The sequence below is a fragment of the Streptomyces sp. NPDC044063 genome, assembly GCF_056434285.1.
In genome coordinates this window covers 7,134-63,104 of sequence record NZ_JBWKFM010000017.1, presented here as the reverse complement: position 1 = coordinate 63,104, position 55,971 = coordinate 7,134, and the positions used below count along the sequence as shown (strand labels likewise).

Annotated in this window: 54 protein-coding genes and 2 pseudogenes (1 of these 56 cut by a window edge); 11 read left to right on the top strand and 45 right to left on the bottom strand. The window is 73.0% G+C overall.

Going from position 1 to position 55,971, the window contains the following annotated elements; all coding sequences use genetic code 11:
* From pyrH to rpsB, 3 genes are all read right to left on the bottom strand, one after another.
* A protein-coding gene (gene pyrH, locus AC07BS_RS21485; RefSeq protein WP_478650256.1) for a UMP kinase crosses the window boundary here: on the bottom strand, positions 1-6 show its beginning. It extends 774 nt beyond the left edge of the window; the window shows 6 of its 780 coding nt (coding positions 1-6); it begins with the start codon at positions 4-6; the stop codon falls past the left edge of the window.
* Between the two features lie 160 nt (positions 7-166).
* Positions 167-1,003, bottom strand: a complete 837-nt coding sequence (gene tsf, locus AC07BS_RS21480; protein WP_478650254.1) for a translation elongation factor Ts — start codon at positions 1,001-1,003, stop codon at positions 167-169.
* Positions 1,004-1,183: 180 nt separating this feature from the next.
* Positions 1,184-2,053 carry a 30S ribosomal protein S2 gene (gene rpsB / locus AC07BS_RS21475; protein ID WP_478650252.1) on the bottom strand — a complete coding sequence of 290 codons (870 nt, stop codon included), beginning with the start codon at positions 2,051-2,053 and terminating at the stop codon, positions 1,184-1,186.
* Between the two features lie 315 nt (positions 2,054-2,368).
* On the opposite strand from rpsB, the pseudogene AC07BS_RS21470 reads away from it, so the two are divergent.
* Positions 2,369-2,797 (top strand): annotated as a pseudogene (locus tag AC07BS_RS21470) (peptidoglycan DD-metalloendopeptidase family protein); the annotation flags it as partial.
* Positions 2,798-2,953: 156 nt separating this feature from the next.
* Here AC07BS_RS21470 and AC07BS_RS21465 read toward each other — a convergent pair.
* The 17 genes and pseudogenes from AC07BS_RS21465 to proS all read right to left on the bottom strand — a co-directional run bounded on the left by AC07BS_RS21465 (position 2,954) and on the right by proS (position 17,552).
* A complete protein-coding gene (locus AC07BS_RS21465; protein WP_478650389.1) occupies positions 2,954-3,511 on the bottom strand; it encodes a TetR/AcrR family transcriptional regulator in 558 nt (185 codons plus the stop codon).
* Between the two features lie 99 nt (positions 3,512-3,610).
* Positions 3,611-4,447, bottom strand: coding sequence for an RNA polymerase sigma factor WhiG (gene whiG, locus AC07BS_RS21460; protein ID WP_478650250.1), 837 nt, complete (start codon positions 4,445-4,447; stop codon positions 3,611-3,613).
* Positions 4,448-4,679: 232 nt separating this feature from the next.
* Positions 4,680-5,861, bottom strand: a complete 1,182-nt coding sequence (dprA, locus tag AC07BS_RS21455) for a DNA-processing protein DprA (protein ID WP_478650248.1) — start codon at positions 5,859-5,861, stop codon at positions 4,680-4,682.
* The gene (locus tag AC07BS_RS21450) at positions 5,858-7,471 is read right to left on the bottom strand and encodes a YifB family Mg chelatase-like AAA ATPase (RefSeq protein ID WP_478933895.1); all 1,614 of its coding nucleotides are present in this window, start codon (positions 7,469-7,471) and stop codon (positions 5,858-5,860) included. The genes dprA and AC07BS_RS21450 overlap by 4 nt, the downstream gene beginning before the upstream one ends.
* Positions 7,471-7,830: a YraN family protein gene (locus tag AC07BS_RS21445; protein ID WP_478650246.1), complete on the bottom strand. Its 360-nt coding sequence runs from the start codon at positions 7,828-7,830 to the stop codon at positions 7,471-7,473. The genes AC07BS_RS21450 and AC07BS_RS21445 overlap by 1 nt, the downstream gene beginning before the upstream one ends.
* A 166-nt stretch (positions 7,831-7,996) precedes the next feature.
* A complete protein-coding gene (locus AC07BS_RS21440) occupies positions 7,997-8,305 on the bottom strand; it encodes a DUF2469 domain-containing protein (RefSeq protein ID WP_126916304.1) in 309 nt (102 codons plus the stop codon).
* Positions 8,306-8,510: 205 nt separating this feature from the next.
* Complete coding sequence (gene lepB, locus AC07BS_RS21435; RefSeq protein WP_478650244.1) at positions 8,511-9,260, bottom strand: signal peptidase I; 750 nt, start codon at positions 9,258-9,260, stop codon at positions 8,511-8,513.
* Positions 9,261-9,426: 166 nt separating this feature from the next.
* Positions 9,427-10,479 (bottom strand): signal peptidase I, encoded by a 1,053-nt coding sequence (gene lepB / locus AC07BS_RS21430; RefSeq protein WP_478933893.1) that lies wholly within the window; start codon positions 10,477-10,479, stop codon positions 9,427-9,429.
* Positions 10,412-11,518, bottom strand: a pseudogene (gene lepB / locus AC07BS_RS21425) (signal peptidase I); the annotation flags it as partial. The gene lepB (AC07BS_RS21430) and the pseudogene lepB (AC07BS_RS21425), both read right to left, overlap by 68 nt.
* Positions 11,511-12,431, bottom strand: a complete 921-nt coding sequence (gene lepB, locus AC07BS_RS21420; RefSeq protein ID WP_478933829.1) for a signal peptidase I — start codon at positions 12,429-12,431, stop codon at positions 11,511-11,513. The pseudogene lepB (AC07BS_RS21425) and the gene lepB (AC07BS_RS21420), both read right to left, overlap by 8 nt.
* A 44-nt stretch (positions 12,432-12,475) precedes the next feature.
* Positions 12,476-12,826, bottom strand: a complete 351-nt coding sequence (gene rplS / locus AC07BS_RS21415; protein ID WP_478650240.1) for a 50S ribosomal protein L19 — start codon at positions 12,824-12,826, stop codon at positions 12,476-12,478.
* A 129-nt stretch (positions 12,827-12,955) separates the two neighbouring features.
* Positions 12,956-13,771, bottom strand: coding sequence for a tRNA (guanosine(37)-N1)-methyltransferase TrmD (gene trmD / locus AC07BS_RS21410; protein WP_478933827.1), 816 nt, complete (start codon positions 13,769-13,771; stop codon positions 12,956-12,958).
* A complete protein-coding gene (gene rimM, locus AC07BS_RS21405) occupies positions 13,771-14,334 on the bottom strand; it encodes a ribosome maturation factor RimM (protein ID WP_478933825.1) in 564 nt (187 codons plus the stop codon). Before rimM ends, trmD begins: the two co-directional genes overlap by 1 nt.
* 90 nt (positions 14,335-14,424) lie before the next feature.
* A complete protein-coding gene (locus AC07BS_RS21400) occupies positions 14,425-14,664 on the bottom strand; it encodes an RNA-binding protein (RefSeq protein ID WP_190063066.1) in 240 nt (79 codons plus the stop codon).
* 2 nt (positions 14,665-14,666) lie between these two features.
* Entirely contained in the window at positions 14,667-15,098 is a 432-nt protein-coding gene (gene rpsP / locus AC07BS_RS21395) for a 30S ribosomal protein S16 (RefSeq protein WP_478650233.1), read from the bottom strand.
* 204 nt (positions 15,099-15,302) lie between these two features.
* Positions 15,303-15,893, bottom strand: a complete 591-nt coding sequence (locus tag AC07BS_RS21390) for a hypothetical protein (protein ID WP_086566029.1) — start codon at positions 15,891-15,893, stop codon at positions 15,303-15,305.
* A 243-nt stretch (positions 15,894-16,136) separates the two neighbouring features.
* A complete protein-coding gene (gene proS / locus AC07BS_RS21385; protein ID WP_478650231.1) occupies positions 16,137-17,552 on the bottom strand; it encodes a proline--tRNA ligase in 1,416 nt (471 codons plus the stop codon).
* Positions 17,553-17,929: 377 nt separating this feature from the next.
* Here proS and AC07BS_RS21380 point away from each other — a divergent pair, with 377 nt between their 5' ends.
* A complete protein-coding gene (locus AC07BS_RS21380; RefSeq protein WP_478650229.1) occupies positions 17,930-18,763 on the top strand; it encodes a class I SAM-dependent methyltransferase in 834 nt (277 codons plus the stop codon).
* Between the two features lie 88 nt (positions 18,764-18,851).
* Here AC07BS_RS21380 and ffh read toward each other — a convergent pair whose 3' ends face one another.
* From ffh to nsdA, 5 genes are all read right to left on the bottom strand, one after another.
* Positions 18,852-20,399: a signal recognition particle protein gene (gene ffh / locus AC07BS_RS21375; protein WP_478650227.1), complete on the bottom strand. Its 1,548-nt coding sequence runs from the start codon at positions 20,397-20,399 to the stop codon at positions 18,852-18,854.
* A 74-nt stretch (positions 20,400-20,473) separates the two neighbouring features.
* Complete coding sequence (locus AC07BS_RS21370) at positions 20,474-22,861, bottom strand: [protein-PII] uridylyltransferase (protein ID WP_478650225.1); 2,388 nt, start codon at positions 22,859-22,861, stop codon at positions 20,474-20,476.
* 94 nt (positions 22,862-22,955) lie between these two features.
* Positions 22,956-23,294, bottom strand: a complete 339-nt coding sequence (locus AC07BS_RS21365) for a P-II family nitrogen regulator (protein WP_478650223.1) — start codon at positions 23,292-23,294, stop codon at positions 22,956-22,958.
* The gene (locus tag AC07BS_RS21360; RefSeq protein ID WP_478650221.1) at positions 23,291-24,559 is read right to left on the bottom strand and encodes an ammonium transporter; all 1,269 of its coding nucleotides are present in this window, start codon (positions 24,557-24,559) and stop codon (positions 23,291-23,293) included. The genes AC07BS_RS21365 and AC07BS_RS21360 overlap by 4 nt, the downstream gene beginning before the upstream one ends.
* A 284-nt stretch (positions 24,560-24,843) precedes the next feature.
* Positions 24,844-26,352, bottom strand: a complete 1,509-nt coding sequence (gene nsdA, locus AC07BS_RS21355) for a transcriptional repressor NsdA (RefSeq protein WP_478650219.1) — start codon at positions 26,350-26,352, stop codon at positions 24,844-24,846.
* A 430-nt stretch (positions 26,353-26,782) separates the two neighbouring features.
* On the opposite strand from nsdA, the gene AC07BS_RS21350 reads away from it, so the two are divergent.
* Positions 26,783-27,457 carry a bifunctional DNA primase/polymerase gene (locus AC07BS_RS21350; protein ID WP_478650217.1) on the top strand — a complete coding sequence of 225 codons (675 nt, stop codon included), beginning with the start codon at positions 26,783-26,785 and terminating at the stop codon, positions 27,455-27,457.
* A 75-nt stretch (positions 27,458-27,532) separates the two neighbouring features.
* On the opposite strand, the gene ftsY is transcribed toward AC07BS_RS21350, so the two are convergent.
* On the bottom strand, positions 27,533-28,780 hold the full coding sequence (gene ftsY, locus AC07BS_RS21345) for a signal recognition particle-docking protein FtsY (RefSeq protein ID WP_478650215.1): 1,248 nt from the start codon (positions 28,778-28,780) through the stop codon (positions 27,533-27,535).
* Positions 28,781-28,999: 219 nt separating this feature from the next.
* Between ftsY and AC07BS_RS21340 the strand changes: the two genes are divergently transcribed.
* Positions 29,000-30,481: a purine-cytosine permease family protein gene (locus AC07BS_RS21340; protein ID WP_478650213.1), complete on the top strand. Its 1,482-nt coding sequence runs from the start codon at positions 29,000-29,002 to the stop codon at positions 30,479-30,481.
* A 307-nt stretch (positions 30,482-30,788) separates the two neighbouring features.
* Here AC07BS_RS21340 and AC07BS_RS21335 read toward each other — a convergent pair whose 3' ends face one another.
* From AC07BS_RS21335 to AC07BS_RS21320, 4 genes are all read right to left on the bottom strand, one after another.
* Positions 30,789-32,207: a sugar porter family MFS transporter gene (locus AC07BS_RS21335; RefSeq protein ID WP_478650211.1), complete on the bottom strand. Its 1,419-nt coding sequence runs from the start codon at positions 32,205-32,207 to the stop codon at positions 30,789-30,791.
* 191 nt (positions 32,208-32,398) lie between these two features.
* Positions 32,399-35,956 (bottom strand): chromosome segregation protein SMC, encoded by a 3,558-nt coding sequence (smc, locus tag AC07BS_RS21330; protein ID WP_478650209.1) that lies wholly within the window; start codon positions 35,954-35,956, stop codon positions 32,399-32,401.
* Between the two features lie 258 nt (positions 35,957-36,214).
* Positions 36,215-36,418 (bottom strand): hypothetical protein, encoded by a 204-nt coding sequence (locus AC07BS_RS21325; RefSeq protein ID WP_399934801.1) that lies wholly within the window; start codon positions 36,416-36,418, stop codon positions 36,215-36,217.
* A gap of 405 nt (positions 36,419-36,823) precedes the next feature.
* Complete coding sequence (locus AC07BS_RS21320; protein ID WP_478650207.1) at positions 36,824-37,105, bottom strand: acylphosphatase; 282 nt, start codon at positions 37,103-37,105, stop codon at positions 36,824-36,826.
* A 132-nt stretch (positions 37,106-37,237) separates the two neighbouring features.
* Between AC07BS_RS21320 and AC07BS_RS21315 the strand changes: the two genes are divergently transcribed.
* Positions 37,238-38,479: a CAP domain-containing protein gene (locus tag AC07BS_RS21315; RefSeq protein ID WP_478933818.1), complete on the top strand. Its 1,242-nt coding sequence runs from the start codon at positions 37,238-37,240 to the stop codon at positions 38,477-38,479.
* Between the two features lie 13 nt (positions 38,480-38,492).
* Here the strand turns inward: AC07BS_RS21315 and AC07BS_RS21310 are convergent, their stop codons facing one another.
* Positions 38,493-39,077: a flavodoxin family protein gene (locus tag AC07BS_RS21310; protein ID WP_478933816.1), complete on the bottom strand. Its 585-nt coding sequence runs from the start codon at positions 39,075-39,077 to the stop codon at positions 38,493-38,495.
* 107 nt (positions 39,078-39,184) lie between these two features.
* Here AC07BS_RS21310 and AC07BS_RS21305 point away from each other — a divergent pair, with 107 nt between their 5' ends.
* Positions 39,185-39,598, top strand: coding sequence for a winged helix-turn-helix transcriptional regulator (locus AC07BS_RS21305; RefSeq protein WP_478650201.1), 414 nt, complete (start codon positions 39,185-39,187; stop codon positions 39,596-39,598).
* Between the two features lie 25 nt (positions 39,599-39,623).
* On the opposite strand, the gene mutM is transcribed toward AC07BS_RS21305, so the two are convergent.
* From mutM to AC07BS_RS21260, 9 genes are all read right to left on the bottom strand, one after another.
* Positions 39,624-40,511: a bifunctional DNA-formamidopyrimidine glycosylase/DNA-(apurinic or apyrimidinic site) lyase gene (gene mutM, locus AC07BS_RS21300; RefSeq protein ID WP_478650199.1), complete on the bottom strand. Its 888-nt coding sequence runs from the start codon at positions 40,509-40,511 to the stop codon at positions 39,624-39,626.
* 85 nt (positions 40,512-40,596) lie between these two features.
* Positions 40,597-41,406: a ribonuclease III gene (gene rnc, locus AC07BS_RS21295; RefSeq protein ID WP_478650197.1), complete on the bottom strand. Its 810-nt coding sequence runs from the start codon at positions 41,404-41,406 to the stop codon at positions 40,597-40,599.
* A gap of 19 nt (positions 41,407-41,425) precedes the next feature.
* Positions 41,426-41,599, bottom strand: a complete 174-nt coding sequence (gene rpmF / locus AC07BS_RS21290) for a 50S ribosomal protein L32 (protein ID WP_086575354.1) — start codon at positions 41,597-41,599, stop codon at positions 41,426-41,428.
* Positions 41,600-41,601: 2 nt separating this feature from the next.
* Positions 41,602-42,198, bottom strand: a complete 597-nt coding sequence (locus tag AC07BS_RS21285) for a YceD family protein (RefSeq protein ID WP_478650195.1) — start codon at positions 42,196-42,198, stop codon at positions 41,602-41,604.
* Between the two features lie 224 nt (positions 42,199-42,422).
* A complete protein-coding gene (locus tag AC07BS_RS21280; protein WP_478650193.1) occupies positions 42,423-43,328 on the bottom strand; it encodes a cell division initiation protein in 906 nt (301 codons plus the stop codon).
* Positions 43,329-43,409: 81 nt separating this feature from the next.
* Positions 43,410-43,889 (bottom strand): pantetheine-phosphate adenylyltransferase, encoded by a 480-nt coding sequence (coaD, locus tag AC07BS_RS21275; RefSeq protein ID WP_478650383.1) that lies wholly within the window; start codon positions 43,887-43,889, stop codon positions 43,410-43,412.
* A gap of 26 nt (positions 43,890-43,915) precedes the next feature.
* Entirely contained in the window at positions 43,916-44,515 is a 600-nt protein-coding gene (gene rsmD / locus AC07BS_RS21270; protein WP_478933812.1) for a 16S rRNA (guanine(966)-N(2))-methyltransferase RsmD, read from the bottom strand.
* A 118-nt stretch (positions 44,516-44,633) separates the two neighbouring features.
* Complete coding sequence (gene recG / locus AC07BS_RS21265) at positions 44,634-46,862, bottom strand: ATP-dependent DNA helicase RecG (protein WP_478650189.1); 2,229 nt, start codon at positions 46,860-46,862, stop codon at positions 44,634-44,636.
* A gap of 16 nt (positions 46,863-46,878) precedes the next feature.
* Positions 46,879-48,600: a DAK2 domain-containing protein gene (locus tag AC07BS_RS21260; protein ID WP_478933890.1), complete on the bottom strand. Its 1,722-nt coding sequence runs from the start codon at positions 48,598-48,600 to the stop codon at positions 46,879-46,881.
* A gap of 200 nt (positions 48,601-48,800) precedes the next feature.
* On the opposite strand from AC07BS_RS21260, the gene rpmB reads away from it, so the two are divergent.
* Positions 48,801-48,986, top strand: a complete 186-nt coding sequence (rpmB, locus tag AC07BS_RS21255; protein WP_015036441.1) for a 50S ribosomal protein L28 — start codon at positions 48,801-48,803, stop codon at positions 48,984-48,986.
* Between the two features lie 88 nt (positions 48,987-49,074).
* Here rpmB and thiD read toward each other — a convergent pair whose 3' ends face one another.
* Both thiD and AC07BS_RS21245 read right to left on the bottom strand, forming a co-directional pair.
* A complete protein-coding gene (gene thiD / locus AC07BS_RS21250) occupies positions 49,075-49,863 on the bottom strand; it encodes a bifunctional hydroxymethylpyrimidine kinase/phosphomethylpyrimidine kinase (RefSeq protein ID WP_478650187.1) in 789 nt (262 codons plus the stop codon).
* A gap of 24 nt (positions 49,864-49,887) precedes the next feature.
* A complete protein-coding gene (locus tag AC07BS_RS21245) occupies positions 49,888-50,859 on the bottom strand; it encodes a thiamine-phosphate kinase (protein ID WP_478650185.1) in 972 nt (323 codons plus the stop codon).
* 149 nt (positions 50,860-51,008) lie between these two features.
* Between AC07BS_RS21245 and AC07BS_RS21240 the strand changes: the two genes are divergently transcribed.
* Together AC07BS_RS21240 and AC07BS_RS21235 are read left to right on the top strand one after the other, a co-directional pair.
* A complete protein-coding gene (locus AC07BS_RS21240; protein WP_478650183.1) occupies positions 51,009-51,242 on the top strand; it encodes an Lrp/AsnC ligand binding domain-containing protein in 234 nt (77 codons plus the stop codon).
* A 20-nt stretch (positions 51,243-51,262) separates the two neighbouring features.
* Complete coding sequence (locus AC07BS_RS21235) at positions 51,263-51,772, top strand: DUF3515 domain-containing protein (protein WP_478650181.1); 510 nt, start codon at positions 51,263-51,265, stop codon at positions 51,770-51,772.
* Between the two features lie 48 nt (positions 51,773-51,820).
* Here the strand turns inward: AC07BS_RS21235 and AC07BS_RS21230 are convergent, their stop codons facing one another.
* Genes AC07BS_RS21230 through AC07BS_RS21220 form a run of 3 tightly spaced genes read right to left on the bottom strand, consistent with a single transcriptional unit; the run spans position 51,821 to position 54,784 of the window.
* Positions 51,821-52,972: a D-alanine--D-alanine ligase family protein gene (locus AC07BS_RS21230; RefSeq protein ID WP_478933808.1), complete on the bottom strand. Its 1,152-nt coding sequence runs from the start codon at positions 52,970-52,972 to the stop codon at positions 51,821-51,823.
* Positions 52,973-53,006: 34 nt separating this feature from the next.
* Positions 53,007-54,008, bottom strand: a complete 1,002-nt coding sequence (locus AC07BS_RS21225) for an NAD(P)H-dependent glycerol-3-phosphate dehydrogenase (protein WP_478650177.1) — start codon at positions 54,006-54,008, stop codon at positions 53,007-53,009.
* Positions 54,005-54,784 (bottom strand): lysophospholipid acyltransferase family protein, encoded by a 780-nt coding sequence (locus AC07BS_RS21220; RefSeq protein ID WP_478650175.1) that lies wholly within the window; start codon positions 54,782-54,784, stop codon positions 54,005-54,007. Before AC07BS_RS21220 ends, AC07BS_RS21225 begins: the two co-directional genes overlap by 4 nt.
* Before the next feature lie 142 nt (positions 54,785-54,926).
* Between AC07BS_RS21220 and cofC the strand changes: the two genes are divergently transcribed.
* Positions 54,927-55,604 (top strand): 2-phospho-L-lactate guanylyltransferase, encoded by a 678-nt coding sequence (cofC, locus tag AC07BS_RS21215; protein ID WP_478650173.1) that lies wholly within the window; start codon positions 54,927-54,929, stop codon positions 55,602-55,604.
* A 9-nt stretch (positions 55,605-55,613) separates the two neighbouring features.
* Entirely contained in the window at positions 55,614-55,832 is a 219-nt protein-coding gene (locus AC07BS_RS21210) for a hypothetical protein (RefSeq protein WP_478650171.1), read from the top strand.
* Positions 55,833-55,971: the final 139 nt, after the last annotated feature.

Genomic DNA, 55,971 nt, shown 5'->3' with positions numbered 1-55,971 from the left:
GTTCATTGCAGTTCTCCTCGTGCACATACGAAGAAGGCCATTGCCGGATGGATCCTTTCGGTTCCCTCTGCGGCAATGGCCTCCTCGTCACATCAGCGGCCGGCCGGTGGACGGTCGGCTGCGTACGACCCTAGCGGGTCGCGGGTCATTCGCTGCTGCCGACGGCTCAGGCGCCGACGCGGATGCGGGCGAAGCGCTTCAGCGTGACACCGGCCTCGTCCAGGATCTTCTGGACGGTCTTCTTGTTGTCCTTGGCGAACGCCTGGTCCAGCAGGACCTGCTCCTTGAAGAAGCCGGTGACGCGACCCTCGACGATCTTCGGCAGGGCGGCCTCGGGCTTGCCCTCCTCGCGAGCGGTGGCCTCGGCGACGCGACGCTCGTTCTCGACGACGTCGGCCGGGATGGCGTCACGGGAGAGGAACTTCGGCGCGAACGCGGCGATGTGCTGCGCGACGTCCTTGGCGACCTCGGCGTTGTCGCCGTCCAGCTCGACCAGGACACCGACCTGCGGGGGCAGGTCCGCGGCGGTGCGGTGCATGTAGGCGAAGACCTTGCCGTCGGCGAAGTGCGCGAAGCGGTCGACGACGATCTTCTCACCGAGGGTGGCGTTGGCCTCGTCCACGAACGCCTGGACGGTCTTGCCGGCCTCGATCTCGGAAGCCATCAGGGCCTCGACGTCGGCCGGGGCGACCTTGGCGATGTGGGCGGCCAGGGCGTCGGCGACGGCGATGAACTTCTCGCCCTTGGCGACGAAGTCCGTCTCGCACTTCAGCTCGACGATGACACCGGAGCCGTTGTCGTCGGCGATGACGGAGGCGACGGCGCCGTTCTCGGTGGTGCGGCTCTCGCGCTTGGCCACACCCTTCAGGCCCTTGACGCGAACGATCTCGACGGCCTTCTCGAGGTTGCCCTCGGCCTCGTCGAGCGCCTTCTTGCAGTCCATCATGCCGGCGCCGGTGAGCTCGCGGAGCTTCTTGACGTCAGCGGCGGTGTAGTTCGCCATCCTTGAATCCTTCTTCTGCACTACGCCCAGCCGGCCCCGTACGAGGCGCGGTCGGGCTCGTCCGTCTTGAGGTCACCACAGCTGCCGGTCCCCGTCCCGCTGACGGGGTCCGACAGTGGATCCACCGGGCGACGGCGGGGGCGTTTCACGCGCCCCCGCCGTGCACTACGGCTTGGGGCGTCAGGCCTGCTCGGCGTCGGCCGGCTTCTCGGCCTCGACGGCCTCGGCGGCCGGGGCGGCCTCGGCGGCCGGGGCCTCGGCGGCCTCGTCAGCCTTCTTCTCGCCCTCGAGCAGGTCGCGCTCCCACTCGGCCAGCGGCTCGCCCGCGGCCTTCTCGCCCTTGCCCTCACCGGCACCACCGGAGCGGGCGATGAGGCCCTCGGCGACGGCGTCGGCGATCACACGGGTGAGCAGGGTGACGGAGCGGATGGCGTCGTCGTTGCCCGGGATCTTGTAGTCGACCTCGTCGGGGTCGCAGTTGGTGTCGAGGATCGCGACGACCGGGATGCGCAGCTTGCGCGCCTCACCGACGGCGATGTGCTCCTTCTTGGTGTCCACGATCCAGACGGCGCTGGGCACCTTCTGCATCTCGCGGATACCGCCGAGGGTCTTCTCCAGCTTGGCCTTCTCGCGGGAGAGGACCAGGAGCTCCTTCTTGGTGAGGCCGGAGGCGGCCACGTCCTCGAAGTCGATGAGCTCGAGCTCCTTCAGGCGCTGGAGGCGCTTGTAGACGGTCGAGAAGTTGGTGAGCATGCCGCCCAGCCAGCGCTGGTTGACGTAGGGCATGCCGACACGGGTCGCCTGCTCGGCGATGGCCTCCTGGGCCTGCTTCTTCGTACCGACGAACATGATGGAGCCGCCGTGCGCGACGGTCTCCTTGACGAACTCGTAGGCGCGGTCGATGTACGACAGCGACTGGAGCAGGTCGATGATGTAGATGCCGTTGCGCTCCGTGAAGATGAAACGCTTCATCTTCGGGTTCCAACGACGGGTCTGGTGACCGAAGTGGACGCCGCTCTCCAGCAGCTCCCGCATCGTGACGACGGCCATGGCCGCGCTCCTTGAAATACTCGGTTCCACGACGGCCGGGCGGCCGCCGCTCCTGACGCCCCGACGCGCCTGCCGTGGACGATTTCCCGTACGAGAAGCCGTTCCGCGGACCGAGAGACACGGCCACCGGGCTGCCCGAGTGGGTCTGACGCGCCAGTGGCGGGGCGTGCGAAGTCGACCCGGTGACCCGGATCGCCAAGAGAAGTGTACGGGACCGGAGAAGCGGCGGGTGACGGCGTTGTGCACAACCCGCGAGTAGTCCACAGATCCTCGTCATGATCCGCACGTTCGGACACGCTCCGTCACCGTGGGGGCATGCGACGAACGGGTCCGGTCGCCCGGGCGCTCCTGCTGCGCGCCCTCGCGACCCTCATTCTCTGGTGTACGGGCGCCGCCGCGCCGGCGTTCGCCGACCCCGGTGACCGTGCGTGGCCGGTCGCGGGGGCGGCCGGGGCGCGCCGGCCGCCGGTGCTGCGCGCGTGGGAGCCCCCGCCGGCGCCCTGGGCGGCGGGGCACCGCGGCGTGGATCTGCGCGCGGGCCCGGGCCTGCCGGTGCGGGCGGCGGCCGCGGGGACGGTGTCCTTCGCGGGCACGGTGGCCGGGCGCGGGGTGCTGGTGGTGGAGCTGTCCGGCACGGGCGCGCCGCCCCTGCGGACGACCTACGAGCCGGTAAGGGCGGCGGTGCCGGTGGGGACACGGGTGACGGCCGGGCAGCCGGTGGGCGTCCTCCAGCCGGGCCCGTACCACTGCCCGGGCCCCTGCCTCCACTGGGGCCTACGGCGAGGGGACACCTATCTGGACCCACTCACCCTGCTGCCGCGCTGGATGCTGCGGGGCGGCCCGTCGCGTCTTCTGCCGGTGGAGGGGCGGCTGGGGAGGCGGGGCCGACGGGCGGTGGGGTCAGCCTCGGACGCCGCGCAGGGCCATCGTGACCGCGGCTTCGGTGATCCGGTCCGGTTCCTCAGCGGCGCCGAGCTCGATGCGGCGTACGGCGGCGTCGACGACGCCCTGGAGCAGCATGGCCGTCAGGCGCGGCTGCTCGTGGCCGAGGGCCATCAGGGCCTCGACGACCATCGCGATCAGTCCGCCGTGGGCGGCGCGGATCTTCTCACGGGCGCCCGCGTCGAGCTCGCCGGCGGAGATGGCGACGACGGCCCGGTGGCGGCGGTCGCCGACAAGCGTCAGCTGCTGCCGTACATAGGCCTCGATCTTGTCCTCGGGAGTGGCGGCCCGCTCCATGGCGGCCTCCACCTCGGCGGCCCAGACGGGGAAGTCGACGGCGCACAGCTCCTCGACGACGGCCGCGCGGGAGCGGAAGTACTCGTAGACCGAGGACCGCGCGAGTCCCGTGCGCTCGGCGAGGGCGGGGAAGGTCAGCGCCTCCGTACCGCCTTCGGACAGCAATGAGCGGGCGGCGTCCAAGAGGGCGTCGCGCTGCATCGTCCGGTGCTCGGCCACTGAGGCCGCTCGAATCCTGGGCACGGACCCACTGTACGGACAGGGTCGGCCCGCGACGACGCTGGAGGGACGATTCGGCGAACGGTTCCGCGACCGGGTTCAGCGGCCGACGTCCGCCAGCTTGGCCCGCAATTGGAGGACCGACTTGGTGTGGATCTGGCTCACCCGGCTCTCCGTGACGCCGAGGACGTGGCCGATCTCGGCCAGGGTGAGGCCCTCGTAGTAGTAGAGGGTGACGACGGTCTTCTCCCGGTCGGGCAGGGTGTTGATCGCGCGGGCCAGCAGCCGCCGGAGCTCGTGGTCCTCGGCGACCTCGACGGGGTCGTCGGCGGCGGTGTCCTCCAGGGTGTCCATCAGGCTCAGCCGGTCGCCGCCCTCGCCGCCCGCGTGGAGCAGCTCCTCCAGAGCCACCACGTTGGCCAGCGACAACTGGCTGAAGACCGCGTGCAGTTCCTCCAGGGAGATCTCCATCTCCGCGGCCACCTCGGCCTCGGAGGGTGTGCGTCGCAGGGCGGCCTCCAGGGTGGCGTAGGCGCGCTCGACGGCGCGCGCCTTCTGCCGGACCGAGCGGGGGATCCAGTCCAGGGCCCGCAGCTCGTCGATCATCGCGCCCCGGATGCGGGTGATCGCGTAGGTCTCGAACTTGATGGAGCGGGTGGGGTCGAACTTCTCGATGGCGTCGATGAGGCCGAAGATCCCGGAGGAGACGAAGTCGGCCTGTTCGACATTGGAGGGCAGGCCGACGCTGACCCGCCCGGCCACGTACTTCACCAGGGGCGAGTAGTGGAGGATCAACTGCTCCCGCAGCCGGTCGTCGCCCGAGGCCTTGTACGACCGCCACAGCTCGTCGAGCGTCGTGGGTGCGGGAGGGCGCACGGCGCCGCGCGCTGCGGGCGGTGCCGCCGCGCGGTCGGACCCGGAAGTGTGCTGGGGCATACGTCGTTCTGAGCCGTTCTGCTGTGACGTGGACCGGTTGGTACGAACGGATGGAATCCCGTGAGCGTAGCGTGACCGGAGCACTGCGGTGAGCGAGGAGACCCCTTCGGTGGACGCGGCGGCGCTGCGCGGTGCTCCGGGCGACGGCCGCCGGGCGCCCGGCGGCCCCGCGGAGCCCGCCGTATCGGCCACCGCGGTCGCCTCCTTAACCCTTTCACCCGATCACCCCAGGTCAAAGACCGCCTCGCCGCACAGGGGGGCGCCGTCCGGGGGGCTTGGGGGTGCCGGATGTTGACGAAGCGTCAGCGAGCTGCCAGCGATCGCCCCGGCGTTCCACGAATCCCAGTGCCTGCAACCCGTACAGCCCGGCGACCGTCCTCTCCCTGCTCATCCCGGCGTTTCGCGCGATGAGCACGGCGTCGCCGCCGCCCTGTCCGGGGACGGCCTCCAGGGCCCGACGGGCGGTCTCGTCCAGCAGGTCGCGGGCCACCACCGGGCCGTGCCGCTCCGGCGCGAGCTCGCCCATGCCGCCGACGAGCTCGGCGACCTCGTCGGCGTCGGTCACCACGCAGGCCCCCTCGCGCAGCAGTTCGTGCACCCCCGCCGAGAGGCCGGAGGTGACCGGCCCGGGCACCCCCATCGTGTGCCGGCCCAGCCGCCGCGCCCGGCGCGCCGTGACCAGCGCCCCGCTGCGGTACTCCGCCTCCACCACCACCGTCCCCCGCGTCAGCGCCGCGATGACGCGGTTGCGGAGCACGAAGCGGGCGCGCGTGGGATGCCCGCCCGGCGGCAGCTCCGCCACCACCAGCCCCTGCTCCGCGATCCGGCCGAGGAGCTCGGCGTGCCCGCGCGGATAGGGCACGTCGACCCCGCAGGCCAGCACCGCCGTCGTCGCCCCGCCCGCGGCGAGCGCCCCGCGGTGCGCGGCCCCGTCGACCCCGTACGCGGCGCCGGAGACCACCACCCAGCCGCGCTCCGCGAGCCCCGAGCCGAGCAGGGAGGCGACGTAGGAGCCGTAGTCGGTGCAGGCCCGGGCGCCCACCACGGCCACGGACCGCAGGGCCCAGAGCCGGAGGCTGGGCCCGCCGCGCACCCACAGGCCGACGGGCCGGGCGTCCCCCAGGTCGTCCAGCTGCCCGGGCCACTCGGGATCGCCCGGGCACACGAAGCGACCGCCGAGCCGGTCCACGGCCGCCAGGTCGGCGGCCGGGTCGCGGGCGGCGGCGCGCGCCCGGCACCCGGCGAGCCGGTCGGCGCCCGCGCCCTCCGGCGGCGGCCCGGCCCCGGTCAGCCCCCGCACCAGCGCCACCGCCCCCATCTCCCGCAACCACCGGCCCACGTGCTCGTCGCCGGGCTCGGTCAGCCCGGTGAGCGCGGCCCGCGCCAGCCGCTCCTCCGGGCCCGGCCCCGTCACGGCAGGCTCCCGGCCCGGACCGCGCCGCGCAGCACACCCGTGCGCAGCTCCAGCGCCTGCACGACGTCCTCGGCGTCCGGCCGGTCGTGCCCGGCGAGGTCGGCCAGGGTCCAGGCGACGCGCAGCACCCGGTCGAGCCCCCGGGCCGTCAGGAACCCCCGCTCCATGTCCCGTTCGGCCTCGGCCAGCGCCTCCGGGGCGGCTCTGAAGCGGGTGCGCAGCTCATGGCCCGGGACGTCGCTGTTGGCGCACCAGGGTGTGCCGGCGTAGCGCTCGGCGGCCCGCGCCCGGGCGACGCGCACCCGCGCCGCGACCTCGGCACTGCTCTCGGCCGGCGGCGCGGCCGACGTCAGCTCGGAGCGGGCGACCGGCTCGACCCGCACCCTGAGGTCGACGCGGTCCATCAGCGGGCCCGACAGCCGGCCCAGATAGCGCCGGACCGCCTGCGGCGGGCACTCGCAGCCGTCGCCGGTCATGCCGTGCCGGCCGCAGGGGCACGGGTTGGCCGCGAGCACCAGCAGGAAGGCGGCGGGCAGCCGCATCATCCCGCCGGACCGGGCGACCACCACGTGCCCCGATTCCAGGGGCTGCCGCAGCGCGTCCAGGACCCGCCCGGAGAACTCGGGCGCCTCGTCCAGAAAAAGCACTCCACGGTGCGCCAGCGACACAGCGCCTGGGCGGGGCTGCCCCGACCCGCCGCCGACGAGCGCGGGCATGGAGGCGGAGTGGTGGGGCGCGCAGTAGGGCGGGCGGTCGATCAGCGGCTGCCCGGTGGGAAGGACTCCGGCCACCGAATGGACCGCCGTGACCTCCAGGGACTCCTGCGGCGTGAGGGGCGGCAGGAGCCCGGGCAGCCGCTCGGCCAGGAGCGTCTTGCCGGCCCCGGGCGGGCCCAGGAGGGAGAGATGGTGCCGCCCGGCGGCGGCCACCTCCAGCGCCCGGCGCGCCCTGGCCTGCCCGGCGACCTCGGCCAGGTCGGGCGGCCGCTCACCGGGCCGCGCCCCGGCGAACGGCGCGGCACCGGGCATCACCAGCCCCGCCAGCGCCGGGTCGGGCCGCCCGTCCCCAGGCGGATCCTCGTCCTCCTCGGGCACCGGCTCGTCGGCCAGCACCGCGACCAGCTGCCGGAGGCTGCGCACCCCCAGGACCGAGACGCCCGGGACCAGCGCCGCCTCCGCCGCCGTGCGCTCGGGGACGACCACCTGGCGGTACCCGGCGTCGGCGGCGGCCAGGACCGCGGGAAGGACGCCCCGCACCGGGCGGACCCGGCCGTCCAGTCCCAGCTCGCCGATCATCACCAGATCGGCGATCGAGGAGGGCGCGATCCGCTCCGCCGCCGCCAGGACCGCGCAGGCCACGGCCAGGTCGAAGCCGCTGCCGCCCTTGGGGACGGAGGCCGGGCTCAGGCCCACCGTCAGCTTCTTCTGCGGCCATTCGCCGCCGGAGTTCACCACCGCCGCCCGGACCCGGTCGCGGCTCTCGCTCAGGCTCTTGTCGGGCAGCCCCACCAGGGTGAACGCGGCGACGCCCGGCTCCAGGCCGGCCTGGACCTCGACCACCACGCCCTCGACCCCGGTCAGCGCCACCGAGCACGTCCGCGCGAAGCCCATCACGCCACCCCCTTGACGTGCTCCACCACGGGCGCGCCGCGGCCGGGGAGGACCACACCCACCAGGTCGATGCGCACCCCGCCCGGCGGGGCGCCGCCGTACCGCTCCAGCCAGCGGCCCGCCAGCAGGCGCAGTCGCGCGGCCTTGCCGGCCCGGACCGCGGCCATCGGATGTTCGAACGGCCCCTCACGCCGGGCCTTGACCTCGCAGACGACCAGGGTGTCGCCGTCCGCGGCCACGATGTCGATCTCGCCGTCCCGGCACCGCCAATTGCGGGCCAGCACGGTCATCCCGGCCTCGGTCAGCCGGCGCGCGGCCAGCTCCTCCCCGTACCGGCCGAGTCCCCCTCGGGCGTTCATCGGCACCACCTCCGGCACCGACTCTGCCGCCCCGCGCCCCGGCTGTGGGATCTTGGTGGACAACCGGCCCGATGTGGACAACCTCGCCACCCGAAGGTGGCCCTCCGCCCGGCCGGGGGGCGCCCGATCAGATCCCCGGAGCAGGTCCCCGGATCAGGTCCCCGGATCAGGTCCCCGGAAGGTCCAGATCCGTCTTGTTGAGCTCCTCGATGTTCACGTCCTTGAACGTGAGCACCCGCACCTGCTTCACGAAGCGCGCGGGACGGTACATGTCCCACACCCAGGCGTCCGCCATCGAGACCTCGAAGAAGACCTCGCCCTGCACGGAGTGCACCTGCATCTCGTAATCGTTGGTGAGGTAGAAGCGCCGCTCGGTCTCGATCACGTATTTGAACAGACCGACGACGTCGCGGTACTCCCGGTAGAGCTTCAGCTCCATCTCGGTCTCGTACTTCTCGAGGTCCTCGGCGCTCATGGCATGTTCCCCTTCAGCCGTGCGTCCCCCCATTGTGCGCGTCGGGCACGCCCGGTCTCCAGGTGCGCCGGCGTACTCGGGGGCCCCTCGCCGAGCAGCGTACGCGGCAGCTCGGCGAGCCTGTTCGGATACACCGTCTCACGGGCCGGGAGCGGTTCCTCGCACGACCGTCCGCCGCGGCCCGCCCCGTCCCGCCCCGGCCGGTTCAGCCGTGGGGCACCGGAACCCTCCCGCGGCCCCCCGCCCGGCGCCGGACCCGTGCCAGCGGCCCGTACGCCGCGCCGCCCATGACGAGCGCGGCGCCCGCGACCACGCAGGTGACCATCAGCGGCAGCGGCCCCGGGCGGGAGGTCCCGCCGGGCAGCGCGGCGAAGGAACCGGGCCGGTCGATCATGCCCCAGCCGCTCGCCGGCCAGGCCGTGGCGTCCACCCGGGCCCGTACCGCCTCGCGCGGCACCGCTCCCTGGCCGCCGTCGGACAGATGGCTGCGGGAGTCGACCGAGTCGGTGCGGTGGTCGCCGAGGAGGAACAGCCGGCCCTCGGGCACGATCGCGGTGAAGGGGGTGGGCGAGGCGGGGCCGGAGTCCCGCAGATAGGGCTCGTCGACCGGGGTGCCGTTGATCGTCAGCCGGCCCTGCCGGTCGCAGCACACGATCCGGTCCCCGCCGGTGCCCACGACCCGCTTGATCATGGGCATGTTGCCCCAGACCCGGTCCTGGAAGACGACGACGTCCCCGCGCCGCACGGCGTCGCCGTGGACGCGCTGGGCGAGGACCCGGTCGCCGACCCCGATGGTGGGGGCCATCGAGTCGGTGGGCACGGTGTACGGCTTGTACTGCACGGCGGCCCAGGCGAAGCCGCCGAGGAAGAGCACCAGGCCCACGGCCACGGCCAGCCCGGACAGCACCGCGCCGGTGCGGCCGGCGCCCTCCCCCTCGTGTCCCGCTCTGCTCATCGCGTTCCCGCCCCGCCTCAGGACCACGGGGCCGAGCCCTCGTGGAAGATCGGATTACGCATGCCCAGGGGCACCGGAATCGCACCCTACCCGGCGGTACGCCCGGCAGTCAGCCCCTCGGCCCGACCTCGTTCACGCCTCGCCCCACCACCGCTCACGCCTCCGTTCACCCCCGCGCCGCGCCGGCGCGGGCCGGCTCCGCCGCCCTCCGGGCGACGCGGCTCCGGCGCCACAGCACCAGCGGCACCGCGCCCGCCACCCCCAGCGCCGGCGGCACCGCGGCGGCGGCCGCGTTCAGCCCCGGCTGGTCGAAGGTGTCCGGCACCGGCAGCAGGGAGAGCCGGTTCAGCGGCCAGGCGACCGCGATCGCGCGACCCACCACGTCGTCCTCCGACACCGTGCCCTGGAACTTGTCGCCCTCCATGTGCCAGCGGGAGTCCAGCGAGTCCTGGCGGTGGTCGCCCATCACCCAGATCCGACCCTTGGGCACCTTGAGCGGACCGAACGGCTTGTCGCTGCACGGGGTGTTGCCGGGGAAGATGTACGGCTCGTCCAGCGGCTTGCCGTTGACGACGACCGGCTGGTTGTCGCCCTTGCACTCCACGGTGTCCCCGCCGACCGCGATGACCCGCTTGATCAGGTCCTTCTCCTCCGCCGACGGCATCAGCCCGACAAAGCTGAGCACCTTCTGGACGACGCTCGCGACCGGGCCGTTGTCCGCCGAGGGGCTCTCGCCCAGCCAGTTGCCCGGGTCGTGGAAGACCACGACCTCACCGCGCTCGGGTTTCGACCCGAACCACGGCGTCAGCTTGTCCACCAGCACCCGGTCGCCGCGCTGAAGGGTGTTCTGCATCGACTCGGAGGGGATCGAGAAGGCCTGCACCAGGAACGTCTTGATCACCAGCGCGAGCAGCAGGGCGATGCCGATGAGGAGCGGCAGCTCCTTCCAGAAGGACCGCTGCCGGGAGGGCTCGCGCCGGCCCGGCTCCGGATCGGCCCCGGCGTCCGGCGGCTCCTGCCCACCGTCCTCGCCCGGCGCGGTGCGCGGCGCACCGGACGGCTCGCCGGCGTCCCCGGACGCGCGGGACGGCTCCCCGGCACCTTCGGGGGAGGCGCCGGCACCCCCGTCCCCCGTACCCTCGGGCGGCTCCCCGGAGCGCTGCTCGTCCCCGGGCCGCCGCTCGGGCTCGCCGTGACCGGACCGTGAGCCGACCGCCACGTCCCCCACATCCACTCCTCACTCCGGGCCGCCGCCCGCGCCGCACACGACACGGGCCCACCACTCCCCTAACGAGCGGGAGTTCCGCAGGGCTCGGGGATCGGCGAGTCGAATTACACCGATGCGCCCTGATGGTCCCTTTGTGAGCCCGGCCCTCGCCGGCGTGAGCCGGACAGCGGCCCCCCGCCGCCTACAGCCTGCGCCAGTGCCCGAACGGCCAGGCGATGACCACCGCGCGTCCCACCACCTTGTCCTCCGAGACGGTGCCCATCCCTGGTTGGTCCAGGTGGTAGCGCGAGTCGGCCGAATCGGACCGGTGGTCGCCCATCACGAAGAGCCGCCCGCGAGGCACCTGCACCTCGAACCTGATCTTCGAGGGGGGATTACCGGGGTGGACGTAGGGCTCGTCGACCGGCTTGCCGTTGACCGTGACCTTGCCGGCGGCGTCGCAGCACTTGACGGTGTCACCGCCCACTCCCACGACCCGCTTGATCAGGTCCCGTTCGTCGGCGGACGGCAGCAGTCCGATGAAGGTCAGCGCCTGCTTCACCTGCTTGACCCCGATCGGGTCCGGCCCCGCCGCATACGTCTGGTCGCCGTCCAGCCAGCCGCCCGGGTCCTTGAAGACCACCACGTCCCCGCGCTCCGGCCGGGAGCCGAACCACGGCGTCAGCTTGTCGACGAGCACCCGGTCGCCGATCCGGATCGTCTGCTCCATCGAGCCGGACGGGATCACGAACGCCTGGACGAGGAACGTCTTGAGGACGAGGGCGATCAGCAGCGCCACGCCTATGAGGACGGGCACCTCCTTGAGCAGGGACCGCTGGCGCCGCCGCTTCATCCGCTTGGCGGCCTTCCGCCGCTCGGCCCGCCCGCCGGTGACGGGCGGCGCCGCGCCGGGCGCCGTTCCGCCGGCCGTCCCGGTCGCCTCGGCCGTCCCCGTGCCGACCGCTTCCTCCGGCACCGTACGGATCGCCGTGCCCGCTCCGGCCCCCGTCACCGGGCGGGGGCGAGGGCCGGTACGGCCCCGGCTACCCATGCGACACCCCGTCAGGCATCCCGTACGACGTCCCGTGCGACGCCCCGTCCGGAGTCCCGTACGACGCCCCGTCCGACGTCCCGTACGACATCCCGCCGTGCCCGCCCGCGCCACCGCTCCCGCCCGGGTCCGGCACGCCCGCGAAGGCGGAGGACCGTTTCAGCGAGGTCATGCGGCCCATCGGCCAGCCGATCCAGTCGGCCCGCCCGATGACCCGGCCGACCGGGACCGTGCCCCCACCGGGCTCGCCCAGGTGGTCACGGGAATCACGGGAGTCACTGCGATGGTCACCCATGACCCATAGCTTGCCCTCCGGCACCACGATGTCGAACGGCACGCGCGAGGGCGAGTCGCCCGGGAAGAGATAGTCCTCGATCACCGGGTGGCCGTTGACCTCCAGCCGGCCCGCGCGGTCGCAGCACCGGACGCGGTCGCCGCCGACGCCCACGACCCGCTTGATGTAGTCGTTCCGCGAGGAGGACATCAGCCCCACGGCCGAGGCCCCCTTGCGCACCAGGGCCGTCACCGGGTTCTCCGCGGGCCCGGCCCCGGCCTGGACGAAGGAGTCGGTGCCGTCGAAGACGATCACGTCACCGCGCCGGGGCTCGTCGCCGAAGGCGTAGGCGAGCTTGTTGACCAGGACCCGGTCACCCACGTCGAGGGTGTTCCGCATCGACCCGCTGGGAATCAGAAAGGGCTGCACGACATAGCTGCTGACCAGCAACAGGAAAAACATGCAGACGACCAGCAGCAGCCCGGCCCGGCGCAGCGGCCCGCCGCCGGTGAGCCAACGCCGGGCGCGGGCGGCGCGGGCCGTGAAACGCGCGGAGCGCGACCCCCGCTCCTCCCCCTGGACGGGGTCGGGCGGGAGATCGCGCTCCGGAAGCTGTGCGAGCTGTTCGTCGGTGTCCATCGGCCGAGAGCCTATCCGGCCGGGCCGGGACGCCGCCGGGAAGCTCAGTTGTCGCGCTTCTCCTTGATCTTCGCGGCCTTGCCGCGCAGCTCACGGAGGTAGTACAGCTTGGCGCGACGAACGTCACCGCGGGTCACGAGCTCGACCTTCTCGAAGATCGGGCTGTGCACCGGGAAGGTGCGCTCGACGCCGACGGAGAAGGAGACCTTGCGGACCGTGAAGGTCTCGCTGACGCCGGCGCCCTGGCGGCGGATGACGACACCCTTGAACTGCTGGATACGGGAGCGGTTGCCCTCGATGACGCGGACGTGGACGTTCACGGTGTCGCCGGGGCGGAACGCCGGGACGTCGGTGCGCAGGGAGCCGGCGTTGACGCCGTCGAGCAGGGTGGACATAAGTCTCTGCTTCCTCGCTGATGCCACAGGTCATCAGCGGAATCGTGCTGAAAGGTGGAGTGGTGCCGAAGCGGCGGGCGGCGTCGGTCCCCCTGTGGCAGGGGCGCGCGCCGGACGCACGGCAACGGCTCATTCTTCCACGAGGGGGTCCACTCGCCCAAATCGGCCGTCCTCGCCCGGGGCCCAGCCCAGGATCGAGAGCATCTCGCGGTCCTTCTTGTCGAACGCCGCCGGGTCGGCGCGCTCGATCAGGTCCGGCCGGTTCAGGGTGGTGCGCCGGAACGCCTCGTCCCGGCGCCAGCGGGCGATCTTCCCGTGGTGGCCGCTGAGCAGCACGTCCGGGATGCCCCGGCCGCGCCACTCCGGCGGCTTGGTGTAGACGGGGCCCTCCAGCAGGTCGGCCATGGCCCCGGGGGCGAAGGAGTCGTCGCGGTGCGACTCGGCGTTGCCCAGGACGCCGGGCAGCAGCCGGGCGACGGCCTCGACCATGACCAGCACCGGGGCCTCGCCGCCGGCCAGCACGTAGTCGCCGATGGAGACCTCGCGCACGTCGAAGCGGTCGCCGTACTCCTCGATGACGCGGCGGTCGATGCCCTCGTAGCGGGCCGGGGTGAACACCAGCCACGGCTTCTCGGACAGCTCGACGGCGAGCTGCTGGGTGAACGGCCGGCCGCTGGGGGTGGGGACGACGATGGTGGGCCGCGCGTCCTCCGCGCCGGACTCCACGATCGCGTCGAGCGCCTCGCCCCACGGCTCGGGCTTCATGACCATGCCGGGGCCGCCGCCGTACGGGGTGTCGTCGACGGTGTTGTGCTTGTCGTGCGTCCACTCCCGCAGGTCGTGGACGCGTACGTCCAGGACGCCGCGGGCGCGCGCCTTGCCGACGAGCGAGACGTTCAGGGGCTCCAGGTACTCCGGAAAGATCGTGACGACGTCGAGGCGCATCAGGCGTCGCCCTCGCTCGCGCCGTCGTCGCGGGAGCTCACGACCTCGGCCTCGGCGGAGTCGAGCAGACCGCGCGGCGGGTCGACGACGACGATCTGGCGGTCCAGGTCGATCTCGGTGACGATCTCGGAGACGAAGGGGATCATCGCCTCGCCGCCGTCCGGCCGCTCGACGATGAACAGGTCCTGGGACGGCAGGTGGGAGATCTCCGCGATCCGGCCGACGGCCGTGCCGTCGACGGTGACGACGTCGAGATCCATCAGCTGGTGATCGTAGAACTCGTCGGGGTCCTCCGGCGTCTCGTCCGGGTCGACGTCGGCGATCAGCAGGGTGTTGCGCAGCGCCTCGGCGGCGGTGCGGTCCGCGACGCCCGTGAAGCGCAGCAGCAGCCGGCCGCTGTGCACCCGACCGGTCTCCACGGTGAGCGGGCCCGTGCCCGCGGGGTCCGTGGCCAGCACGGCACCCGGGCCGAGCCGCAGCTCGGGCTCGTCCGTCCGCACCTCGACCGTGACCTCGCCCTTGATGCCATGGGCGCGGCCGATCCTCCCGACTACCAGCTGCACAGTCTCAATCCTTCACGCAAATCCGTACGAACGCGACAACGGGCCGGGAAGGAGAATCCTTCCCGGCCCGTGCCGGTGCTCTATCGCTGCTCAGCGGACGTCGTCCACGTCGACCAGGTCGACGCGGATGCCACGGCCGCCGATGGCGCCCACGACGGTACGCAGGGCGCGCGCGGTGCGGCCGTTGCGGCCGATCACCTTGCCGAGGTCGTCGGGGTGCACCCGGACTTCCAGCACGCGCCCGCGACGCAGGTTGCGCGAGGCGACCTGCACGTCGTCGGGGTTGTCGACGATGCCCTTAACGAGGTGCTCGAGGGCCTCCTCGAGCATGCTCAGGCCTCGGTCGACTCAGCGGACTCGGCCTCGGCCTCGTCCTTCTTCTCCGACTTCTTCGCCTTCGGGGTGATGGCCTCACCCTTCGACGCGTCGGCGGCGTTCACGGCGGCGTCGAACAGACCGCTGTGGTCGGCCTTCGGCTGGGCGACGAGCATCGGGGCCGGGGCCGGCAGACCCTTGAACTTCTGCCAGTCGCCGGTGACCTTGAGGATGGCCAGGACCGGCTCGGTCGGCTGCGCGCCGACGCTCAGCCAGTACTGGGCGCGCTCGCTGTCGACCTCGATGCGGGAGGGGTTCTGCACCGGGTGGTACAGGCCGATCTCCTCGATGGCCCGGCCGTCACGGCGGGTACGGGAGTCGGCGACGACGATGCGGTAGTGAGGCGAACGGATCTTGCCCAGACGCTTCAGCTTGATCTTGACTGCCACGGAAGTGGTGTCTCCTGGTCTTGACGTGGTTGGGCACAACAAGATGCCACGTGGGGTTGCGGTACTCGGGTGCCCGATGGACGCGTCAGCCGGAGGAGAGAGGGGTCCTGTGCGACTGTCGAGTACAGCGACCCATTGTGCCACACCCGCGTGGGAACGCCGACCCCGGCCGGAACCCGGGCCGCACCCCGGGACCTCGCGGCGTCAGCCGACGGAGACCGCCTCGGGGATACGGAAGGGCTGGCCGCAGCCACCGCACATGATCGGCGCCTGGGCGAGCACGGACGGCACCACGCGGACGTTGCGCCCGCACTGGCAGACCGCCTTCACCCGCACCCCGCCGCCCGACGAGCCGTGCCGCGCGGCCGGACCCCGGAAGGTGCGCGAGGTGTCGGCGGCGGTGGCGACGGTGTGCGCCTTCAGCGCGCGCTGCAGTCTGTCGATCGTGGAGCGGTAGCGCTTGCGCGCCTCCGGGTTGAGCACGACCAGGGAGAAGCCGCTGCTGGGGTGCGGCTCGTCGCTGTGGTCGAGCCCCAGTTCCTCGGCGATCGCCAGGAACCGGCGGTTGTGGTAGCGGCCCGCACGAGAGGTGTCGCGGACACCGCGGGCGGCCGCGATGCCGTGCACTGCCTCGTGCAGCAGCCTTTCGAAGGAGAGCTCGGCGCCACAGGCGGACGACGACTCCCCGATCAACGATTCGGGCGCGGCTAGATCCGGCAGCTCGGGGTGGAACCGCTGAATGTCGGCCCACGCCTGCGCCAGCTCTGCGGCGAGAACAGGTGGTGTCGTGCTCACGTCGTGACAACGAGCCGGGACGGCCCGGTGTTCCGATACCGGGCCATCCCAAATAATTTGCACGTACCAGTCAGTTTCCCGCCTCATACGTCCCGAGGAGGGCGGGTGCGCAGAACTACGGAGAAGGCGGATGAGCCGTGCACCAGTTCGCAAGGTGGGACGTACTGACTCATCAGTAAGTGCGACGTTCCAGCGCAAACGACCCGGGCGCGCGCCGAGAGCGCGCGCCCGGGTACGCGGGGATCAGTAGGCGCGGGCGACGATCGCGAGGGCGCCCTCGGCGTCGTCGGTCTCCGGCACCGAACCGTCCGGCATCACCAGGCAGCGCACGGTCACGGCCTGCTCGGCCAGCTTGGCCTCGCCCTCCGCGCCCAGCGTCGCCCACGGGATGCGGGCCCAGCCGCCGGCGAGGGCGGCCTCGGCGGCCTCCTCGATGGTCGCGACGTCCGTGGTGCGGGACTCGCGGCGCTCGCGCGACTCGCGCAGCAGCTGCGCCTGGTCCTCCTCCAGGACCTTCGGCAGCAGCGCGGCCAGCTCGTCGATGCGGACCGGCTCCTTGCCGCCCGGGATGCGGCGGGCCAGCATGGCCGTGCCGTTCTCCAGGTCGCGCGGGCCGATCTCGATGCGGACCGGAACGCCCTTGAGCTCCCAGTCCACGGCCCGGCGGCCGAACGGGGTGTCGGTGCGGTCGTCGACCTGCACCCGCACACCCGCGGCCTTGAGCACGTCGCCGATCTCGCGGACCTTGGCCAGCACGGCCTCGTCACCCTTGATCGCCAGGACCACGGCCTGCACCGACGCCAGGCGCGGCGGCACCCGGAGGCCCTTGTCGTCGCCGTGCGACATGATCAGACCGCCGACCATGCGGGTCGACACACCCCAGGAGGTCTGCCAGACCATCTCCTGGTGCCCGTCCTTCGACAGGTACGAGGTGTTGAAGGCCTTGGCGAAGTTCTGGCCCAGCTCGTGGCTGGTGCCCATCTGCAGCGCCTTGCCGTCGCCCATCATGCCCTCGAGGGTGAGGGTGTTGATCGCGCCCGCGAAACGCTCCTTGGGCGTCTTGCGGCCGAGGACGACGTCGATGCCGAGGACGTTGACCATGAAGTCGTAGTAGACCTCGCGGTGGATACGGGCCGCGTAGTCGCGGGCGTCCTCGTAGGTGGCGTGCGCGGTGTGACCCTCCTGCCAGAGGAACTCGCTCGTCCGCAGGAAGACGCGCGGACGCATCTCCCAACGCACCACGTTCGCCCACTGGTTGATCAGCAGCGGGAGGTCGCGGTAGCTCTGCACCCACTTCGAGAAGTACTCGTTGATGATCGTCTCGGAGGTCGGCCGCACGACGACCGGCTCGTCCAGCTCCTTGCCGCCGCCGTGGGTGACGACCGCGAGCTCGGGGGCGAAGCCCTCGACGTGCTCCGCCTCCTTCGTCAGGTACGACTGCGGGATGAAGAGCGGGAAGTACGCGTTGGAGGCACCCGCGTCCTTGATCCGGGCGTCCATCTCCTGCTGCATGCGCTCCCAGAGCCCATAGCCGTACGGCCGGATGACCATGGTGCCGCGCACCGGGCCGTTGTCGGCCAGCTCGGCCTTGTTGATCAAGTCCTGGTACCAGCGCGGGAAGTCTTCCGCCTGGGGGGTGAGAATGGGAGCCTTTGCCATGCTGCGAATGGTACGGGGCGCGCCACGCCGAGTGTGAATCCGTCCGCGGGACACCGGCCCTTCCCGGCCGGACCGCCCTCCTGTTCGCCTTCCGTTTCCGTCCTCGGGGCCGCCCGGCATTTCGTGCGACCCCGCCCGGCACATGCCATCGTGGGCACACGGGAACCTTCTCGCGTCACCCCCTGGACTCGGCGGCGGAAGCGGAGTTCTCTGGCATCGGGGGGTTTCACCACGACGCGCCACGAAGCGCCGCCCCGCGGCACACGGCGGCGCGTCGGCACGGCACGGGCACACGGCACCACACAGCGGCACTCATGGGGGCGGAACGACGGAGCAGGCCACACGGACACGTCACCCGGCGGATTGGGGCGCATTCGATGACACCTACGCTCGTACGGCGGCACCGGCCGTCCCCCACCTCGCCCGCCTCACGGGCCCGCGACTGGGCGGAAATCCAGGAACGGATGCTGGTACCGCTCTACGAAGCGGTCTACGAACGCCTCGAGGTCGGCCCCGACACCCGGCTGCTGGCCCTCGGCTGCGGCTCCGGACTGTCCCTGCTGATGGCCGCGGCGCGCGGCGCAGCCGTCTGCGGCGTCGACCACGACGGCCGCCGGCTCCAGCTCGCCCGCGAACGGCTGCTGCCCGAGGGCACCCGCGGCGACGGCGCCCGGCTGGTCCTCGGCGGCCCGGAGGACGCCTGGGACCGGACCCCCGCGGCAGCACCCCACACCCTGGTCACCGCCTTCGACCCGCTCATCACCGCCACCGGCGACACCGGCGCCCTGGCCGGCGCCCTCACCCGCGCCGCCGCCCGGGCCGCCCAGGGCACCCCCGTCGTCCTGGCCGGCTGGGGACCCCAGGAGCGCTGCGCCGCCTCCGGGGCACTGCGTGTCGCGGCCCGCCTCGCCGACCCCATGTGCGCGCCCGCCCGCTGGCGCCCCAGCGGACGCGACGACCTGGAGAACCTCGCCCGCCGGGCCGGGCTCACCCCCGACGGCTCCGGCCGCGTCGCCTGCCCGTACGGCTACGCCGATCTCGGCAGCGCGGTCCGCGGCCTGTTGTCCACCGGCGCCTTCGACGCGGCGATCGCGGCCACCGACGAGGAACAGGTCACCAAGGAACTGGCCGAGGCGCTCCATCCGTATCTGCGGCCCGACGGCACGGTGTGGATGCCGAATGTGTTCCGGTATCTGATCGCGCGGGTCTGAGGGTCGCGGGTCCGACGGGTCCGGGCGCGAAAAACACGTATGCCCCCGGAAGGACCGGGGGCATACGCGGGAAGCCTTTCGCCGGGCGTCAGCCCATGAACTTCTTGAACTCGTCGGGCAGTTCGAAGTCCTGCCCGCCCTGGCCGGCCGGCAGGCCCAGCGGATTGCCCGCCTGGGCGGCCTCGCGGCGCTCGGCGGCGGCCTGCTCCTCTGCCTTCCGCTTCATCGGGTTGCCGGACTGGCGCTTGCCCTTGGCCTGCTTGACCTGCTTCTTCTTTCGGGCCGCGCCGCCACCCATGCCCGGCATGCCGGGCATTCCCGGCATGCCGCCGCCCTGAGCCATGCGGGACATCATCTTGCGCGCGTCGAAGAACCGCTCGACCAGGTTCTTCACGGCGCTGACGTCCACGCCCGAACCCTTGGCGATACGGGCCCGGCGCGAGCCGTTGATGATCGTCGGGTCCTGGCGCTCGGCCGGGGTCATCGACTTGATGATCGCCGCGGTGCGGTCGACGTCACGCTCGTCGAGGTTGTTGATCTGCTCCTTGATCTGCCCCATGCCGGGCAGCATGCCGAGCAGCTTGGAGATGGAGCCCATCTTGCGGACCTGCTCCATCTGCGACAGGAAGTCGTCGAGCGTGAACTCCTTCGGCCCCTTCGCCAGCTTGGCCGCCATCTTCTCGGCCTCGTCCTGGCTGAAGGTCTGCTCGGCCTTCTCGATGAGGCTGAGCACGTCGCCCATGCCGAGGATGCGGGACGCCATGCGGTCCGGGTGGAACGCGTCGAAGTCGTCCAGCTTCTCGCCGTTGGAGGCGAACATGACCTGCTTGCCGGTCACGTGCGCGACCGACAGGGCGGCACCACCGCGGGCGTCGCCGTCGAGCTTGGAGAGCACCACGCCGTCGAAGCCGACGCCGTCGCGGAAGGCCTCGGCGGTGTTGACCGCGTCCTGACCGATCATGGCGTCGACGACGAAGAGGATCTCGTCCGGCGACACGGCGTCGCGGATGTCCGCGGCCTGCTGCATCAGCTCGGCGTCGATGCCGAGGCGGCCGGCGGTGTCGACGATCACGACGTCGTACTGCTTGGACCGGGCGAACTCGACGGAGTCCTTCGCCACCTGCACCGGGTCGCCGACGCCGTTGCCCGGCTCCGGCGCGAAGATCGCCACACCGGCACGCTCGGCGACCACGCCGAGCTGGTTGACGGCGTTGGGGCGCTGGAGGTCACAGGCGACGAGCAGGGGCGCGTGGCCCTGCTTCTTCAGCCAGTGGCCGAGCTTTCCGGCGAGCGTGGTCTTACCGGCACCCTGGAGACCGGCGAGCATGATCACCGTCGGGCCGCTCTTGGCGAACCGCAGGCGGCGGGTCTCGCCACCGAGGATGGTCACCAGCTCGTCGTTGACGATCTTGATGACCTGCTGGGCCGGGTTCAGCGCCTGGGAGACCTCGGAGCCGAGGGCCCTTTCCTTGACCTGCTTGATGAAGGCGCGCACGACGGGCAGGGCCACGTCCGCCTCGAGGAGGGCGATGCGGATCTCGCGCGCCGTGGCGTCGATGTCCGCCTCGCTCAAGCGGCCTTTGCCCCGGAGGGACTTGAAAGTCGCTGCGAGGCGATCGGAGAGGGTATCGAACACGGTGGTCGCGGATCCTTCTGTCTGGTCGGGGCGGCGGGCTGACCCCCAAGGGTATCCGCCCCTTCCCGGAACGGTCAGCCGCCCAGTGACTCCTGCACCTTACGGGCCACCCCCACCGCCTCGCCCTCCCCCAGCGGCTCCCCCGTCTCGTCCGTCACATAGAACGCGTCCACCACGCTCGCTCCCAGCGTGCTCACATGCGCGCTCCGTACCCGGGCACCCGCGTCCTCCAGGGCCCGCCCGATGCGGTGCAGGAGACCGGGGGCGTCCTGGGCCCGGACCTCCAGGACCGTCGCGGCGTGCGAGCCGCCGGCGGCGACGGTCACCCGGGGCGGCGCGTGGACGGCTCCGCGCCGCCGCCCCGCGTACGCGGCCTCGCGCTCGGCCAGGCGGGCCTCGACGTCCAGGGAGCCCTCCAGGGCCCGGACGAGGTCGGCGCGCAGCCGCGCGGCCTCCGGCGGCGAACCGTACTCGGCGGCGACCCGCCAGTGCATGAGCAGGGCACCACCGGCGTCCCGCAGCTCCGCCGCGCGGACCGTCAGGCGGTGCAGGGCCAGGACCCCCGCCGTGGCGGGCAGGATGCCCGGCCGGTCGGGGACGGCGACGGCCAGCCGCAGGGTGTCGGCACCGCCGGGCGCCTGGAGGGCGACCACGGAGGCACCGGTGCGCAGCGCCTCGTCCACCGCCCGCCGCTCCCCGGCCGTCGGCGGCGCCGGCTCGGCGGGGGCGGCGACCGGCTCGCCCGCCAGCGCGGCGGCGGCCCGCCGGACCAGGTCGGCGACGAGCGTGGCACGCCAGTCGCTCCAGGCGGCCGGGCCCGTGGCGCGGGCGTCGGCCTCGGTGAGGGCGTGCAGCAGCTCCAGCGTGCCGGGGCGGGAGACGGCGTCGGTGACCGTGCGGATCGTCGCGGGGTCGCCCAGGTCGCGGCGGGTGGCGGTCTCGGCGAGCAGCAGGTGGTGGCGGACGAGGGTGCCGAGGACGGCGGTGTCCTCGGCATCGAGGCCGAGGCGGGCCGCGACGTCGCGGGCGACGGCCGCGCCGGCCTCGGAGTGGTCTCCGGGCAGGCCCTTGCCGATGTCGTGCAGGAGGGCCGCGACGAGCAGCAGGTCGGGGCGGCCGACGCGGCGGGTGAGGGCGGAGGCCTCGACGGCCGTCTCGACGAGGTGGCGGTCGACGGTCCAGCGGTGGACGGCGTTGCGCTGCGGACGGCAGCGTACGTGCCGCCACTCCGGCAGCAGCCGGGAGACGATCCCCTCCCGCTCCAGGGCCTCCCAGACCGCCACGGTGGCCTCGCCGGCGCCGAGCAGGGTGACGAGGTGCTCGCGGGCCTCGGCCGGCCACGGCACGGGCAGCGGCCCGGCGGCGGCCATCCGCCGCACGGCGTGCCGGGACAGCGGCAGCCCGGCCCGCGCGGCGGCGGCCGCGGCGCGCAGCGGGAGCACGGGGTCGCGCTCGGGGCGCGCGGTGCGGGCCAGCACCACCTCGCCGTCCTGTTCGACGACACCCTCGGCGAGCGGGACGCGCTCGGGCTCGACGAAGCCGCCGCGCCCGCCCCGCCCGCCCAGGACGCGGCGCAGCCGGGGCCGCCCGGAGCGGGACCGCAGGACGCGCCCGACCTCGCGCCAGGTGACCTCGGCGGCGTAGGAGACGGTGTGGGCGGCCTCGTAGACGTCGCGCAGGAGGGCGTCGGCGTCGGGCAGGCCGAGGGCGGCGGCCACCTGGTCCTGCTCCTGGAGGGCGAGGCGGTCGGTGGCGCGCCCGGTGGTCAGATGGAGGGCGTCGCGGGTGTCGAGGAGCCGTGTACGGGCGTCCTCCAGGCCCTCGCGGGGCGCGTCGGCGAGCCAGGAGGCGGCGACGGCCCGCAGGGCGGTGGCGTCGCGCAGGCCGCCGCGGGCCTCCTTGAGGTCGGGTTCGAGGAGGAACCTGAGGTCGCCCTGGCGGCGGGCGCGTTCCTCGCACATCTCCCGGAGCCCGGGCAGCCGGGCGGGGGCCTGGGCGCGCCAGTCCTCGTACGCGGCGCCGCGCAGCCGGGCGGTGAGGTCCGGGTCGCCGGCGATGTGGCGGGCGTCGAGGAGGCCGAGGTGGACCTTGAGGTCGGCGGCGGCCGTCCGGCGGGCCTCGGCCGGGGTGCGGACGGAGTGGTCGAGGGCGAGGCCCATGTCCCAGACGGGGTACCAGACGCGGTCGGCGACCTCGGCGATTCCGGTGGTGCCGGTGCTGCCGTCGTGCAGGAGGAGCACGTCGAGGTCGCTGCGCGGGGAGAGCTCGCCGCGCCCGTAGCCGCCGACGGCGACGAGCGCGACGCCCCGGGCGGGGCCCAGCAGCGAGGCCAGCCACTGGTCGGTGAGGCCGGCGAGCCGGGCCCGCAGGGCCGCTCCGGCGGGCGGCTCCTCCTGGAGGAGCCGCAGCCGGGCGGCCGCGTAGCCGGTGGGTTCGGGGGCGGCCGGCCGGGTGTGCGTCACGTGGGCTCCCTGGGGTGTCTCGGGGCGGGGTGTCCCGGAGCGGGGTGTCCCGGAGCGGGCCCGGCTTCGGAGCAGGCGTCCCGGAGCCGGCGTCTCAGAGCGCGTCCGGGCCGCGCTCGCCGGTGCGGACGCGGACGACGGTGCCGGCGTCGACGACCCAGACCTTGCCGTCGCCGATCTTCCCGGTGCGGGCGGCGGTGACGATGACGTCGACGATGTCGTCGGCGTCCGCGTCCTCGGCGAGGACCTCGACGCGCGCCTTGGGCACGAAGTCGACGGTGTACTCGGCGCCCCGGTAGACCTCGGTGTGGCCGCGCTGCCGGCCGTAACCCCTCGCCTCGGTGACGGTCAGGCCGTGGACGCCGAAGGTCTGGAGCGCGTCCTTGACCGCGTCGAGCTGGTGGGTCTTGATGACCGCGGTGATGAGCTTCATGCGTCCACTTTCCTGGTCGGGTGCTGGGCGGCGGAAGTGCCGGCCCGGGAGGCCGGGGCGCCGCCCACCGCGGTGAGGTCGTAGGCGGACTCGGCGTGGTACGCCTGGTCGACGCCGCTGATCTCGTCCTCCTCGCTCGCCCGGAGGCCCATCAGCCGGTCGACGAGCTTGGCCAGCAGCCAGGAGACGGCGAACGAGTAGGCCATGACGGAGAAGGCGCCGACGGCCTGCCGGCCGAGCTGGGTGAGGCCGCCGACGCCACCGGTCGCGAGGAGGCCGACCAGCAGGGTGCCGATGACGCCGCCGACGAGGTGGACGCCCACCACGTCGAGGGAGTCGTCGAGGCCGAACCGGAACTTCAGCCCGACGGCCCAGGAGCAGACGGCTCCGGCGACGAGGCCGATGAGGACGGCGCCGAAGGCGTTGACGGCCGCGCCGGAGGGGGTGATCGCGACGAGTCCGGCGACGGCGCCGGAGGCGGCGCCCAGGGTGGTGAAGGCGCCGTGCCGGACCCGCTCGTAGGCGAGCCAGCCGAGCATGGCGGCGCCGGTGGCGACCTGGGTGTTGAGCGCCATGGTGGCGGCGACGCCGTTGGCGGCGAGCGCGGAGCCCGCGTTGAAGCCGAACCAGCCGAACCACAGCAGCCCGGCGCCGAGCACCACCAGCGGGAGGCTGTGCGGGCGCATGGGCTCCTTGGTGAAGCCGACGCGCCGGCCGACGACGAGGACGGCGGCCAGCGCCCCGATGCCGGCGTTGATGTGCACGGCGGTGCCACCGGCGAAGTCGATCACCTTGAGCTTGAACAGCCAGCCGTCGGCCTGCCAGACCCAGTGGGCCACCGGGAAGTAGACGAGCGTCGCCCACAGGGTGATGAACAGCGCCCAGGCGCTGAACTTCACGCGGTCCGCGAGGGCGCCGCTCATCAGGGCCGGGGTGATGACGGCGAACATCAGCTGGAAGAGGACGAACGCGAAGACCGGGATGCCCTCCTTGCCGCCGGTGAGGGTCTCGGGGCCGATGCCCTTGAGGCCGATGTGGTCGAGGTCGCCCAGCAGCCCGGCGCCGACGTCGTCACCGAACGCCAGCGAATAGCCGAACAGCACCCACAGGACGGTGACGATGCCGAGCGAGACGAACGACATCATCAGCATGTTGAGCACGCTCTTGACCCGCACCATGCCCCCGTAGAAGAAGGCAAGGGCCGGTGTCATCAGCATCACGAGCGCGGCACTGATCAATACGAACGCGGTGTCTGCGCCATTCAATGTCGGTGTCTCCTCGCGGCGGCGGCCCTGACCCCCGTGCGGGCTGGTGCTTGTCCCATGGGCCGGTGTCGCCTCGAGGCTCGCGCAGCACGGTTTCGGCCAGGGGCCGTCGGCTGTTTCGCGACGGTGACGAAGGGGGCGCGGGTGTTACGCCCCGGTGAACGGGCGGATGTCCGCGCGGTGCCGCGAGCCGGCCGCGACGGCCTCCCTGCGTGACTGGCATGGGGGAGCCGAGTCGGGTGTACGGGAGGGCCGCCGCGGCCGGGTCAGGGGGGCCGGACGGCTCAGACGGCCTGCGCGGCCTCGGCCGGCTCCGGCAGATGGACGGCGAGCTGCTCGGTCAGCTCGGCCACCTCGGTGACGTCGCCGAACTCGCGCGCGGCATTGTCGACGGTCTTGCGGAGGCGGTTGTTCACCCGCTCCGAGCGGACCTGCTTGGCGATCCGGAGGGCCTTGCCGGCGAGGACCGCGGACTCCTCGGGCTCACGTTCCATCAGATGCACGGTGGCCATGCCGATGAGGTTGAGGGCGTACGAGCGCTGGTGCTCGGCGTCCTCCGCGAAGAGCTCGACGGCACGCTCCATCTTCGGCCGGGACAGCGAGGCGTACGTCGGGCTGCGCCCGGCCACGTAGGCGAGATCGCGGTAGGAGTGGGCGTTCTCGGCGTTGAGCTCGGCCTCGGAGAAGAAGCGGATCCAGTCGGGGTCGCCGTCGCCGGTGGCGCAGTCCGAGAAGCAGTCCTCGGCCATGTTCACCGCGCGCTTGACCTTGGCGGGCTGGCCCATGTTGGCGTAGGCGCGGCCCTCCATCGCATACAACATGGCCTGGGTGCGCGGGGTGGCCGTCTCCCGCGAGCCGTACTGTCCGAGGTGGATCAGCTCCAGGGCGTCCTCCGGCCGGCCCAGGTGGATCATCTGGCGGCTCATGCTGGAGAGGATGTACGAGCCGAGGGGGCGGTCACCGGCCTCCTTCGCCGCGTGGAGGGCGAGCACGAAGTACTTCTGCGCCGTGGGGTGGAGACCGATGTCGTAGCTCATCCAGCCGGCCAGCTGGGCCAGCTCGGCGGCGACGGTGAACAACCGCCGGGAGATGTCGGCGGGCTGGGGCTCCTGGAGCAGGTCGGTGACCTCGTGGAGCTGCCCGACGACGGCCTTGCGGCGCAGCCCGCCGCCGCACTGGGCGTCCCACTGCCGGAACATCACCGCCGTGGACTCCAGCAGCTCCAGCTCCGGCGCGGACAGCCGCGACCTGCGCGCCCGGTCGCGCTCGGCGCCGGAGCCGGGCTCCCGGCCGCCCGTCCCGGGCACCAGCCAGCGCTGCATGGGCTCGATGAGGGCGGGCCCCGCCGAGAGCGCCAGCGAGGTCCCGAGGAAGCCCCGCCGCGCCAGCATCAGGTCGCTGCGGGAGAACTCGCTGAGCAGCTCCACGGTCTGGGGGCCCGCCCAGGGGAGGTCGACGCCGGCCACGGACGGCGACCGGTGCGCGGTCCGCAGCCCGATGTCCTCGACGCCGACGACGCATCCGAAGCGCTCGGAGAACAGCTCCGAGAGGATCTTCGGGATGGGCTCGCGCGGCTGCTCACCGTCCAGCCAGCGACGCACCCGCGAGGTGTCCGTGCTGATGTGGTGCGCGCCGAGCTGGCGCGCCCTGCGGTTGACCTGCCGGGCGAGCTCGCCCTTGGACCAACCACTGCGCAGGAACCACGAGTTCAGCTGGTCGTTCGGGCGTTTCGCCGGACTGTCGGCCTTCTCGGCCCTGTCGGCACCGCCCGTTCCGCTGACATTGCCGCCCACGGGAACGCCCCCATCCGAAAACTCTGCAAACTCCGCAACCACTGCGTCTGCAATCCGCCGTGTCCGCGGCGCCCGTCGCGACCGCGCGTGAACCGCCAACAGCCTGCCGCTCACAGGGGCCGCTTGTCCGGCGGAATTCATGTACCGAAAGTAATCCTACGATCACCGCTCACGCGAGGGCAGTCCAGTAAACGCCACCATTCGCCACCCCAACGAATGAACCCCTTCGCCCCGCTTCGCGATTGACTTGACACGGAACATCGGCGCCGAAACCCGCGGCGGGACGGACCGTTGCGCGCCACGGCGCACGGGCCGCTCCGCACCACCCGTCGCACACCGTCGCGCCGCCCCGCGGCAGAGGTCCGCAACCGTGCGTGTCCGAGACACTCCGACACGTAACCAACCGCGAGCACGACCCGTTGGAGGGGGCATGGGCTTCACAATCGGCGGCATCCGGGACCTGCGCTCGAGCTCTCGGCGCCGAGGCCGCGCATCGGAATCCGTGATGACCGTCGCGGAGTACACGGGCCTGTGGGGATGGGACGTCGTGCCGGGCGCCCGGGTCGGCCGGGGCGGCCCCGTGACGTGCTCCTGCGACGCCGCCGACTGCCCCTCCCCCGGCGCCCATCCACTCCCCTTCGCGCCCGGCGTCCCGGCGGGCGCCACGCTGGACGAGGCCGCCGCGGTCTGGACCGAGGTGCCGGGCGCGGCCGTACTCCTGCCCGTGGGGCGGTCGTTCGACGTCCTGGAGGTCGAGGAGGCGGCCGGCCGGCACGCGCTGGCACGGCTGGAGCGCATGGGCGTGCCGCTGGGCCCGGTCGCCCTCGCGCCGCACGGGCGGGCGCTGTTCTTCGTCGCCCCCGGCGCCGCGGCCGAACTCCCCCAGCTCCTCTACCGCATGGGGTGGGACGACGCCCGACTGGACCTGCGCGGCCTGGGGACCGGCGACCACGTCACCGCCCCGCCCTGCGACCACGCCGGCCTGGGGCCGATGCGCTGGCTGCTGCCGCCCACGCTGGACACGGCGGGCCGGCCGCCGGAGGCCCGGCTGCTGCTGGGCACGCTGGCGTACGTCTGCCACCGCTGGGCGGGCTCGGCGGGCTGAACGAGGGAGGGGCCCCGCGGCGGTGTTCGCCGCGGGGCCCCTCCTCATGAACGATCCTTCTCGTCCCTCGCCGGGTTACTCGCCGATCAGGGCGTCGACGAACGCCTCCGGCTCGAACGGCGCCAGGTCGTCCGCGCCCTCGCCCAGACCGACCAGCTTGACCGGCACGCCCAGCTCGCGCTGGACGGCGACGACGATGCCGCCCTTGGCCGTGCCGTCGAGCTTCGTCAGCACGATGCCGGTGATGTCCACGACCTCGGCGAAGACGCGGGCCTGCACCAGGCCGTTCTGACCGGTGGTGGCGTCGAGCACCAGCAGCACCTCGTCGACCGAGCCGTGCTTCTCCAGGACGCGCTTGACCTTGCCGAGCTCGTCCATGAGACCGGTCTTGGTGTGGAGGCGACCGGCGGTGTCGACGAGGACGACGTCCGCCTTCTCGGCGATGCCCTCCTTGACCGCGTCGAAGGCGATCGACGCCGGGTCGCCGCCCTCGGGGCCGCGGACCGTACGGGCGCCGACCCGCTCGCCCCAGGTCTGCAGCTGGTCGGCGGCGGCGGCACGGAAGGTGTCGGCCGCGCCCAGCACGACGGACTTGCCGTCGGCGACGAGCACCCGGGCGAGCTTGCCGGTGGTCGTGGTCTTGCCGACGCCGTTGACGCCGACGACCATCACGACGCCGGGCTTCTCCTCGCCGTTCACGCCGACACCGGGCTCGGTGTGGACGGAACGGTCGGCGTCGGTGCCGATCAGGGCGAGCAGCTCCTCGCGCAGCAGGCCGCGCAGCTCCTCGGGGGTACGGGTGCCGAGGACCTTCACGCGCTCGCGCAGGCGCTCGACCAGCTCCTGGGTGGGGGTCACACCCACGTCGGCGGTGAGGAGGGTGTCCTCGATCTCCTCCCACGTGTCCTCGTCGAGGTGCTCGCGGGACAGCAGGGTCAGCAGACCCTTGCCGAGGGTGTTCTGGGAACGGGACAGCCGCGCCCGCAGGCGCACCAGGCGACCGGCGGTGGGCTCGGGCACCTCGATCCCGGGCTCGGCCGGGGCCGGCGCGGTCTCGACCGCGGGCTCCGGCTCGGCCGGGGCGGCCTCCTCCACCGGGGCGGTGGCCTCGGGGAGCTCGACCTCCTCGATGGTGCGGCGCGGCTGCGCGGTGGAGGGTTCGGCCTCCTCGCCGACGTGCGGCTCGGCGGGCGGCGCGGTGACGGACGGGCTGCTCGGAGGAGCGGGCGGCAGCTGCTTCTTCTTGCGGCTGCTGACCACGAGCCCGCTGATCGCGCCGAGCGCGACCACAGCGATGACTACAGCAAGGATGACGATGTCCATAACGCACCCAGTATCGGACACCGGCGGGTGCGGGCGCTGCGGCGCCTCGCGGCAGGGGTTTCTTGTGGGTTCCGCCAAGGACGAATGACCCTAACCGGCCAAAGTTAGATCAAAGTACGATGACGTGGGCTCGCGCGACGCGCGTAGAGTCCCAACGTCCCTTTCTGCCCAGGCCCCGCCCTGTACACCCCGCACGGAGCCCCCGATATGGCCCCCACCATGGACGACGCTGCCGAAGGCGCCAACGTGTCCAGCCCCGACGGCGCCGCCGGTGCCATCGAGACCCGCGGCATCGAGCCCGTCCCCGACCACGAGCGGCACGGCCGGGTCCGGGAGCTCTTCCCGACCTGGGTCGCCGCCAACATCAGCGTCCTGCTGCTGACCATGGGCGCCGCCCTGGTCGTCTTCAACGCCCTGAACTTCTGGCAGGTCCTGATCGTCGCCGGGTGCGCCGCGCTCGTGTCGTTCGGCCTGGTCGGCGTCCTGTCCGTGTCCGGCAAGTGGGGCGGCGCGCCCGGCGCGATGCTCTCCCGCGCGACGTTCGGTGTGCGCGGCAATCTCTTCCCGGGCGCGATCCTGTGGGTCGCGCGCTTCGGCTGGGAGACGATCAACGCGGTCACCGGCGCGTACGCCGTCCTGACCGTGCTGGACCTGCTCCTCGGTGTGAAGAGCAACAACGTGCTGATCGTCATCACGCTGTTCGTCTTCGTGGCCTGCACGTTCCTGGTGAGCGGCATGGGGCGCAAGGCGCTCAACGTCTGCAACAAGTGGTCGACGTACCTCTTCGGCGTCTTCAGCGTGCTGGTCCTGGGCTACCTGATCACCCACATCGCGTGGGACGAGGTCTTCTCCAAGCCGGCCGGCACCACCGCGATGATGATCGCCGGCATCGGCACCATCGCCGCCGGTGGCATCAGCTGGGTGCCCACCGGCCCGGACTTCGCGCGCTACCTGCCGCACTCCGCCTCCGGCAAGAAGATCGTCACCGCGACCGTCTCCGGCGCGGGCGTCGTCATGGTGCCGATGGTCCTCATGGGCGCGGTGATGGCCGTCGCCACGCCGAAGCTGGCCGACGCCCCGGACCCGGTGTCCTTCCTCGGCGACATCCTGCCGACCTGGCTGGCCGTGCCGTACCTGGTGACCGCGATCGTCGGCATGCTGCTGATCAACAGCCTGTCGATGTACTCGGCCGGCTTCACCGCCCAGACCATGGGTGTGAAGCTGCCGCGCGCCATGGCCGTGAGCATCAACGCCGCGATCTCCCTGATCGGCGGCCTGATGCTGATGCTCGTGGCGAAGAGCTTCCTGAGCTCCTTCATCACCTTCCTGATCCTGCTGGCCGTCTCCTTCTCCGCCTGGATCGGCGTCTACGCCGTCGACATGGCGCGCCGCAAGGCACGGGCCGTCCGGTACGACGCCGAGGCCCTCATGGACACCGGCCGCACCAGCCGCTACTGGTACGTCGGCGGCTTCTGCTGGCAGGCCATGACGGCGTGGGCCGTGGCCCTGGTGGCGGGCATCTGCTTCACGGACTGCGCCTGGTTCACCGGCCCGCTGGCGTCGACGTTCGTCGGCAAGTACGGCCTGGGCTGGGCGGCGACGATCGTGATCTCGGCGGCCCTGATGGCCGTCCTGCCGGTGCCGCGCGAGGAGTCGGCGGCGCCCACCGAGCGCGCCGAGCGCGAGAAGGTGGCGGCGTAGTTCCGTCGTAGCCGCTGAACGAAAGAGGGCCCCCGCGCGGGGGCCCTCTTTCGTTGCACCCGTTTGCGGGCAGTCGTTCCGCTGGGCTGGGGGCACCTCCCAGCGGTAGCTGGGGGAGGGTGGGCGCAAACGGGGCCACCGGGCCGCACCCGGCTGCGGCTGAGTGGTGGGTTTGTGCCCACCCGTTCCGCCCCGGCGGAACGACTGCCCGCAAACAGGGTCCGGTGCCGCGCACGCGGAAAAGGGCGTTGACGCCCGGTACGGACCGGGGTCAACGCCCTTTCGAGGAGAGCGGGGCGGCGGGGGGTTAGCCCATCTCCTCCAACGCCTTGCCCTTCGTCTCCTTGACGTACTTCAGCACGAAGGGGATCGAGAGCACGGCGAAGACCGTGTAGATCACGTAGGCACCGGACAGGTTCCAGTCCGCCAGGCTCGGGAAGCTGGCCGTGATGGCCCAGTTGGCGACCCACTGCGCGGACGCGGCCACGCCGAGCGCGGCGGCGCGGACGCGGTTGGGGAACATCTCGCCCAGGAAGACCCAGACCACGACGCCCCAGGAGAGGGCGAAGAAGAGGACGAAGGCGTGGGCGGCGACGAGGGCGACCGTGCCCTGCGTGGTCGGCAGGGTGCCGTCGGCGCTCTTGGAGGCGAAGGCCCAGGCCTCGAGGGCGAGGGAGACGGCCATGCCGACGGAGCCGACGAGGGCGAGCGGCTTGCGGCCGATGCGGTCGACCAGGACCATCGCGATCACGGTGCCGACGATGTTGATGATCGACGTGGTGAAGCTGTAGAAGAACGAGCTCTGCGGGTTCACGCCGACGGACTGCCACAGCGTCGAGGAGTAGTAGAACGCGACGTTGATGCCGACGAACTGCTGGAAGACCGAGAGGCCGATGCCGACCCAGACGATCGGCAGGAAGCCGAAGCGGCCGCCGAGCAGGTCCTTGAAGGTGGACTTCTCCTCGGTGTGCATCGCGTGCTCGATCTCGGCGACGCGCTTGTCGAGGTCGATGCTGTGGCCCTCGACGTCGGCCAGGACCTTCTTCGCCTTCTCGGTCTTACCGACCGAGATCAGGAAGCGGGGGGACTCGGGGATGGCGAAGGAGAGCAGGCCGTAGAGGACGGCCGGGACGACCATGACGCCGAGCATGACCTGCCAGGCCTCGATGCCGAGGACCTTGCCGCGCTGGTCGCCGTCGGCGACGTTGAGGATGCCCCAGTTGACCAGCTGCGACACGGCGATGCCGATGACGATGGCGGCCTGCTGGAAGGCACCGAGGCGGCCGCGGTAGGCCGGCGGGGAGACCTCGGCGATGTAGGCCGGGCCGATGACCGAGGCCATGCCGATGGCGATGCCGCCGAGGACGCGCCAGAAGGCGAGGTCGTAGAGCGCGAAGGGCACGGCCGAGCCGACGGCGCTGATCGTGAAGAGCACCGCGGAGATCTGCATGACGCGGATGCGGCCGATGCGGTCGGCGAGGCGGCCCGCGGTGGCGGCGCCGATGGCGCAGCCGATCAGGGCGATGGCGATGACCTGGGCGAGGGCGGCCGAGCCGATGTCGTACTTCCCGCGGATGCCCTCGACGGCGCCGTTGATCACGGAGCTGTCGTAGCCGAAGAGGAAGCCACCCATGGCCGCGGCCGCGGTGATGAAGATGACGTGGCCGAGGTGATCCGGCTGGGCCTTGCGGCCCTCGGTCCCCTGCGCCGTCGCTGTGCTGGTCAACGTGTACTCCTGGAACCCGGCCACGTTGCCGGGGTGGGGGGCGCCTTTTCAGTGGCGCACAAGATCGAAGTGACCACCACATGAAGGCGTAAGCAACGTGGGAGACCCTATGTCTTCATCTTTCGAAGTCAATAGGTTGTGACCAAGATGTTTCCCGGCGGTTTACCGGTGGTTGAGTTCAATAGTTGAAGTTAAGCGAGCCGACTACTGATCACCTTCGACACTCCGTCGCCCTGCATCGACACTCCGTAGAGAGCGTCGGCCACCTCCATCGTCCGCTTCTGGTGAGTGATCACGATCAGCTGGGAGCTCTCCTGGAGTTCCTTCATGATCCCGATCAGCCGCTGCAGGTTGGTGTCGTCCAGCGCCGCCTCGACCTCGTCCATGACGTAGAACGGGCTGGGCCGGGCCTTGAAGATCGCCACCAGGAGGGCGACGGCCGTCAGGGAGCGCTCGCCGCCGGAGAGCAGCGAGAGGCGCTTGACCTTCTTGCCCGGCGGGCGGGCCTCGACGTCCACACCGGTGGCCAGCATGTCGCCGGGGTCGGTGAGCACCAGCCGGCCCTCGCCGCCGGGGAAGAGGCGGGAGAAGACGCCCTCGAACTCGCGGGCCGTGTCGTGGTACGCCGCCGTGAAGACCTCCTCGACGCGCTTGTCGACGTCCTTCACCACCTGGAGGAGGTCCGCGCGGGTCTTCTTGAGGTCCTCCAGCTGCTCCGAGAGGAACTGGTGACGCTCCTCCAGCGCCGCGAACTCCTCCAGCGCCAGCGGATTGACCTTGCCCAGCTGCTGGTACGCGCGCTCGGCGGCCCGCAGGCGCTTCTCCTGGCCGGCCCGGTCGTAGGGGGCCGGGCGGTTGCGGGGGTGGTCCGGGTCGGCGGGCAGCTCCTCGCCCTCCGCCGGGGGCGAGGGGGGCACCGGCTGGTCGGGGCCGTACTCGGCGACCAGGGCCGTGGGTTCGACGCCGAGCTCCTCCAGGGCCCTGGCCTCCAGCTGCTCGATGCGCAGCCGCTTCTCCGCGCCCAGCACCTCGCCCCGGTGGACGGAGTCCGTCAGCTTGTCCAGCTCGGTCTTCAGGTCGCGGGCCCGGTCCCGGCCCGCGGCCAGCTCGCGCTCGCGTTCGGCCTTGGCGGCCTCGGCCTGGAGACGCTCCTCGTCGGCCCGTACGAGCGAGACCTCGACGTGCGCCAGCAGCTGCCGGGCACCCGCCGCCACCGCCGAGGCCACCTCGGCCTCGTGGCGCAGCCGCGCCCGGCGCTGCTCGGCCCGGGCGCGCGCCTCGCGCTCGGCGCGGGCGGCGCGGTCGAGCCCGTCGGCCCGGCCGGCCAGCGCCTTCATCCGCTCCTCGTGGGTACGGAGCTGGAGGCGCGCCTCCATCTCGGTCTGGCGGGCGTTGGCGCCGTCGGCGGCGAGCCGGTCGCGGACGCCGGTGTCGGGCTCGTCGTCCTCGTCCTCGGTCTCCTCCGCCGTCGCCAGGCGCGCGGCGAGTTCCTCCGCCTCCTCGGTGGCGCGCAGCAGCGCCTCCTCGGCGCGCCCCGCCGCGGCCGCCGTCCGCTCGGCCTCGCCGGCGGCCGCCCGGGCCTGCCCGGCGAGGCGTCCCAGAACCTGGGCGGTCCGCGACTTCTCCCGGTCGGCGGTGCTGCGCAGGCCGGCCAGTTCCTCCACGAGCGCGGCGCACCGGGCGCGGTGGTCGCCGGCCGCTTCGCGGGCGGCGGTCAGTTCGGCGCAGCGGGCGTCGAGCCCGGTGAGCTCGGCCGTGGCCTCGTCGACCGCCGCCTGTGTCTCCAGGAGGCTGGGCGCCCCGCCGGAGCCGCCCTGGGCGAGGTGGGCGCCGAGCAGGTCGCCCTCGGCGGTGACGGCGGTCAGGGCGGGGTGGGAGGTGACGAGGCGCTCGGCGTCCTCCAGGGTGTCGACGACGACGATGCCGCGCAGCAGCCTGCGGACGGCGGGCCGCAGGTCGAGGGGGGCGCGTACGAGGTCGGCGGCGGCGCGGTGGGGGGCGGGCGGGGGCGGGGCCTCCGCCTCCTCGGGCGCTCCGGCGAGGAGGAGGACGGCCCGGCCGGCGTCCTCCTTCTTGAGCAGGCGGAGGGCCTCCGCCGCGGCGGCGGGGCCGGTGACGGCGAGGGCGTCGGCGGCGGCGCCCAGGGCGGTGGCGACGGCGAGTTCATGGCCGGGGGTGACGGATAGCAGCCCGGCGGCCGGCCCGAGCAGACCGCTCAAACGTTCCTGCGCGGTCAGCAGCGCGCCCGTCCCGTCCTTGCGGCGCAGTCCCAGGGCGAGGGCGTCGCGGCGGGCGGTGAGGGCGGCGCGACGCCGCTCGGCCTCGGCGGCCGCCTCGCGGGCGTCGTTCAGCGCGCCGTCGGCCGCGGCGAGCTCCGCCTTGGCGCGGTCGTGGCGGGCGGCGAGTTCGGCGTCGTCCGCGTCGGCGCCGTCGGCCTCGGCCTGGTGGCGCTCGTACTCCTCCTGGGCCGCGGCGGCCCGCTCGCCGGCCTCGTCGCGGGCCGCCGCCAGCCGGCCGATCTCGGCCTCGGCCGAGGCGGCGCGGCCGCGGGCCGCGGTGACCTGGCCGTGCAGCCGGGCGAGCCGCTCGCGACGGTCGGCGACGGCCCGGGCGGCGTCGCGCAGGCGGCGTTCCTCCTCGGCGAGCCGGCGTTCGAGGTCCTCGCGGTGCCGGGAGGTGTCCTCCAGGGCCCGGCCGGCCGCTTCGAGGGCGGCCTCGAGTTCGGCCTCCTGCTCGCGGACGCGGGCGGCCTCGCGTTCGAGGTCCTCGGGGTCGCGGCCGCGCCGCTCCTCGGCGGGGACCGTGGTGGCGCTGGTGACGCGGGCGTCGGCGAGGCCGACGGTGCCGCGCACGCGTTCGGCGAGGCGGGAGAGTTCGTGCCAGGTCCGCTGGGCCGTGGCCAGGCGCGGGGCCAGCTCGCGGACCTGTTCCTCCAGCTCGGCCTCGCGCCGGGCCGCGGCGCGCAGTTCGGCCTCGGCGGCCTCCTTGCGGCCCTTGAGGGCGGCCTCGTCGGCGATCTCGGCGCGCAGCGCCTCGCGCAGACCGACCAGGTCGTCGGCGAGCAGGCGGAGCCGGGCGTCGCGGAGGTCGGCCTGGATGACGGCGGCGCGGCGGGCGACGGCGGCCTGCCGGCCGAGCGGCTTGAGCTGGCGGCGCAGTTCGTCGGTGAGGTCCTGGACGCGGGCGAGGTTGGCCTTCATCGCGTCGAGCTTCCGCAGCGCCTTCTCCTTGCGCTTGCGGTGCTTGAGGACGCCGGCGGCCTCCTCGATGAAGGCGCGGCGGCCCGTGGGGTCGGCGTGGAGGACGGAGTCGAGCTGCCCCTGGCCGACGATGACGTGCATCTCGCGGCCGATGCCGGAGTCGGAGAGGAGTTCCTGGATGTCCAGGAGGCGGCAGGTGTCGCCGTTGATCTGGTATTCGCTGCCGCCGTTGCGGAACATGATCCGCGTGATGGTGACCTCGGCGTACTCGATGGGCAGGGCGCCGTCGGAGTTGTCGATGGTGAGCGAGACCTCGGCGCGGCCGAGCGGGGGGCGGCCGGTCGTCCCCGCGAAGATGACGTCCTCCATCTTGCCGCCGCGGAGGGACTTGGCGCCCTGCTCGCCCATGACCCAGGAAAGCGCGTCGACGACGTTGGACTTCCCGGAACCGTTCGGTCCCACGACACAGGTGATGCCGGGTTCGAAGCGCAGGGTGGTGGCGGAGGCAAAGGATTTGAACCCGCGCAGGGTCAGGCTCTTGAGGTGCACGCGGTAGGACTCTACCGCTCGTTCGTACGGGTTCCGCGCCTGTGGTGGAGGGTGGCGCGCCGTCGCTTTTCCCCGCTCGCCCCCGGCTTTCACCCGCTGGTTTCACATGCGAAGGCGCAGGGCAGATCAGGTGTGAGGAGCGGCGGGAAGGAAACGGCGGGTATCAGGCGGGAAACGACGAAGGGACGCCGAAGCGTCCCTTGCAGCTCTCAAGCGGCTGACAGTGCAGCCCGACCGGCCCCCGGGGCAGGGCACGGGTCAGGCAAGCGCAGGCTCCGCCTGGGATACGTCGATGCTGTCGAGCAGCGAGTCACCGTGAGCGGCGGCAGTCAGCGCGTCGTTCTCGGCCTGCATCCGAATGAGCTCGGATTCGAGGTCCTGGACACGCTGCTGAAGCCGTCGCATCTCGGAGAGGACTCGGGGGTCGGAGCCGCCGACGTAACCGAGAAGCGCCTTTGCCATGATGGATGGTCCTCCACACTGAGTGACCGACCGAAGCGGTGTGGGTCGTGAGGGATTCGCACCCGCGGTGTCTGCCATCACTACTGCGGTCTTTCAATGCCAAACAGCTAAGGTGCGCGGGGCTTCCAGCGTCTCACCAAATGGTTTGACGGTCAACACGATCACACCCCGTATCGGCAGGCGTCCCGGGGGTGCGCGCGGGGATATCCGCGCCGCATTCCGCACCCGGGGCCCGAGGGTGAGTGGAGATCATCCGTTGAGAGGCAGCCTTGCACGATGCGGCCGACTTGGCAACCATCAGGGGATTTCCCTGGACTGCATATGCCAATGTCATATGAATACGACGATCGGCATCCCCCTCACTCCCGGGGAACCGCACCCGAATCCGATTTTCCCGTCATCCGCTCAGCGGATCTCGAAGCCGTCGTAACCACCCTTGGGTGTGTTCCAGATCTCGGTGACACCGTCCACACGGCCGGGCGTGTCGCCGTCGCGCAGCCAGGCGAGCAGCTGTTCGCATCCGGTGCGGGGGCCCTCGGCGACGACCTGGACCCTGCCGTCGGAGAGGTTGGAGGCGAAGCCGGACAGGTCGCCGATCCGCAAAGCGTTGGCCCGGGTGAACCATCGAAAGCCGACACCCTGCACATGCCCACGGACCCACGCCGTGAGACGGACATTCTCGTTCATGTCTGCACGTTAACCGGCCAATTACATAAGCAGCACTTCGGCCCGGTGTCCCGTGCCGTACAGTCGCCGCCGAATAAGGCTCCCCCGGACGAGTGATGCCCTTTGACGCCGAACACGTGAGGAAGGCAGCGGATGGGTCGCCATCGACGCTCAGCCCGCGCGACCGCCGACGAGGCGGTGGAGAACGCCCGGAAAGCCCGGGCTCGCCTGACGAGCGAGTCGGCCGAGACCTACGAGTCCGAGGATCCGTCCGAGGCGATCACCCAGCCCATCCCCATCGTCCGCCCGGGCGGCGGGAGTCCCGGGCGTCACCGCGGCCCCCGCCGCGGCAAACGCCGGGGAGCCGTGGCCACGGGCGCCGCCGCGAGCGGCGCGGCGGCCAGGAGCGGCGGGGCCGCCGGCAAGGTCGTCAAGACGGTGCCGCCCGCGCGACGGGCCGGCCTGCTCGGTGCCTCGGCCGCCGTGGCGATGGGCGCGGTGGCCATGGTCTCCGGGCTGCTGCCCAGTGGCGTCCCGGGCGGCGACGGCTCCGCGGGCGGTGCCGGCACCAGCGGGCAGGTTCGGGCGGACGGCCCGGTCGAGTCCCCCGCGCGTGACGCCCGCCCCCCGGCCGCGCCCCAGGCCGACCGGTCGGGCGACCAGGTCGCCCGGGAGCGTCCGGCGCAGGGGGCGCCCCTCGCCCGCGCGGAGCGGGCGACGGTCCCGGCCGGGCCGGACGAACGGCGGGCGACACCCCACGAGGCCGAGGGCGTCCGGGCCGCCCGGGGTGCCGAGCGCCCCGCGGCGCCGGTGGAGTCCGCGTCCCCCTCGGCCGCTCCGGACGCGTCGGCGGCTCCGTCGTCCCCGTCGGCGACGCCCTCGCGGGGGCCGTCCGGTACGCCGGGCGCCGCGGGCCGCGCGCGGGCGGCCCGGGCGCGTACGGCCGCCGAGCGGCGGCTGACCGTCGCCGCGGACGTCGAGGAGGCGGGGCCGACGGCCGGCACCCTGGCCGATCCGCAGTCCGCCGCCGCGCATCTGGTGCTGTCCCTGGTCAACGCGGAACGCGCCAAGGCCGGCTGCCGCCCGCTGCGGGCCAGTCCCAAGCTCAACCGGCTCGCCCAGTCGTTCAGCGACGACATGGCCCGGCGGGGGTTCTTCGACCACACCGACCCGGACGGCCGGAGTCCCTGGGACCGGGCCGCCCGGCGGGGCATCAAGAACCTGGGCGGCGAGAACATCGCCCGCGGCCATCCGGACGCGCACACGGTGATGGACGCGTGGATGCGCAGCAGCGGGCACCGCGCCAACATCCTCAACTGCGACTACCGCAGCATGGGCGTCGGCGTCCACCAGGGCGGCAACGGCCCTTGGTGGACCCAGGACTTCGGCTACTGATCCACGAGGGGCGTCAGGCGGCGGCGCGGCCCGCGGCGTAGATCCGGGCCTGCTCGGCGATGCGGCGGCCGAGGAGCTCGGCGGTGGCGATGTCGGCCTTGTGCACGCCCTCGGGGCCCTGGTCGTTGTCGGTCTGGGCGCCTGCGCCGAGGAAGAAGCCCAGGCGGTTGACGTCGTTCTCGGAGGCCACGGAGCTGTTCCAGCCCGGCAGCTGACCGAGGCCCACCCAGTGCATGCCGTGCTGGGCGGCGAGGATCGTGAAGAACTGCAGGGTGTGCAGCTTGTCGCCGCTCTTGGAGGCGGAGTTGGTGAAGCCGGCCGCCAGCTTGTCCTGCCAGGCGCGGGTGTACCAGCGGCCGGAGGTGGCCTCGGCGAAGACGTGGAAGGCGCCGGAGGCGGTGCCCATGTAGGTGGGCGAGCCGAAGACGATGGCGTCGGAGGCGTCGAGCCGCTCCCACTGCGCGTCGGTGATCTCGGCGACGTTGATCAGATGCACGGTGGCACCGGTGTCCGCGGCGCCGGCCCGGACGGCCTCGGCGAGGACGGCGGTGTGGCCGAAGCCGGAGTGGTAGGCGATGGAGACGACGGGGGTGGTCACGGCGGGTACTCCTCGGGATGCCGGTGGGGATCGATGAGGAAAGGTAAGCACTAACTTTTGGAAAGCGCAACCTTCTGGAGAGCGCTGTGCGGGAGTATCGTGTTCACATGACGACGAACAGCACGGCCGGCGAGGGGTGCGACGCGGCGGCGGACGAGCGACTGCCCTTCGACGTCTTCGCCCGCAGCTGCCCCTCGCGGGAGACCCTGGGGCACGTCACCGGTCGCTGGGGCGCCCTGACCCTGGGCGCGCTGCGCGAGGACAGCCTGCGCTTCAACGAGTTGCGCCGACGCGTCGACGGCGTCAGCGAGAAGATGCTGTCCCAGACGCTCCACGCGCTGGAGCGGGACGGACTGGTGCACCGCGAGGCGCAACCGACGAACCCGCCCCGCGTGGACTACCGGCTCACTCCCCTGGGCCGGGAGATCACCGAGCGGCTGATGGGGCTGATCGACCTGGTCGAGGCCCGCATGCCCGACGTTATGACGGCACGCGGGACGTACGACGGCGAGCGCGCCTGACCGCCGTCCGGACCGTGAGGTGGCGCTACGCCGTGGGGCGCGGCGGGCGCTGGCAGCGCGGGCAGAAGTAGCTGGAGCGGTTCATCCAGGGCCGGCGGCGCATGGGCGTGCCGCAGCGCCGGCAGGGCTCGTCCTCGCGCCCGTAGGCGTCCAGCGAGCGGTCGAAGTAGCCCGATTCGCCGTTCACATTGACGTAGAGGCTGTCGAAGCTGGTGCCGCCCGCCGCCAGCGCCTCGTTCATGACCTCGCGGATGTGCAGCAGCAGTTCGGCGGTGCGCGGGCGGGTCAGGCCGGCGGTGGGACGGTCGTAGTGCAGCCGGGTGCGCCACAGCGCCTCGTCGGCGTAGATGTTGCCGACGCCGCTGATGAGCGACTGGTCGAGCAGCGCCCTCTTGATCGTCGTCCGGCGGCGGCGCAGCGCGCTGTGGAAGGCGTCGTCGTCGAAGGCCGCGTCGAGCGGGTCGCGCGCGATGTGGGCGATGACGTCCGGCAGCCCCTCGGGGTCGCCGGGCACGGTGTCGTGCAGTGAGAGGCCGCCGAAGGTGCGCTGGTCGACGAAGCGGAGCTCGGTGGCCTTGTCGTCGGCGAAGCGGATCCGGACGCGCAGGTGCTTCTCGTCGGGCGAGCCCTGGGGCTGCACCAGCAGCTGGCCGCTCATGCCCAGGTGGGCGAGGACGGCGCGGTCCGGTGCCGTCGTCTCCCCCACGGGTTCGACGGGCAGCCACAGATACTTGCCCCGGCGCCGGGGGGTGCCCAGCCGGTGGCCGACGAGCCGTGCGGCGAAGTCCTCCGGGCCGGCGAGGTGGCGGCGGACGGCACGCGGATGCAGCACCTCGACCTGGGCGACCGTACGGCCGCCGACCCAGCGCTCCAGTCCGCTGCGGACGACCTCGACCTCGGGCAGCTCGGGCACCGCACTCCCTCCAGGGGGTGTCACGACGTCCGGGCGGGCCCGCTGGTGCGGGACCCGCCCGGAGGTCAGGGATGAGCCGGGTGCGTCAGCGGGACGCGCCCCGTGCGTCGGCGGCGCCACCGGCGTCCGCCTTCGCGGCCGCGGCGCGTGCTTCCGCCGCGCTGTTGATGGCGCGCCAGGCGGACTCGGCCGCCTGCTGCTCGGCTTCCTTCTTGCTGCGGCCGGTGCCGGTGCCGTACGCGACACCACCGACGCGGGCAGCAGCCGTGAAGGTCTTCTCGTGGTCCGGACCGGTCTCGGAGACCAGGTACTCCGGCACCCCGAGACCCTCGGTGGCGGTCAGCTCCTGGAGGCTGGTCTTCCAGTCCAGGCCGGCGCCGAGGTTCGAGGACTTCTCGATCAGCGGGTCGAAGAGCCGGTGGATCAGCTCCGCCGCCGCCTCGAGACCCTGGTCGAGATAGACCGCCCCGATGACCGCCTCCAGGGTGTCGGCGAGGATCGAAGCCTTGTCCCGGCCGCCGGTGCCCTCTTCGCCCCGGCCGAGCCGGATGAAGGCGCCGAGGTCCAGGCCGCGGCCGACCTCCGCCAGCGCACGGGAGTTGACCACCGCGGCCCGCAGCTTGGCCAGCTGGCCCTCGGGCAGGTCGGGGTGGGTGCGGTAGAGCGTGTCCGTGACCACCAGGCCCAGCACGGAGTCCCCGAGGAACTCCAGCCGCTCATTGGTGGGCAGACCGCCGTTCTCGTACGCGTAGGACCGGTGCGTCAGCGCACGCACCAGAAGGGCGGTCTCGAGTTGGTACCCGAGCCGCCCTTCCAGAAGCGTGTGGGACGAGGCCGTGTCCACCGGCGCCGGTTCATGCCCGCGGCTGCGGGACGGCGTACTGGCGTCCGACATGAAGCCTGTCACCCGCCGATCAGACCGCGAGGACCTGGCGCTTGTTGTAGGTGCCGCAGCTGGGGCACGCGATGTGCTGCTGCTTCGGCTCGTGGCAGCGCTCGCACGCCACCAGGGGGGTGACCGCAGCCTTCCACTGCGACCGGCGGTGGCGCGTGTTGCTGCGCGACATCTTCCGCTTCGGAACAGCCACGGCTACTTCTCCTGTGTGTCATCCCCGCCGGAGCGGGGTGCGTTGTCCTTCTCGCCGTCCATCTCGGATCCGGCGAGTCCCTGCAGTGCCGCCCAACGAATGTCGACGGCATCGTGGTGGTGGTCCGGGTCGTCCGCCAGCCGCGCTCCGCAGTCGGAGCACAGGCCGGGGCAGTCTTCCTGGCACACCGGCTGCAGCGGCAGTGAGAGCACCACCGCGTCCCGCAGCACGGGTTCGAGGTCGAACAGGTCGTCCTCGAGGAAGAGCGTGTCCTCCTCGTCGTCCTCGGCGTCGTCGTCCGTCTCCGCGATGCGGCCACGGGCGTCGGCGTCGGGGTAGGAGAACATCTCCTGGAAGTCCGCTTCGAGCTCTCGCTCCAGCGGCTCCAGACACCTTACGCACTCCCCCGAGAGCGGCGCACGGGCGGTGCCTGTGACAAGCACCCCTTCCATGACCGACTCCAGGCGGAGGTCGAGCTCCACCGCGGCGTTCTCGGCGACACCGATGACCTCGATACCGAGGTCGGCGGGGGCCGGGACGGAACGGGAGACCCGCTTCAGCGCGCCGGGACGCCGGCCCAGCTCGCGTGTGTCGAACACGAGAGGGTTGCGGGGATCGAGGCGGGCGTTCAGGGCTTCCTGCTTTCTACGCTGCGGTGACGGCCGGCCCCCGGGCGCTGAACGCGCGGAGGGCAGCCCGGATCGCGGACGTACACGCGACCGAAGAGCCAGGATACTGGACGGGCCGCCGTGGGCCCAATCCGGACCCGTGCGAACGGGACGGAACGGCCGGGAACGGAGGCTCGGCCCGGGTCCGCCCGGGGTCAGCCCCCCTGCCCGTACGGCCCGGCCGCCTCCCCGTACGGCGGGTGCGCGGCCTCCTGGACCGGCCAGGCGTACGGGTCCGGCTGCTGGGGGTAGCCGCCGGGGACCGCGTAGGGATCCAGCTGGGGTGGATGGGGGCCGGCGGCGTACGGGTCCTGGACGGCGTAGTCGAAGGCCGGCGCTGGATGGCCCGTCCAGTCCCCCGGCGCCGTCCCTCCGGCCGCCGCGGCGGCCTCCGGCACCAGGGGGGCCGATGGGACGGGAGAGGGCTCCTGGGCGGCGGCGAGACCCGCGAGGAAGTCGGCGTCGGCGACGGGACGGGGGCCCGGCACGTGGTCCTGGACGGCCAGATGCGCCGCCAGCTCCTCGTCGGGGCGGCCCGCCAGCAGCTTCTCGCGGCCGCGGCCGACCGCCCGGAGCGTCTCGGCCAGCGCGGCCGACGCCTCGCGCGTCGTGGTGCGCGCCCGGGCGTCGCGGTCGAGGGCGCCCATGGCCTTGGTGAGCACGGCCTCGGCGTGGGCGAGCCGGCCGTCCGCGTAGTCGTCGGCCCCGGCGCGGACGCCGGCGGCCTCGCGGCGGGCCTCCTCCAGGATGCGCCCCGCCTCCTCCCGGGCCTCGCGGGCGACCTCGGTGTCGGAGATCAGCGAACCGCACCGGTCCCGGGCGGCCCGCAGGATTCCCTCGGCCTCCTCGCGGGCCTCGGCGACCAGCCGCTCCCGGTCACCGATGACCTCCTCGGCGCGGGCCAGGGAGCCGGGCAGGCCGGCCCTGATCTCCTCCAGCCGGGCGAGCAGCTCGCCGCGATGGAGGACGCAGGAGGCCGACATGGGCAGGGCGCGGGCGGCGGCGACGGTCGCGACGATCTCGTCGAGCTTCTTCTGGACGTCCACGGTGACGCTCGCCACCTCCCGGGGCCGACGGCACGAACGGGACGACTGTAGGGCCGGCGGGCCCCGCCCGGCAGGAACTGACGCAAGGTCAGTTCGTCAGTGCTTCTCCAGCCGCTCGTTCAGTGCCCGGAGCACCAGCGGCGGCACCAGGTGGGAGACGTCGCCGCCCCAGGCCGCGACCTCCTTGACCAGACTGGAGGACAGGAAGCTGTAGGTGGGGTTGGTGGGCACGAACAGCGTCTCGACGCCCGAGAGGCCGTTGTTCATCTGGGCCATCTGGAGCTCGTAGTCGAAGTCGCTGACCGCCCGCAGGCCCTTGACGATCGCCGGGATGTCCCGCTGCTTGCAGAAGTCGACGAGCAGGCCGTGGAAGGACTCCACCTCCACATTGCCGTACTCGGCGGTGACCTGCCGCAGCAGCTCTATCCGCTCGTCGACGGTGAAGAGGCCCTGCTTCGACTTGTTGATCATCACCGCGACGTGCACGACGTCGTACAGGCGCGACGCGCGGGCGATGATGTCGAGGTGTCCATTGGTGACGGGGTCGAACGACCCCGGACAGACGGCGCGGCGCAACGGTGATTCCTCGCTCTCCGGTCCATTCATGACGTGCCCGTTCCCGATCCGGTGGTGCACGCCGAAGCGGCGCGACCGTACCAAAGCGTTCCCTCGCCGTAACGACGGGCCCTCAGCGCCTCGAACCCCTCCGGCCATCCGAATTCCCCGCCGCGCGTGCTCCTCTCCACAGTGATCAAAGCGTCGTCCGTGAGCCAGCCCCGGGTGCGGAGTGTGAGCAGGATCTCGCGGAGCGCGTCGTCGTCGACCACGTACGGCGGGTCGAGGAAGACCACGTCGTACGCGTCCGCCGGCGGTGCCCCGGCGATCACCTGCTCCGCCCGGCCCGTGCGCACCTCGGCGCCCGGCAGGCCCACCGCGCGCACGTTGTCGCGGATCACCCGGACCGCGCGGGCGTCCGCCTCGACCAGCAGCACGTGCTCCGCGCCGCGCGAGAGCGCCTCCAGGCCGACGGCGCCCGAGCCGCCGTAGAGATCCAGCACGCGGGCGCCCCCCAGGGTGCCCAGCAGGGACTCCCAGGTGGAGAACAGGCCCTCGCGCGCCCGGTCGGAGGTGGGGCGGGTGCCGGTGCCGGGCGGCACGGCCAGGCGGCGTCCGCCGGCGGCGCCGGCGATCACGCGGGTCATGGGTCTCGGAAGTCCTTCGCGGTGTGGTGGGACGGGGCGGCGGAAGGTGCCCCCGGAAAGCGTATGCCGTCGGCGGTGCGCCGTCCCCACGGACCGGTCCCCCACGGGTCTCCCGGGCTCAGCCCTTCTCCAGGAACTCCTCGCGCTCCTTGTCCAGCAGCGCGTCCAGCGCCGTGCGCAGCTCGGGCAGGCGCGCCAGCTCCGGGTCGGCGGCGACGACCGCCGCGGCCTCCTCGCGGGCCGCCACGATGACCTCCTCGTCGTCGATGACCGCGAGCATGCGCAGCGAGGAGCGCACGCCCGACTGCGCCTGGCCGAGCACATCGCCCTCGCGGCGCTGCTCCAGGTCGATGCGGGAGAGCTCGAAGCCGTCGAGGGTGGCGGCCACCGCGCCCAGCCGGGCCCGGGCCGGGCTCGCCTCGAACGCCTCGGTGACCAGCAGGCACAGGCCGGGCGCCGCGCCACGGCCCACCCGGCCGCGGAGCTGGTGCAGCTGGGAGACGCCGAACCGGTCCGCGTCCATGATCACCATCACGGTGGAGTTGGGGACGTTCACACCGACCTCGATGACCGTCGTGGCGACCAGGACGTCCACCTCGCCGGCCGCGAAGCGGCGCATCACGTCGTCCTTCGCCTCGGGCTGCATCCGGCCGTGCAGCACCTCCACCCGCAGCCCGGCGAGCGGGCCCCGGGAGAGCTCCTCGGCGACGTCGAGCACGGCCAGCGGAGGACGGCGCTCCGCCTCGTCCCCGGCGGACTTCTTCTTCGGGGCGTCCTCCTCGTCGCCGATGCGCGGGCACACCACGTACGCCTGGTGGCCGCCCTCGACCTCCTCGCGGACCCGCTCCCAGGCGCGGGCCAGGAAGTGGGGCTTGTCCTTGGCGGGGACCACATGGGTGGCGATGGGCGAGCGGCCGGCGGGCAGCTGGTCCAGGACGGACGTCTCCAGGTCACCGAAGACGGTCATGGCGACCGTGCGCGGGATGGGAGTGGCGGTCATCACCAGCAGGTGCGGCGGTTGCTTGCCCTTGGAGCGCAGGGCGTCGCGCTGCTCGACGCCGAAGCGGTGCTGCTCGTCGACCACGACCAGACCCAGGTCGTGGAACTGGACCTTGTCCTCGATCAGGGCGTGGGTCCCGACGACGACGCCCGCCTCGCCGGTGATCAGGTCGAGCAGTGCCGCCCGGCGGGCGGCGGCGCCCATGGAGCCGGTGAGCAGCACCACCTTGGTGCCCTGGTCGGCGCCGCCGAGCATGCCGCCCTCGGCGAGGTCGCCCATCATCTCCGTGATCGACCGGTGGTGCTGCTGGGCGAGCACCTCGGTGGGCGCCAGCATCGCGGCCTGGCCGCCCGCGTCCACCACCCCGAGCATCGCGCGCAGGGCCACCATGGTCTTGCCGGAGCCCACTTCGCCCTGGAGGAGGCGGTGCATGGGGTGCTCGGTGGCCAGGTCGCCGAAGATCTCCGCGGAGACCGTGCGCTGGCCGTCGGTGAGGGTGAACGGCAGCCGGGCGTCGAAGGCGTCGAGCAGTCCGCCCTCGGCGGGCTTGCGGGCCACGGCCGGCAGCTGGGAATCAGCGTGCCGGCGGCGGGCGAGGGCGACCTGGAGGACGAAGGCCTCGTCCCACTTCAACCGCTGCCGGGCGTCCTCGAGGTCGGCCTTGGTACGCGGCCGGTGGACCTTGCGGAAGGCCTCGGGCAGGGGCAGCAGACCGCGGCCCTCGCGCAGCGCGGCCGGCAGCGGATCGGCGACCTCGGCCCAGCCGGAGGCCTCCATGGAGGCGAGCACGACGTCGAGGCAGTTGGAGATCTTCCAGGACTCCATCTGCGAGCAGGCCGGGTAGAGCGGGATCAGCTGCCCGGCCCACGCCGCCACGGTGTCGGCGCCGCTGTCCTCGCCGAGCATCTCGTAGGCCGGGTGGGAGAGCTGGCGGACGTTGCGGAACGTGCCGACCTTGCCCGCGAACATGCCGCGGCGGCCGGGGACGAGCTCCTTCTGGTGGTGGTAGATCGACCGGCCGAAGAAGACCAGCTGGAGCCTGCCGCTGCCGTCGGTCAGCGTCACCTCCAGCCGCTGGCCCCGGCCGTGGTTGAACTTGTGCACCCGGGCGTCGGAGACCTGCGCGACGACGGTGACGTGCTCGTCCAGCGGCAGGTCCGCCAGACGCGTCAGCTCGCCGCGCTCGGCGTACCGGCGCGGGTAGTGGTGGAGCAGGTCGCCGACCGTGTGCAGGCCGAGGTGCTCGGCCAGCACCTTCGCGGTGTTGCCGCCGAGCGTCTTCTTCAGAGGTTCCTGGAGCGCGGGCACGGGTCCATTGCACACCACGCCACCGACAGCGCGGCCCATCCGCCGCCGGTGCGGCCTATTCGATGCCGATGAGCAGGGGCGCGGAGCGCTGCCCGCCGTGGTAGACGACCGTGTCCACGGCCAGGTGACCGCGGCGCACGTGCCGCCGCAGACGGTCGGCGACGTCGTCGGGGACCCCGGCGCCGAGCACCAGGGTGACCATCTCGCCGCCCGCTGCCAGCATCCGGTCCAGCACGGTCTCGGCGGTGGCGGCCAGCTCGGTGCCGATGACGGCCACGTCCCCGTCGATCAGGCCGAGCACGTCCCCGGCCTGGCAGACGCCGGCCATCGTCCAGGACTGCCGCTCGGCGACGGTGAGCTCGGCGTAGCGGGTGGCGCCGGCGGCGGACGTCATGGCGACGACGTCCTCGTCGAAGCGGCGGTCGCTCTCGTGGACGGCCAGGGCCGCGATGCCCTGCACCGGGGAGCGGGTGGGGATCAGGGCCACCCGTACGCCCTCGGCGCGGGCCTGCTCGGCCGCGGCGGCGGCCGTGTGCCGCAGATCGGCGTCGTTGGGCAGCAGGACGACCTCGTGGGCGTGGGCGCGCCGGATCGCCTCGACCAGCTCGCCGCTGGCGGGCGGCTCCCCCGGCCGTACGGCGACGACCGCGGCGCCGGCGTCGGCGCACAGCTCGGCCAGGCCCTCGCCCGGGACGAGGGCGACGACGGCCCGCTGGGCACGCTCGCGGACCCGGCCGGCCTCCTGGCGGGCACCGGCGAAGTGGGTGATGCGGATGCGGTGCGGCCGCCCGGCGTCGACGCCCGCCTCGACGGCCGCGCCGGCGTCGTCGACGTGCACGTGGACGTTCCACAGGCCGTCGCCGCCGACCACGACCAGCGATTCGCCCAGGGCGTCCAGCCGGGCCCGCAGCCGGCCGACGGCCTCGTCGTCCGCGTCCAGCAGATAGATGACCTCGAAGGCCGGAGCGGAACCGGACGGCACCTCGCCGCCCTCGCCGCCGAGGTCCGCCGGGCAGCCGCCGGCCGACCAGTCGTGCGCCGGGACCGCCGCGACGGCGGCCGCGGGGACCGGCCCTGGCCTGCCTCCCGTCAGGGCCTCGGCCAGCGCGCCCAGCACCTCGACGAGGCCCTTGCCGCCGGCGTCCACGACCCCGGCCCGCCCGAGGACCTCCAGCTGGCCGGGGGTGGCGGCCAGGGCCTCGCGGGCGCCCTCGTGGGCGGCGCGGGCGACGGCGGCGGCGTCGCCGGCCGTACCGGCCGCCGCCTCGGCCGCCGCGGCGGCCACGGTGAGCACGGTGCCCTCGACGGGGCGGGCCACGCCCTCGTACGCGGACTCCACCGCGCGGCTCAGCGCCCGGCACAGCAGCGCCCCGCCCGCGGTGTCCGGCCCCCGGCGGCCCTCGTCGCCGGCCGCCAGGACCTCGGCCGTGCCGCGCAGCAGCTGGGCGAGGATCGTCCCGGAGTTGCCGCGGGCCCCTATGAGCGCGCCGTGCGCCATCGCCCGGACGGCCTCGGCGAGGCCGGGGCGGGAGCCGGGGCCGGTGGTGGCGTGGCCGTCGAAGACCGCGTCGACGGCGCGGGCGGCGGATTCGACGGTCAGGTAGAGGTTGGTGCCGGTGTCGCCGTCCGCCACGGGGTAGACGTTGATCGCGTCGATCTCCTCGCGGGCCCGGCCCAGCGCGTCGAGCGCCAGCGCGCACCAGGTCCGTACCGCATCGGCGTCCAGCGTTCGCGGCACGTGGGTCCTCCTCCTGGGCTGCGGGCGGTGCTGGAGCAGACTAGACCCGCACCGGGCCGCCGGGGGCCGGCCGGGCGGGGTCCGGGCCGGTCATGGTAGTTTCGTTGTCCAGGAGCGGTCGTTGTATGCTGCTCCGGTTGCCTGACGAGAGTCGGGCCATCCCCCTGGCAAGCCAAGTCACCTACGACCCGGCACGCCGGGATTTCCCGTAAGTGCATCTGAAGTCTTTGGAGTGACCCGTGGCTGCCAACTGCGACGTCTGCGGCAAGGGGCCGGGCTTCGGCAACAACATTTCGCACTCGCACCGCCGTACGCCCCGTCGCTGGAACCCGAACATCCAGCGTGTGCGTGCCGTGGTCGGTCGGACGCCGAAGCGCCTCAATGTCTGCACCTCGTGCATCAAGGCCGGCAAGGTCTCGCGCTAACTAGCTAGTAGCGCGGCAGCCTCGCCGTCTTGAAAAGCCGGTCCCCCTCGGGGGGCCGGCTTTTTGCCTTTGCGGCCGGCTTCTCGCCTTACGGGAAGCGCCAGCCGTGGTGCACCGGGCCGATGCCCTCGCCCAGCGGGAAGCCCGCCGCGATCGCGCCCGTGACGTAGTCCTTGGCCGCCGTCACCGCCTCCGGCACCGACGCCCCCTTCGCCAGCCCCGCCGCGATCGCCGACGCCAGCGTGCACCCCGTGCCGTGGGTGTGCCGGTTGTCGTGCCGGGGGGCCCGCAGGAGGAGTTCGGTGGTGCCGTCGGTGAGGAGGTCCACCGCGTCGCCCTCCAGGTGGCCGCCCTTGATCAGGGCCCAGCGCGGGCCGTGGGCCAGGACGGCCTCGGCCGCGGGCCTGAGGTCCGCCTCCACGCGGACGCGTACGCCCGTCAGCCAGGCGACCTCGTCCAGGTTGGGCGTGGCGACCGTGGCGCGCGGCAGGAGCTCGGTGCGGACCGCCTCCAGCGCGGAGGCGGCGAGCAGGGCGTCGCCGTGCTTGGAGACGCCGACGGGGTCGACGACCACGGGCGCTTCGACGTCGGCGAGCAGGCCGGCCACGGTCCGTACGAGTTCGGCGGAGGCCAGCATGCCGGTCTTCACCGCCTGGACGCCGATGTCGTCGACGACGCTGCGGAACTGGGCCCGCACCACCTCGGCGGGCAGCGGCCAGGCGCCCTGGACGCCCCGCGAGTTCTGGGCGGTGACGGCGGTGAGCACGCTCATGCCGTGGGTGCCGAGGGCGAGCATCGTCTTCAGGTCGGCCTGGATGCCCGCACCGCCGCCGGAGTCGGATCCGGCGACGGTCAGGACGCGTGGGGGTATCGGCATGACGCCGAATCTACCCGCCGGGTCTCAGTCCTCGGGTTCGAGATCCCCGAAGTGGTCCCAGCCGCCGGCCTTGTCCCAGGGGGCGCCGTCGACGGTGACCTGGGGCAGGGCGGAGGGGTTGACCACCTCGCCGATGATCTTCCAACGGGCGGGCAGCTTCACGTCGGCCGGGAAGGTGGCGACGATGGCGTGGTCCTCGCCCCCGGTGAGCACCCACTGCAACGGGTCGACGCCGACGGCCTGGCCGATGTCGTACATCTGCGTGGGCACGTCGATGGCGGCGGTGCGCAGGTCGATGCGGACGTTGCTGGCCTCGGCGATGTGGCCGAGGTCGGCGATGAGGCCGTCGCTGACGTCGGTCATGGCGGTGGCGCCGAGCGCGGCGGCCGCCGGGCCCGCGTGGTACGGCGGTTCGGGCCGGCGGTGGGCCTCGACGAAGGCGCGGGGGGAGCGGAAGCCGCGGGAGAGCACGGCGAGGCCGGCCGCGGACCAGCCCAGCCAGCCGGTGACGGCGACGACGTCGCCGGCCCGGGCCCCGGAGCGGGTGACCGGCTCGTGGTTGCGCAGGTCGCCGAGGGCCGTGATGGCGACGGTGATCGTCTCGCCGCGCACCACGTCGCCGCCGACCACGGCCGCGCCGGCGACCTGGCACTCGTCGCGGATGCCGTCCATCAGCTCGGTCGGCCAGGTGGCGGGGAGCTCGGCGGGGACGACGAGGGCGAGCAGGACGGCCGTGGGGACGGCGCCCATGGCGGCGATGTCGGCGAGGTTCTGGGCCGCGGCCTTGCGGCCCACGTCGTAGGCGGTGGACCAGTCGCGGCGGAAGTGCCGGCCTTCCAGGAGCACGTCCGTACTGGCCACGACCCTCCGGTCGGGCGCGGCGACCACCGCGGCGTCGTCACCCGGCCCGAGACGGACCGCCGGGGTGGTGGTGAGCCGGGAGGTCAGCTCTCTGATGAGCCCGAACTCCCCCAACTCGCCCACGGTGCCTTTCACTGAGCTCCTCCTCGGAGTGTCGCTTGCCCTGGTTCGTGACCGTTCCCGCGCCGCGCAGGCCGCGCGGGTCTCCCCGCGCCGTGCGGCGACGCGGTACCGTGGCGTCTCTTCTCCCCACATGATCCTCGTAGCCGGCCCTTGGAGGTTCCGTGGTACAGGCGTACATCCTGATCCAGACCGAGGTCGGCAAGGCGTCGACCGTGGCCGAAGTCATCGGAAAGATCGAGGGAGTGATCCAGGCCGAGGACGTCACCGGGCCGTACGACGTGATCGTGCGCGCCCAGGCGGACACCGTCGACGAGCTCGGCCGCATGGTGGTCGCCCGGGTGCAGAAGGTGGACGGGATCACCCGCACCCTGACCTGCCCGGTCGTCCACATCTAGCTCCCCCGTATGCTCGGCCGGTGAAGACTTCGCTTCGCCGGCCCCTCGGCCTGCCCGCTCTCGCCCTGCTGTGCGTGTCAGCGGCCGCCTGCGCGGCCCCGGACGACGGGGCGAGCCTGGCGGTGCCCACACCGCCGGCGCGGCAGGCCGGGCTCTGCCGGGCGCTGCACGAGCGGTTGCCCGACGCGGTGGACGGGCGGCGGCGGCGTACCGCCGATCCGGTCTCGGACCTCACCGCCGTGTGGGGCGACCCGGCGATCTCGCTGCGCTGCGGGGTGGAGCGTCCCAAGATCCTTACGCCCGGCACCGAACACTACAACCCCACGACCGATGCGGTGGAGATCGACGGTGTGGAGTGGCTGCCGGAGCGGCAGCCGGACGGCTCGGTGCGCTGCACCACGACGCTGCGGCAGGCGTGGGTGGAGGTGACGCTGCCCAGGAAGGTGGTGGGCGGCGCCGGCGACATCAGTGCGCTGACCGATCTCGCCGACGCCGTCCGGAAGACGGTCCCGGTGGGCGTTCTGCCCTGATCCGTCGCCGTTTCCGGTGCCGTGTTCCCGGTGCCGTCCGGCCGTGCCCTAGCGCAGGCCGGTGGAGCGGCGCAGGGCTGCCTGGACGAGCCGGTCGACCAGCTCGGGGTAGCTGACGCCGGTCTCCTGCCACATGCGCGGGTACATGGAGATCGGGGTGAAGCCCGGCATGGTGTTGATCTCGTTGATGACGAACTCGCCGTCCTCGGTGAGGAAGAAGTCCGCGCGGACCAGTCCCTCGCAGGAGGCGGCCTCGAAGGCCTCGACGGCCAGCTCCTGGACCCGGCGGGTCTCGTCCTCGCTCAGCGGGGCGGGCACGATGCCGGAGGCGGAGTCGATGTACTTGGCCTCGAAGTCGTAGAAGTCGTGCGCGGAGACCGGGGGGATCTCGGCGGGCACGCTGGCGCGCGGGCCGTCCTCGAACTCGAGCACGCCGCACTCGATCTCACGACCGCGCAGCAACGATTCGACCAGGATCTTCGGGTCGTGGCGGCGGGCCTCGGCGATGGCCTCGTCCAGGCCGGAGAGATCGTCGACCTTGGTGATGCCCATGGAGGAGCCGGCGCGGGCGGGCTTCACGAACAGCGGCCAGCCGTGCTCGCCGGCGAAGTCCACGATCTTCTTGCGGGCGGCCGACGGGTCGGTCTCCCACTCGCGGGGGCGGATCACCTCGTAGGGGCCGACGGGCAGCCCGAAGGAGATGAAGACCCGCTTCATGTACTCCTTGTCCTGACCGACGGCGGAGGCGAGGACGCCGGCGCCGACGTAGGGGATGCCGGCCAGGTCCAGCATGCCCTGGAGGGTGCCGTCCTCGCCGTAGGGGCCGTGCAGCACGGGGAAGACCACGTCGACCTCGCCCAGCGCCTTGGGGACGGCGCCCGGCTCGGTGTAGACGACCTCGCGGCTGCCGGGGGTGGTGACGGGCAGCAGGACGCCGCCGTCGGCCGAGTCGGTGAGGTCCTCGACGCTGGGCAGCTCGCGGCCGGCGATGGCCATCCGCTCCGGGTCGTCGGCGGTCAGTGCCCACCGGCCGTCACGGGTGATGCCGATGGGCAGCACCTCGTACTTGGTCCGGTCGATGGCGCGCAGGACGGCGCCCGCGGTGACCACGGAGATGGCGTGTTCGGAACTGCGGCCGCCGAAGACGACCGCGACACGCGGCTTCCGGGCAGTGCTCTGGGGGGAGGTCTCGCTGCTCATATCGCGACGAGCGTACCTGCTGGGAGCGGGTGCGTCAGTGCCGCTCGGGCTTGGCGCTGCGCGACATGAGCTCCTTGAGGGCCACCATGGGCGGCTTGCCCTCGTGGACGATGCCCACGACCGTCTCGGTGATCGGCATGTCGACATGGTGACGGCCGGCCAGATCGAGCACGGACTCGCAGGACTTGACGCCCTCGGCGGTCTGCCGGGTGACGGCGACGGTCTCCTCCAGCGTCATGCCGCGGCCGAGGCAGGCGCCGAAGGTGCGGTTGCGGGAGAGCGGCGAGGCGCAGGTGGCCACGAGGTCGCCCATGCCGGCGAGGCCGGCGAAGGTGTGGGCGTCGGCGCCCATGGCCAGGCCCAGCCGGGTGGTCTCGGCGAGGCCGCGGGTGATGAGGGAGGCCTTGGCGTTGTCGCCCAGGCCCATGCCGTCGGCGATGCCCACGGCCAGGGCGATGACGTTCTTCACGGCGCCGCCCAGTTCGCAGCCGACGACGTCGGTGTTGGTGTACGGGCGGAAGTAGGGGGTGTGGCAGGCGGCCTGGAGGCGGGTGGCGACGGACTCGTCCCGGCAGGCGACCACGGCAGCCGCGGGCTGCCGGGCGGCGATCTCCTTGGCGAGGTTGGGTCCGGTGAGGACGGCGACGCGGTCCGGGCCGACCTGGGCGACCTCCTCGATGACCTCGCTCATGCGCTTGGCCGTGCCCAGTTCGACGCCCTTCATCAGCGAGACGAGGACGGTGTCGGACGGCAGCAGGGGCGCCCACGCGGTGAGGTTGCCGCGCAGGGTCTGGGAGGGGACGGCCAGGACGGCGAAGGCGGCGCCGGCGGCGGCCTCGGCGGGGTCGGTGGTGGCCCGGACGGTCGCGGGGAGCTCGGTGCCGGGGAGGTAGTCGGGGTTGACGCGGCCGGTGTTGATGGCGTCGACGAGGCCGGCCCTGCGGCCCCACATGGTCACCTCGCAGCCGGCGTCGGCGAGGACCATCGCGAAGGCGGTGCCCCAGGATCCGGTGCCGTAGACGGCGACACGCGTCACTTGCTGTCCTCCTCGGCCCGACCGGCGTCGTTCGTGCCCTCCGCCTGGCGGCGGCGGGCGGACGCGAGGGCCTTCCTGTGGTTGTAGGGCTCGGCGGGGGCGTCCTCGCCGCGGAGTTCGGCGAGGAGGTCGGTGATGGCCCGCATGATGAGGTCGGTGACCTCGCGCAGCACCTCGGCGGTGGGTTCCTTGCCGTAGTAGGCGCTCAGGTCGACGGGCGGGCCCGCCAGCACCCGGAGCGTCTTGCGGGGAAGGAGCCGGAGCTTCTTCTCCTTGGCGTACGGCGGCATGGCCTCGTTGGCGCCCCACTGGGCGACGGGGATGACGGGGGCCTTGGTGAGCAGGGCGACGCGGGCGGCGCCCGTCTTGCCCTCCATGGGCCACATGTCGGGGTCGCGGGTGAGGGTGCCCTCGGGGTAGAAGGCCACGCATTCGCCCCTGTTGATGGCGTCCACGGCGGACCGGAAGGCGGTGGCGGCGTCGGCGGATTCCCGGTAGACGGGAATCTGTCCGGTGCCGCGCAGGATGGCGCCGACGAAGCTGCCCTTGAAGAGGCCGGCCTTGGCGAGGAAACGCGGGACGCGCCCGGTGTTGTACTGGAAGTGGGCGTACGACAACGGGTCCAGATAGGAGTTGTGGTTGACCGCGGTGATGAATCCGCCGTCGGCCGGAATGTGCTCCGTTCCCCGCCAGTCCCGCTTGAAGAGAACCACGAGCGGCGGTTTCGCCAACACCGCCGCGAGGCGGTACCAGAAGCCGATTCTGTGGCGGGACACTCGGACACCCTTCTGTCGGGACCTGGAAGCTGCTGCGGGTCTTGTGCTCACCCGGGGGCCGGACAAGTGTCGCCCCAGGTACCCGGTCTGTCGAGAACACCGTAACCCCGCGTTCCGGTCATGGCGGCGGCAGCGGGTGAGAATGGGGCCGAAGCGAAGAGAGGGGGCGGATGTGGTCTGGACGCTGGTGGTGCCGCTGAAACCGCTGATGCTGGCCAAGAGCCGGCTGCGGGCGGGCGCCGGGGGGCTGCCGGGACCCGCGCTCGCGCTGGCCTTCGCCCAGGACACGGTGGCCGCCGCGCTGGCGTGCGCGGCGGTGCGCGATGTGGTGGTCGTCACCCGGGATCCGCTGGCCGGCGAGCGGCTGGCCGCCCTGGGGGCCCGGATACTGCCCGAGCCGGCGGGGGACGGCGGGCTGAACGCGGCATTGGCGCACGGGGCCCGTACGGTCCGCGGGGACCGCCCCGGGGCCGCGGTGGCGACGCTGAACGCGGATCTGCCGGCATTGCGTCCCACGGAACTCGGGCGGGTGCTCGAATTCGCCAGGGAATTCCCTCGCGCATTTCTCGCGGATGCCGCGGGAATCGGTACGACGCTGCTCGCCGCGGCACCGGGAACGGAATTGGCTCCGGCGTTCGAGGGACGTTCACGGGCCCGGCACAGCGCCTCGGGGGCGCATGAGATGGATCTGCCGGGGGTGGATTCCGTACGCCGGGACGTGGACACCGAGGGGGATCTGCGGGCGGCGCTGGCGCTGGGCGTGGGGCCGCGCACGGCGGCGGTGGCGGCCGTGGCCGGTGGCGGGCGGGCGGCCCACTAGGCTGCTGGCATGCAGGCCACCGCGTACACCTTCGACCCTCAGACCCGCTCCGGGAGCGTCCTCCTGGACGACGGCACGCCCGTGCCCTTCGACACGGCGGCGTTCGACGCCGGCGGGCTGCGGCTGCTGCGGCCGGGGCAGCGGGTGCGGATCGAGTTCGCCGGGGGCGGCGAGGGCGGCCCGGTGGCGGACCGGCGCGTGACCCTGGTGACGCTGCAGACGTTCTGACGGGACCGGGGGGGGGGAGGGGGGGGCCCCCCCCCCCCCCCGGGGGGGGGGGCCCGGGGGGGGGAGGGGGGACGGGGGGGGGTGCGGGGTTCGTGGGGGGGGGGGGGTAAGGAAGGGGAGAAAGAAGGGGCAAGCGACT

What these genes read in the sequence shown, in the direction of transcription:
- AC07BS_RS21320 (WP_478650207.1), bottom strand. Translation starts at nt 37,105, where the DNA reads ATGAACGAGAATGTCCGTCTCACGGCGTGGGTCCGTGGGCATGTGCAG.
- AC07BS_RS21210 (WP_478650171.1), top strand. Translation starts at nt 55,614, where the DNA reads ATGCAGGCCACCGCGTACACCTTCGACCCTCAGACCCGCTCCGGGAGC.
- AC07BS_RS21445 (WP_478650246.1), bottom strand. Translation starts at nt 7,830, where the DNA reads ATGAACGCCCGAGGGGGACTCGGCCGGTACGGGGAGGAGCTGGCCGCG.
- lepB (WP_478933829.1), bottom strand. Translation starts at nt 12,431, where the DNA reads ATGGACACCGACGAACAGCTCGCACAGCTTCCGGAGCGCGATCTCCCG.
- proS (WP_478650231.1), bottom strand. Translation starts at nt 17,552, where the DNA reads ATGGCAAAGGCTCCCATTCTCACCCCCCAGGCGGAAGACTTCCCGCGC.
- AC07BS_RS21450 (WP_478933895.1), bottom strand. Translation starts at nt 7,471, where the DNA reads ATGGGCTTCGCGCGGACGTGCTCGGTGGCGCTGACCGGGGTCGAGGGC.
- ftsY (WP_478650215.1), bottom strand. Translation starts at nt 28,780, where the DNA reads ATGGACATCGTCATCCTTGCTGTAGTCATCGCTGTGGTCGCGCTCGGC.
- AC07BS_RS21440 (WP_126916304.1), bottom strand. Translation starts at nt 8,305, where the DNA reads ATGAGCGCCGAGGACCTCGAGAAGTACGAGACCGAGATGGAGCTGAAG.
- AC07BS_RS21305 (WP_478650201.1), top strand. Translation starts at nt 39,185, where the DNA reads ATGACGACGAACAGCACGGCCGGCGAGGGGTGCGACGCGGCGGCGGAC.
- recG (WP_478650189.1), bottom strand. Translation starts at nt 46,862, where the DNA reads ATGGGCCGCGCTGTCGGTGGCGTGGTGTGCAATGGACCCGTGCCCGCG.
- cofC (WP_478650173.1), top strand. Translation starts at nt 54,927, where the DNA reads ATGGGGCCGAAGCGAAGAGAGGGGGCGGATGTGGTCTGGACGCTGGTG.
- AC07BS_RS21380 (WP_478650229.1), top strand. Translation starts at nt 17,930, where the DNA reads ATGACACCTACGCTCGTACGGCGGCACCGGCCGTCCCCCACCTCGCCC.
- thiD (WP_478650187.1), bottom strand. Translation starts at nt 49,863, where the DNA reads ATGCCGATACCCCCACGCGTCCTGACCGTCGCCGGATCCGACTCCGGC.
- whiG (WP_478650250.1), bottom strand. Translation starts at nt 4,447, where the DNA reads ATGCCCCAGCACACTTCCGGGTCCGACCGCGCGGCGGCACCGCCCGCA.
- rpsB (WP_478650252.1), bottom strand. Translation starts at nt 2,053, where the DNA reads ATGGCCGTCGTCACGATGCGGGAGCTGCTGGAGAGCGGCGTCCACTTC.
- tsf (WP_478650254.1), bottom strand. Translation starts at nt 1,003, where the DNA reads ATGGCGAACTACACCGCCGCTGACGTCAAGAAGCTCCGCGAGCTCACC.
- rnc (WP_478650197.1), bottom strand. Translation starts at nt 41,406, where the DNA reads ATGTCGGACGCCAGTACGCCGTCCCGCAGCCGCGGGCATGAACCGGCG.
- AC07BS_RS21340 (WP_478650213.1), top strand. Translation starts at nt 29,000, where the DNA reads ATGGACGACGCTGCCGAAGGCGCCAACGTGTCCAGCCCCGACGGCGCC.
- trmD (WP_478933827.1), bottom strand. Translation starts at nt 13,771, where the DNA reads ATGCGCCTCGACGTCGTCACGATCTTTCCGGAGTACCTGGAGCCCCTG.
- AC07BS_RS21315 (WP_478933818.1), top strand. Translation starts at nt 37,238, where the DNA reads ATGGGTCGCCATCGACGCTCAGCCCGCGCGACCGCCGACGAGGCGGTG.
- lepB (WP_478650244.1), bottom strand. Translation starts at nt 9,260, where the DNA reads ATGAGCAGAGCGGGACACGAGGGGGAGGGCGCCGGCCGCACCGGCGCG.
- AC07BS_RS21230 (WP_478933808.1), bottom strand. Translation starts at nt 52,972, where the DNA reads ATGAGCAGCGAGACCTCCCCCCAGAGCACTGCCCGGAAGCCGCGTGTC.
- AC07BS_RS21365 (WP_478650223.1), bottom strand. Translation starts at nt 23,294, where the DNA reads ATGAAGCTCATCACCGCGGTCATCAAGACCCACCAGCTCGACGCGGTC.
- AC07BS_RS21350 (WP_478650217.1), top strand. Translation starts at nt 26,783, where the DNA reads ATGGGCTTCACAATCGGCGGCATCCGGGACCTGCGCTCGAGCTCTCGG.
- rplS (WP_478650240.1), bottom strand. Translation starts at nt 12,826, where the DNA reads ATGTCCACCCTGCTCGACGGCGTCAACGCCGGCTCCCTGCGCACCGAC.
- AC07BS_RS21325 (WP_399934801.1), bottom strand. Translation starts at nt 36,418, where the DNA reads ATGGCAAAGGCGCTTCTCGGTTACGTCGGCGGCTCCGACCCCCGAGTC.
- rsmD (WP_478933812.1), bottom strand. Translation starts at nt 44,515, where the DNA reads ATGACCCGCGTGATCGCCGGCGCCGCCGGCGGACGCCGCCTGGCCGTG.
- AC07BS_RS21400 (WP_190063066.1), bottom strand. Translation starts at nt 14,664, where the DNA reads ATGCTCGAGGAGGCCCTCGAGCACCTCGTTAAGGGCATCGTCGACAAC.